Here is a 57,671-nt window from a genome sequence, read left to right as displayed (position 1 = left end):
TTGAGTTGAATGTATCAGATACAGAACCTGATACTGCAACACCTGCAGCCGCTAAGATATTACGTTGAATATCTTGTGTTTTGTTAGCTTGCTGTAAAGGACGAAGCTGAACTGAAGCAAACGATACGATTACTGCACACACTAAACATAGTGCAACAACAACGGATAGCGTTTTGCCGATTGATTCGTTATTACTAGACATTACGTGCCAACCTCCGCTTGATATTAGCTTGCACTACAAAGTGATCGAATAATGGTGCAAATAAGTTAGCAAATAAGATTGCTAGCATCATACCTTCTGGGAATGCCGGGTTAACAACACGGATCATTACAACCATAAAGCCGATTAACGCACCGTAAGCGAACTTGCCTTTGTCAGTGAATGATGCAGATACTGGGTCTGTTGCCATGAAGAACATACCAAATGCAAAACCACCAAGCACTAAGTGCCAGTGCCAAGGCATAGCAAATACTGCGTTAGTTTCAGAACCAACTGTATTTAGTAAGAATGCCGTTGCAACCATACCTAGGAATACACCTAGTACGATACGCCAAGAAGCGATACGCACATAAATTAGGAATAAACCACCGATTAATAGTGCTAGTGTTGACGTTTCACCGACAGAACCTTGAATGAAACCGTAGAACGCATTCCACCATAGTTCCATGTTGTTGTAATCAAGTGAACCAACCACTGCTTGACCAAGCATAGTCGCACCAGAGAATGAATCTACTGCAGTCCATACTGTGTCACCTGAAATTTGCGCTGGGTATGCGAAGAATAAGAACGCACGACCGGCAAGAGCAGGGTTAAGGAAGTTACGACCTGTACCACCAAAGATTTCTTTAGCGATTACAACACCAAACGTAATACCTAGTGCAACTTGCCATAAAGGAATCGTTGCAGGCAGGATTAGTGCGAATAATACAGATGTTACGAAGAAACCTTCATTTACTTCGTGCTTACGCACTGAAGCAAATAGTACTTCCCAGAAACCACCTACAGCAAACGTTACTGCATAGATAGGTAGGAAGAAGCAGGCACCGTAAAACATTTTCGCGCCCCAACCAGATTCAGCAGTTAATTCACCACCGAATAATTGGAACAGACCAACTTGCCATGTGTTTGCTAGTTCAAAACCTTGTGCTAAAGCACCTGCGGCCTGATGACCGATGTTGAACATACCAAAGAACATTGCAGGGAACGTCGCCATCCACACTAAAATCATCATACGTTTTAGGTCGATGTTATCGCGAACGTGTGTTTTGCCTTTATTTACGTAACCAGGCGTATAGAAAATAGTCGCTGCAGCTTCGTAAAGCGCATACCATTTTTCGTGTTTACCACCTGGTTCAAAATGCGGCTCAATATCTTCTAGAAATTTCTTTAAACCCATCTCTCTAGCCTTCCTTCTCGATCGTAGTCAAGCAATCGCGTAGGATTGAACCGTACTCGTATTTACCAGGACAAACGAAGGTACATAATGCTAAATCTTCTTCGTCAAGCTCTAGCGCACCTAACGCAATTGCACCATCAAGATCACGTGCGATTAAATCACGTAATAATAGTGTAGGTAGGATGTCTAAAGGCATAACACGCTCATAGCTACCAATTGGAACCATGGCACGCTTCGAACCACCTGTTGAAGTCGTCATATTAAATAGACGGCTAGGAGTAAGGTGAGATAAGAAGGTACGTGTTACTGAGAACTTGTTAGCACCTGGTGCAATCCAACCGAATAGCTCTTTTTCGCGACCTTCAAGTAATACAGATACTTGAACATGGTAACGACCTAAGAACGCGTGTGGACCTTGAGAAATAGCGCCTGATAATACAGAGCCAGAAATTACACGGTTATCACCGTCTTCTAATTCGCCAGCAACTAAATCATCTAAAGATGCACCTAGCTGAGTTTTCACTAAGCGTGGGTTTTTAACACGAGGACCAGCAAGCGAAACTACACGGTCAGTGAAGATTTCACCTGTCAGGAATAAATTACCAAACGCGATTACGTCTTGGTAACCTAAGTGCCAAACCTGCTTGCTTGCAGAAACTGGGTCTAAGTTATGAATGTGTGTACCAACAAGACCTGCCGGATGCTTGCCACCAAACTCATGTACTTCTACTTGAGGGATTGATGAGCTAGGCACTTGGCTACCTGCTTGTTTACAAACAAATACTTTGCCGTCAGTTAAACGAGATACCACAGCTAAACCAGCTTCAAATGCTTGAGTGTTCTCAGCAATGATTACTGCAGGATCTGCAGCTAGCGGGTTAGTGTCGATAGCCGTCACAAAGATAGAGCTAGGATTTGCATCCAAAGCAGCTACTCTGCTAAATGGGCGAGCACGTAGTGCTGTCCATTGACCTGACTGAACTAGTACTTCTTTCACTTTTTCACGGTCTAAGCTCGAAAGCTCGTCGGCCTTGAAAGAGTCAAAGGTGATTTGCTCACTGCCATTAACTTCAATAACAACAGATTGCAGCACACGTTTAGCACCACGATTGATTTCTTTAACTACCCCAGAAGCTGGTGCAGTAAATAAGACGCCTGGGTTCTTTTTGTCTTCAAAAAGTACCTGGCCTTTTTTGACTTGGTCATCCACGCGAACATGCATGGTTGGACGCATACCAATATATTCTTCACCTAGCACAGCTACACGTTTGACGGCAGAACCATCATGAATAACTTGCTGAGGTGCGCCCTCTATCGGTAAATCCAGACCTTTTTTTATGTTGATCATACGCACTTGCATTACATTAACGGAAAGAAACTGAAAAATCGTACCAACCACGTCGCTATTTGATATGCTCAAGTCACATTCTAAGTATCAAAGAACAGCTTGTTGAACACCCCAAACAAGCAACGCGGTAAACTCCTCACATATATTACCCGAATTTTAACATCAATCAGGGTGACTATGCGAGAGCAAATATTAAATTTATACGACAGATGTGGTTATTTAGACTGCAAAAACCGTTTGAATAAAATTCAATATAGACCAAAGTGCTATTGATGCAGATTTATTTTCATCCAGAAACAAAAAAGTCGCTTAAAAAAGCGACTTTTAAAAAACAAATTTGTTCAGCGATTAATCGATAAGCTGTGAAATCGCAACATCAGGATTCACATCTTGCTCGTAATCTACACTGTCGATACCAAAACCGAATAAACGTAAAAACTCAGTGTGGTAACCCACGTAATCCGTTAATTCGTCAATCGTATCTGTATCTACTGTATCCCAAACATGTTGTACACGAGCTTGAACATCGTCTTCTAACTCTTTGTAGTTTTGGAATAAGTGACCACCTTCGTCAAAACGTGGTGTCTCGCCGTAAAGGTTTTCAGTAAATAACGCATGAATTTGCTCAATGGTACCTTCGTATGTACCGTCTGCTTTCATTACTTTGAATAAAGCAGAGATATATAAAGGCATAATTGGAATTGCCGAGCTTGCTTGTGTCACAACCGCATTTAATGAAGAAACATACGCTTCGCCATTTAAGTCTTTTGTAGACTCTTTGATTGCTTGCGTTGCACGGTCAAGGTCTTCTTTCGCTTTACCAATTGTCGCATGACCGTAAATTGGCCATGTTAATTCTTTACCGATGTAAGTGTAAGCGGTTGTTTTGAAGTTATCAGCTAGTACATCCGCATCTTTTAATGCGTCAATCCACATTTCCCAATCTTCACCGCCCATTACTTTAATTGTATTGTCGATGTCTTCTTGGCTTGCTGCTTCAACGGTTACTTCATCAATCACGCGCTTTGAAGTATTTAAGTTCTTCGTGGTGATATCAGAGCCAATTGGCTTAAGCGTAGATGAGTAAGTTTCGCCTGTATTTGGATCAGTACGACGAGGAGACGCAAGGCTGTAGATAACTAAATCAATTTTACCTAAATCAGCTTTGATAGTATCAATTGCTTTTTGCTTGATTTCGTTAGAAAACGCATCGCCATTGATATTTTTAGACCATAAACCAGCTTCTTCAGCCGCTGCTTGGAAAGCCGCAGTATTGTACCAACCTGCAGAACCTGTTTTACGTTCGCTTCCTTCTTTTTCAAAGAAAATACCTAACGTTTTAGCACCGCCACCAAATGCAGCCGTGATACGTGATGCTAGGCCGTAACCTGTAGACGCACCAATCACTAATACATTCTTAGGTGCATTGCTCAGTGGTCCTTGCGCTTTCACATAATTAATTTGTTCTTGTACGTGCTCAGCACACCCTACTGGATGCGCGTTAGTGCAGATAAATCCACGAATTTTAGGCTTAATGACCATTGATCATCCTATATCTATCACAATAAAAATTAGCGCTAGTTTAAAGGCTAATAGTTAAAATACAGGTCTGATCAGTAAAACTTTTCAGACCCACTTAAATCTTTCGAGCTTAAAACCCCAAGTGACAAGCCTTTTAGAGTGACTGTCCTTCTAACTTTAGGTGACTGTCCCGCTATGTTAGTCGAACTTTGAACCACCTAAGCATTTTGGTGATTCAGGTGCCTGTCCATGTTGTTCACTGAACTCTTCTGGAGTAAATGTGTGAATCGCTAATGCATGAATGTGGTTTGCTAATTCATCTTTTAATAGTTCATTAATTTGACGGTGACGAGCAAGTAAACGTTTACCTGCAAATTCTTCACTCACAACCACCACTTTAAAATGCGACTCAGTTCCACGGCTATGCATATGGCTTTCATTGACAACATTCAGGTGTTTACATTCGATACCCGCAGCGAGCTTTTGCTCAATTTGTTGTTGCATTGACATCTGTCATAGACCTTTAATAAGAAAATAATTGCCAGCTACTATATCAAGGGCATGGCTCATTTTGCCAATGATTTTATACGATTGAGCGAAAGGTAAGGTTAATTCGAGGATGTTTAAGTCTTTGCTGCTTTGGCAAACTATGCTGGTAATCACGCTGGCTAAAACCATTCATGATTAAACAGCTGCCACTTTGCAGCACAATGCTATGTTGTTCATTATTATGTTTGTGTTTTATTTTAAAAACGCGTTCAGCACCAAGTGAAACTGAAGCGATAGTTGGTTGCTCACCAAGTTCTTTCTCATCGTCACTATGCCAGCCCATACAATCATGACCATCTCGATACAAATTAACTAAAAGCGCATTAAATGGTATCTGCAAAGTTCTTGATAAGCGTATACGCATGGCATCAAGCACCTCTGGCCAAGGCTCAACGATTAACTGTGAACCCGAATAACCATAATTTACGTCCTGATCAGCAATAAAGCATTGCAAACGCGGGATCACATGGCTTTTTCCATATACCTTTATACTTGGTTGCTGCCAATTAAGATGCTGCTGAAGATAGTAAAATAACTCGAGGCTTTTTTGTGCGCTCAATGCATTAGCTTGGTAAGAAAACCCATCAGGCAAATGATTAGGGTTGGCGTTTGGCTGTTGCATGTTAGAATTTACCTATACATTAATACTTTCGTAAAATCATGATGACCACCCAAGCACAGCTCGGTGATAACACCTATACACTAGAACGCTTTCCGTTAGATCAAAAAAATCGCAGTCTTCAAGCGTGGGACTCAGGCGATGAGTACCTTATCGATTACGTACAAGAGCACTATCCAAACGCAAATTCAATTCTAATACTCAATGATAGCTTTGGCGCCCTAGCCTGTGCTTTTAATACATTAACAGTTTATTCAGTTAATGACTCGTATATTGCTCATCAAGCTACCCGTTATAATTTACAGGCCAATGAGTTATCGACAGATTCTTTAACGCAACTGGACTCATTAGCAGCATTACCTAATCAGGTTGATTTAGTGATATTAAAAGTGCCACGCAATTTAGGCTACTTGCAGCATCAACTTGCTGCAATCAGTACTGCTTTACCTGCAGACATCGACGTCATTGCAGGGGGTAAAACGAAAGATATTCATAACTCAACAATTAAGGCTTTTAGTCAGTATATTGGGGAAACATCAACGAGTTTAGCCGTTAAAAAATCTCGATTAATCATTAGCAAAACAAGTAACCTTGATAAAAAAGCCCCTTTCCCAGTTAACTGGCCGCTTGAAGGCAGTGAGTTTGAAATTCAAAATCATGCCAATGTATTTTCTCGTGACTCATTAGATATTGGCGCGCGTTTTTTCTTTAACTATTTGCCACAAACAAGTAAAGCTCGCAGCATTATTGATTTAGGCTGTGGTAATGGTGTTGTTGGCTTGATGACTCTCAAACGTTGCCCTAAAGCCCATGTAACCTTCGTTGATGAATCGTATATGGCCGTTGAATCAGCCAAATTAAACGTCACGCACAATCTACCAGAGCAATTAGACCAGTGTGAGTTTGTCCAAAATGATTGCTTAACCGATTTCCAACCTAATAGTGTTGACCTTGTTTTATGTAACCCGCCATTCCACCAAGCGCAAGCGGTCACCGATCATATTGCTTGGCAAATGTTCAAGCAGGCGAAACACACATTAAAGCACGGTGGTGAATTAAGAATTATTGGTAATCGTCATCTAGACTATCATGAAAAGTTAAAACGCATGTTCGGCAATTGTAAGCTATTAGGGTCTAACAAAAAATTTGTCGTATTGAGTGCAACAAAGAATAATTAATGGAGCTAACTAAATGAAAAAACTACTACCTTTATGTGCGGTACTTGCGCTTGCGGCGTGTAGCAACCAACCAAATCAATTAATATTGAATCCGGTTTATCAAGGCGGGAAAATTTCAAATCTTAGTACCAGTGTAAGTACTAGCGTAATTGATTTACGTGGCGACAATGTAACTCTGAAAATCATTGAATCAGATAAAACTAAAACGCTTGCCAGCCCTGGAATTACTGACTCTGTGAAAAGTGCCTTAGACAGTGCGTTAAGCCGTAATGGTGCAAATATATCTAACCTTGCCACAACGCGATTTGAATTAGATATTCACCAGTTGCAAGCTGTGGTTACTGAAAAAATGATGACACATACAAGCGATGCAACGATTGAGTTAGGCTTAAGAGTGATCAGAAACTCAAGCACTTTCAGCAAAGTATACCGAGGTAATGCCAACCTTGAAGGGCCACTTAGTCATGACCGTGCAAAAATAGAAGGTCAGCTGAATAAGTTGACTGAGCAAATAATTACCCGCATTGTATCTGACCCAGAATTAATCGCCTATTTAGAAGGTTAACTATGAAGCGTATTTTTTTACTCAGTTTTATTTTGCTTTTTGCTCACAGTTCATTCGCAGCGACAGAGGGTAAATTCATTCAAAAAGATAACATGTTTCCTCGCGTAGAAATTGTCACGACCCTTGGCAGTATTGTGGTCGAAATGGATCGTTCGCGCGCACCTATCACAGTAAATAACTTTTTGACTTACGTTGCTGATGGTAGCTATCAAGGTAGTGTGTTTCACCGTGTTGAACGTGATGAAGACAACGAGCGTGACTTTGTTATTCAAGGCGGTGGTTACGATAAAGACTATGATGGTCTACATGAAAACGACCCGATTTTTAATGAAAGTGGTAACGGTTTAAAAAATGATATGTATAGCATCGCTATGGCATACCAAGACCGCAAACCACACTCGGGTACACGTCAGTTTTTTTTCAACATGGACGACAACGACCATCTTAACCCTGGTCGAGATTGGGGTTTTGCTGTATTCGGTATGGTCATGGATGGCTACGAGACATTAGACAAAATAATGCGTGTAGAAACTGCATTCAACGAAAAAATTGGTTACAGCTTCGTACCCAAAGATCCTGTTGTTATCTTAAACGTAAAAGTGCTTGACGCTAATAAATAATAAATAGGGGCGCATGCCCCTAAAACTGGCAACACTATGACAAAAACCCTTTCTATTTCAGAGTATTTCTCGTACTTCAAAGATAAACGTTTAATCAATATATTTATCTTTGGTATCAGCAGCGGCTTTCCTTGGGTATTGATTGGCTCTGTTATGTCGGCTTGGCTAAAAGATGAAGGGCTAAGCCGCAGCATGATAGGGTTATTTGGCATCGTGTTTGGCGCGTATAGCATTAACTTTTTATGGTCACCGCTTGTTGACCGTGTAAAGTTACCTGTTTTGTTTAACTGGCTTGGCCAGCGCCGTAGCTGGATTTTACTTTGTCAGTCAGTTATTTTTATTGGCACCTTTTCACTTGCAGGGCTCGATATTAAAGCTAACCTCTGGTTTGCTGCCGCGCTGTGTTTAGTTATTGCAATCGCTTCTGCGACTCAAGATATTGCTATTGATGCATTTCGTATTGATACTTTGGCCGAAAATGAAAGCCATAAAGCCACCGCAGCGGCTGCAATGGCCACCTCCGGTTGGTGGAGCGGCTACGCCCTATTGGGTGCCCTGCCATTTTATATGGCTGACATTCCTTCCATTGATTGGCCGCAAGTTTACTTTTTCTTATCTGTAGTGATGCTGCTATTAATGAGCAGCGTATTTTGGGCAAAAGAGCCCGAATCAAATCGCGATGCTGTACAAGCAGAGCTTGAGCAAACCTATCAACAAAAGCTGGCTGGAAGTACGCAGACTCGCTTTGCTAAAGTTATTGCTTGGCTTGCTGTGACCGTTTTTGACCCTTTCAGAACCTTCTTCGCCCGCAATGGCGTAAAAACAGCATTAGCTTTATTAGCCTTTATTTTCTTATTTAAAATCGGTGAAGCGTTTTTAGGGCGAATGTCTATCGTGTTTTATAAAGAAGTGGGCTTTTCAAATAGCGATATTGCGACCTTCTCCAAAGTGGGTACTGCAGTACTCACCATTGCTTTTACTTTTCTAGGAAGCTTATTCAATCAACGCTATGGTATTGTTAAAGGCTTATTTATTAGTGGTATTGCGATGGCAGCCTCAAACTTAGCCTTTGCTTGGATTGCGATTGCAGGTCCTAAACTAAGCTTGTACGCGTTTGCTATTATCGTTGATGGTTTTACTCAAGCTTGGTCACTGGTTGCCATGGTGGCGTTTATATCAATGCTATGCGACAGAGCATTTAGTGCAACCCACTATGCGCTACTTGCTTCGTTAGGTAATTTAGGTAGGACGTTACTTTCAAGCTACAGCGGCGTCGTTATTGATGACTGGTTGGGGGGAAACTGGGCGATGTTCTTTGTACTAACTGCATTGATGGTGATCCCATCACTGGTATTTTTATTCTTAATTCGCCATAAGCTTTATGCGTTAGAAAACAACTATCATCAAAATAATTAACAAATTTGATACGTATGTGATTAAAGTGAGGAAAATGCAAGGGAGGGACTTTAAATAGCGCTTCCTTGCACTATTTGTATTACTTTAAAAGCGGCGTTTCACTTTTAGTAATGAATAATTAAGCGTCTTTAAGTAAGTTAAGACCTTCGTATGGGTCAACTTCTAAAGCATCGCAATAACGCATGAATTCAATTACATCTAAACGACGTTCTTGGTTTTCAATTTTACCAATGAAAGAATGTGGCGTACCTAAAACCTGTGCAAGGCTACGCATTGTGTGACCTTTTTCATGACGCTTAGTTTTAAGCCATTTCGTTAATTTCGAGTTTTCTTCAGAAGAAACTGTTTTACCCATCATAAAATACATCTCCTACTAGATGATTCAAGTTAATAATTTAAGAGTGAAATTTGCCCGTCTCACTCTTGGACACATTATATACTAATAATTTTCAGTTTGAATGATTAATTATACAAATGTCCACCTTTTAGGTATGGACCGTTTTAGTATACAAGTCTAAGTGTAGCTAAAATTAAAGCATGTGCTCTATAGTTAACTGGTTAACTGTACCAAAAAATTGATCAATTGGAAGTCTAACAAGATGAAAGTATCACTTTAAAATCTGCATATTTATGCTTAAAGTGTATGTAAATACTGAAAAAGGTTAAGAAATGTTTCGTATATTATTTTTGTTGCCAATTGTACTATGTGTCGCATGGTACCTATTTTTAAAACAAAATCGTGTACCAATTAAGCAAGGTAAGAAAGGGTTTGTGTATATTTTAATCGCCTCTGCGTTAGTTTTAGGCTTCTTTTTACTGATGATTAAAGTGACCCAACACTAGGGTCACTCATTTTTAATTAATCAGTAACGAATTTACCGATTACCGACGACGGTCTCGCAGCATTAACAAACAAGGCGTAAGTACCAGTGTTAATACTGTGGCAAATGTTAAACCACCCGCAACGGCTGTTGCCAATTGCACCCACCACTGAGTAGATGGCGCACCAAAATCAATATGACGGTTAAATAAGTCAATATTCACTTGCAGTACCATCGGCATTAATCCCAAAATGGTGGTCACAGTCGTTAACAATACTGGCCTTAAACGCTGAGCACCAGTTCGTAAAATCGCATCTTTTGCTGCCAGACCTTGGTTACGTAAAACATTATAAGTATCAATCAGTACTATATTGTTATTAACCACAATACCGGCAAGCGAGATAACCCCAATGCCCGACATCACGATACCAAACGGTTGCTGTAATACGATTAAGCCCAAGAATACACCCACAGTTGAAAACAGCACGGCACTTAAAATCAAAAATGCCTGATAGAAGCTATTAAATTGTGTCACCAAAATGATACCCATCACAAACAGAGCAACCACAAAAGCCTGTTCAAGGAAGGCTTCTGATTCATCTTGATCTTCGGTTTCACCGCGCACTTTAATTTTCACGCGCGGGTCTAACCCTTGCTCTTCTAACTGCGCTTGTAAGCGCGGCAACGCTTTGGCAAGTTGTTCACCCGGCTTCATGTCTGCATTAACGGTTACAACGCGCTGAGAATCAACACGGCGGATAGTATCCACTTTAGGAGCTGCTTGGCGCTCAACAAAATGACTAATTGGCACTTGTCCGTGTATGGTTTTTACACGTAACGTTTCAAGACGCCCTAAATCTCGCTTGTCATGAGGAAAGCGTACGCGAATATCAATCTCGTCATCAACATCATCGGGGCGGTATTCCCCTAGTTTTAAACCATTAGTAATAAGCTGAACATTCGCCCCTAGCATACTGGCATCCGCACCAAAACGAGCCGCATCCGAACGATTCAATTTAAGTTGCCACTCAATGCCCGGTTTTGAAGCACTATCATCAACATTTCGAAACGCGCCATCATTTTCGATGGCTTGCCTTACTCGCTTTGCTTCACTATTAAGCACATCAACAAACCGAGAGCTCAGCTCAATACTTAGCGCTTTACCACCACCGGGGCCATTTTCATCTTTACGAAGTTCAATTTCTACACCAGCATAACTTGCCGTGATTTCGTTAACTTGGCTGATTATATCTTCGGCAGGTGGACGCTCATCCCAGTCTTTTAGATTCATTCTAAACGTGCCTACCTGATCTTTACCGCCAGTACGAGCATACAAAGTTTTAATACCTTCCACTTTTAAAATGCGTGACTCAATGTCTTTCATAATCACGTCTTTTTCAAATATAGATAAGTCACTGTAAGAACGTACTTTGATATTAACGCCATTTGGCTCAACATCAGGAAAGAACTCAACGCCTAGCTTAGAGACAGCAAATGCAAAGAATACCAAAATAGAAAACACGATTGCAGCAGCTAGGCTCCACCAAGGGCGCTCTGTTGCATAATCAAGCACTCGAATATAACGCCCAAGCATCCCTTTGATTTGCGTTAAATCGCCGGACTCTGCTAACTCTAAATCCTGTTTTTGCTGTTCAGAGAGCGGCCGTGACTTTCCTATTAATCCACCAATAGTTGGCACAAACACCAATGCCATAAGTAATGACGCAGACAAGGTGGCAATAAGCGTAATCGGCAAGTATTTCATAAACTCGCCCATCATTCCCGGCCAAAATATCAATGGTGCAAAGGCCGCTAATGTCGTTGCCGTAGAAGCGATGATTGGCCACGCCATGCGCTCAGCAGCCAATTTATAAGCAGCCTTGCGTGGTTTGCCTTCACTCATTGCTCTATCTGCAAACTCACTAACAACAATTGCGCCATCCACCAGCATACCGACAGCCATGATGAGTGCAAAAAGCACCACGATATTCACCGTTAAACCAAACACAGAGATCACTAAAATCCCGGTTAAGAATGAGCCCGGAATGGCAATCCCCACTAAGAAGGCGGTGCGCGCGCCAAGTACCGCCACAATAACGATAACCACCAACAATACAGCAGACAGCACATTATTTTGCAGATCAGAGAGCATCATTTTCACGTCTTTTGACATGTCGCCGGTGTAATCAACTCGTATATGATCAGGCCAAATTTTCTTGGCCTCATTCACCACTTTTTTAACTTGATCGACCGTATCAATAATATTTTCGCCAGCACGTTTTTTTACTTCCAGCGAAACCGCGTGGCGGCCATTAATACGTGCGATTGAGGTTGGGTCTTTATACGCTCGACGAATTTTTGCTACGTCCATAAAACGCACCACTCTATCGCCAACGACTTTCACCGGTTGCTCCATCACATCTTGAATTGTCTCAAATACCGATGGGATTTTTACAGCAAAGCGTCCTTTACCAGTATCGAGTGTCCCTGCAGCAACTAAGCGGTTGTTATTTGATAGCAGTTGAATGATGTCACTCGGTTCAAGACCATAAGAAATCATCGCCAGTGGATCGACCTCAATTTCGACCATATCTTCGCGGTCACCACCTACATCAACTTCTAATACGCTAGAAATGCTTTCTAGTTCATCTTTAAGATTACGGGCAAGGGTTAGCAAACCTCGCTCTGGCGCATCACCTGACAAGGTTAATGTAATGGTTGGCTGCTCATCTTCCATCAAGATTTCATGAACTTCTGGTTCTTCTGATTCAGAAGGCAGTTTTGCCTTAGCTAAACTAACTTTATCTCGTACATCAGCTAAGGCTTCTTTTGGGTCCATACCCGCGATAAACTCAAGGGTCACAGAGGCATGCCCTTCACTTGCCACCGCTGACATTTCTTTTACGCCTTCAATCGAGCGGAGCTCAATCTCCATTGGCCTAACTAATAGCCGCTCAGCATCTTCAGGGGAAATACCGTCATGAATAATCGACACATAAATAAAAGGAATGGTGACATCAGGATTCGCTTCTTTAGGGATGGTTTGATATGTCACCCAGCCCGAGATCAGCAACAAGATGAAAATAGATAAAACTGTACGCGTGTGAGTCAACGACGCTTCGATTAAGTTTTTCATACTTAGTTGCTCGTTGCTTCAGTAAACACAGGCTCAACTTTGTCACCGGCACGCACAAAGCCTTGACCAAGGGTAATAACATTCGCTTTCTCACCTAAGCCCCAAAGCCAAACGCCTTGCTCTGTGGTTTTTGCAAGACTTACTGATTTAAACTCAACAATATTGTCGTCATTAACGACTTTTACCCCGATATTCCCTTGTTCGTCTAGCGCCATAAAAGCCGGGCTTAATAACATGGCAGGTTCAGTTGGCAACTCAATATTAAGCTGAGTAGAAAAGCCTGCTTTATATTTCATACCTGGGTTTTCAAATGCCGCTTCAATACGAAATGTATTCGTGCTGTCATCCGCAACAGATGCAATGTAACGAATTCGACCCGGATAGGTTTTGTCATTTAGCACATGAGCAAAGGTAGCTTGCCCAACCTCTAAGCCTTGCACTTCTTTTTGAGTCGCATCGGCTCTGACAATTAAAGGGTCTAAATCAGCGAGCTGTAAAATAGGGTCGCCTATGCCAACATAATCACCAATTTCGACTAAACGTTTGTTGATAACGCCATCAAAAGCAGCACGTACTTCAGTGCGCTCTAGCTTTAATTCAAGGCTTACCAAAGTTGCTTTTGCTTGTTGCAACATAGCTTGTGCTTGCATGGTCAATACTTTGTTTTGTAAACCTTGCTGATTAAGTTTAAGCGCGCCTTCGTATTCAGTTTGATACTGTGCAACTAAGGCTTCTGCTGATGTGATTTGGGCGGTTAAATCAGATTTATCGAGACGTAAAATAACCTGATCTTGTTTTACAAACTGACCTTCTTCAACCAAAATTTCGAGTACTTGCCCTGCTTGCCTAGCGCTAATGTTCGCGATTTTGTCAGGCTCTGACTTTCCATAAAAAGTTAGGTTTTTATTAATATTCTTAGCGACCAAGGGCATCACTTGCACTTTAGGCAAGCGCTCTTGAACTTGCTCATCACTTTGCTGTGCTTTTTGATCTGCTTTGCTATCCCCAGATAGCATCCACAGTACAATCACCAAAACAATGGCGATAGCTAAAATATAGGGTTTCTTTTCTATTGTTGTAGTTATATTTGGCAACGCAAAATTCCTTCTAATAATGCGTAAAATTTAGCAGAGGCAAGATATTATGAGAAATTAAAGCAATAAAAAAGCCACATAAAGTGGCTTTTTTAAATAATTCGTTAAACGCTGAAGCTGGCTCCGCAACCACAGGTTGTTGTTGCATTCGGGTTATTAACAAAAAAGCGTGCGCCTTCAAGCCCTTCGGTGTAATCCACGGTACCATCAACTAAATATTGAATACTCATAGGGTCGACAACAAGCGTTACACCATTTTTAACAATTTCTAAATCGCCAGGGTTAGCTTTTTCATCAAAAGTAAAACCATATTGGAAACCTGAGCAACCACCACCTGTTACATAAACACGTAGTTTAAGATCTGGATTCTCTTCTTCTTCGATTAACTGTTTAACACGAACAGCTGCTGCATCGCTGAACTTGATTGGCAACTCATCTGACATACCAAAACCCTCAAAACCTATATTGGCCGCAATTATCTAATACCCGAGTGTTTTAATCAAGTATCACCAGAAGAGCATCTCAATTATGGTGAGGGTAACTGGCTAACCCATTCGCCTTGGACTAAAGTTTATTTGTACTACATTTGGGCTGGCATGAGTTTGCACTGAGGGAAGATAATTGTGATAGAGCATTTCAAGCTGCATTTTATAACTGATAATTTAAGCAGTGCGCAGGTCATTCCAGCTGAATACGATTTGCTCCTTGTGTTTGCTTCTATTCTCACAGCCGTATTTGCTTCGTATATCTCTTTTTTATTATCTGCTCGTATCAAACACTCTTATCTAAAAAATGAAAGTCAGATATGGACCATCATGGCGTCGTGTTTTTTAGGTATAGGAATTTGGGGTATGCACTTTGTGGGTATGCTTGCCTACAACTTACCCATCCCGATTGAATACAACATTAGCATTACTTTGATATCAATATTGCCAAGTGTGTTTGCCAGTTACATCGTACTCTCACCAGCACTGCAAACCAACAAAGGGCTACTTTTTAGAAGTGTGCTAATGGGTGCTGGAATTGGCTCGATGCATTTTGTTGGCATGATGGCGATGGTGATGCCCGCAAAAATGGCTTATGAGCCTTGGTTGTTCTCTTTATCTATTATCGTCGCTATTGTGCTGTCAGGTATTGCATTAAAAATTAATGATTTTCGACTTGCCAAAGGGGTTCATCAAACACGGATGAACTTGGTTGTGGCCTTGATAATGGGCAGTGCAATTTCGGGAATGCATTACATCGGTATGATTTCGATGTCGGTTTTTGAAACTGAATACACCACCTATGTTACAACTCACGACTACTCGACGTTAGCACAACTTATTATCATTATACTGGTGGCATTAAGCCTGTTTGTATTGGGTGTTGTTGAGCTCAGAGCAAGGAGCTTATTATCAGCGAAATTAAAAGCTGTACTAAATACCGTACAAGATGTGGTTATTAGCTTTAATAATGAAGGAAAAATTGAATTTGCAAACCCCGCTGCAATCCATGTATTTGGTTATCAGCCGCATGATTTAATAGGCAAGCATATTCGTACCCTAATCCCTGAAAAATCGTTAGAACTGGATGAGATTCTTCGAGACTCACAGCTTAGCAAAAGGACGGCAGGAAAAAGTAGCAGTCGACTCTTAAAAGGACAACGATCGAATAAAAAACGTTTTCCTATAACGTTAACCATCAGCTCTATTGGTAAAAAAGAGTCAGGACCTTATGTGGCGACGATAAAAGATTTGTCTGATATTCGAAACCAAGAGGCCTTCACGCAAACCATTTTCGATAATTTACCCATCATGTTGTTTGTTAAAGATGCTGAGCATTTAACATTTAGCCATGTCAACAAAGCCGGCGAACAATTACTTGGCAAAAATAAAGACCAACTTATTGGGCTCAATGACTTTGATATATTCAGTAATGAGCAAGCAGTGAGCTTCGTGCAAACTGACCGCGATGTATTGAAAAGTGATGAGACCCTTACTATAGAGGAAAAGCCAGTTACTATTGATGGCAATACCCATTACTTAAGAACACGAAAACTCACCATTAAAGACAGTAATGGTAAAGCGCAGTATTTATTGGACGTTTCTGAAGATGTCACTGAACTAAAACAAGCTAAAACCGAGCTTGAAAACTTACACCAACGCATGGCCATGGCCGCTGATGCGGCCCATATTGGTATTTGGGAGTGGAACTTTGAAACCAATGAACTGATTTGGGATGACTGGATGCACACCTTATTTGAAATCCCAAAATCAGAATTTAAAGGGGACTATTCAGCTTGGGCAAATAGCTTGCACCCAGATGAATATGAAGACGTGACAAACAAGCTAAAACTCGCAATTTTAAATGGCGAAGAGTTTCATGCTGAGTTTCAAATTGTTTTACCTTCTGGCAAAACTCGCTATATCAACGCCGATGGACGAATATACGGCAACCGTATGATTGGCGTTAATTTCGATATCACGAAACGTGTTATGGCAGAGAAAAAAATTAGGCAATTAGCGCAAACAGATCACCTAACAGGTTTAGCGAATCGCAGCGCCCTTGAGCGATTTATCAAGCAAGAGTTTGCGCGAGTGGAACGAACTGGCTCTAAAGTTGGCTGCCTGTATTTTGACCTTGATAAATTTAAGCCAATTAACGATACCCACGGTCATGCCACAGGAGACAAAGTACTGGTAGAGGTTGCCAAACGTCTGCAAGACACCGCTCGCAAGACCGATTGCGTTGCTCGCATTGGTGGTGATGAGTTTGTGGTTATTGTGACCGACATAGAGAACCAAGTACAAATAAACCGTGCACTATCACGTTTGATCTGCGCAATTAAGGCGCCGATAAAATCAGAGTGTGGTGACTTGCTTGTTGAGGCAAGTGTTGGCTTTGCCCTTTACCCCGACGATGCCCAATCATTTGATGAGTTGCTAAGCATGGCCGATAAACGTATGTATGACCAAAAACATCACTGCTTTAGCTGTAATGTTATTAGCTGCAAATAAGCAAAGAAAAAATGCTATTAAGTTTAAATTAGACGTATACTTATTAAACAATTAATGATAATTCTGTTTCCATGCTTACTCGAATTTTTCCTCTTATCGTACTTGTTTTCAGCTCATTTGCAGTTGCCAATGCTACGTACCAAGAAACATGGAAAATTACCTCTTTAGAAGCCCCTCCTTATGCAAGTAGTACAATGGCAAATGGCGGCGATGCCATTGCATTATTAAGAGATACGCTTGCTAAAAAATCGATAAACCTTGAGGTTGAATATTTACCTTGGCAAGATGCAATAAAAAAAGCCCAGTTAACTGGCTACCTAGGCTATTACCCTGCTTGGCCCTCTGAAATGATGCCCGGATTTGTTGCCTCACCCACTATTTTAAATTCTCAATTAGCCGTCATTACCACCCAATCTAACCCACAAGATTTTGAAAATATTGAGCAGCTTTTTAGTGAAAATAAAGTCGGCGTTGTTGAGCCTTATATCTATCCAGATGTGGTTGAAAAAGTGATTCAATCCTATGCAGGTAGCATAGTACAAACAGCAAACGATGAAGAACTATTTCACTTGATGCAAACTAAGCAGATTAATTTTGCGATTACTGCACCAAAAGTACTTAACTATTTTGCTGAGCAGCAAAACCTACCAGAGCCCAAAATAGTGAGTCAATTTACCGACTTCCCATTAGTGATTGGCATACGTAATGACGCTGAAAACAAAGCTAAAATTGCCTTACTTAATGATTTATTTGCCGCTAAACAATCTTTAGTGCAAAACTACTCTCGACCAAATAAGTTGTTACTAACCTATATAGACATACCGCGAATAGCCCCTTTTAAAGCGTTTATTGAACAGGTTTATAATGATTTAAATATCAAAACTCAAATGCAAGCAACGCCATCCCGCAGAGGTGTGTTATTACTTAATGCAGGCATTGTTGATGGCGATATCGTGCGTTCAAAAAGCAACCTTAAAAAGTTCGAGAATGTTATTGTCGTAGAACCAAGCCTTGGTATTATCAACTTGGTGCTCCTATGTAGAAAATCGCTGCCATGCGATCGGGATAACTTATACGACCCTCGCAATCGGGTTATGAGTTCGATTGGTGATGTCGAAATCCTCAACGAATTTGATATAAAAGCTGAGATCATGCACAACGAAGATTTAAGTCACACGCTTACCATGCTAAAAAAAGGCCGTGTTGATTACGCTCTCTATCCTGCGCTCAATAATGATATCAATACCTATAAAAAAGACTTCTCTGTGGTTGTATTAAGGCAAATGGCTGTTAATACCATTATTCATAAAAAACACGCCCCGCTTGTAGATGAATTATCCAACGCCATTCGTGCCCGCTTACCTGAATTAACACAGCAAATTAATCAACACGGCACAGATTAGCTATATTTACCCAAAAAGCGGATAAAATTATAAAATCCCAACGACTTAGTGAATTTGATTTGCTAAACTGCGGCTCAAAAGTGCTGTGAGGAAATATGCATGTGGCTTGAGAGACTGAGACGTCGCCTAGCAAAGCCTAAAACATCTGTGCAATTGTGCTTACTTGGTGTAAGTGCAGGACTAATTGCGGCAGTGTTAATCATATTCTTCCGCCTTACCATCATGTTTTTTCAAAGCTTATTTTTAGATAAGCCTGATGACTTCACAACATTACCGACCTTTGAGCGAATATTACTTCCAGTTGGTGCAGCGCTGTTAATTGCCTTATTTGCGGCGCTTACAGGATTTAAACATTATCGTTTGGGTATTCCGTTTGTAATCCACCGCATTAAAAAACACTATGGCCATATGCCGCTTTACAACACGGTAAACCAATTTGTCGGTGGTGCATTAGCCCTTATTAGTGGTTTTTCGGTCGGTCGAGAAGGCCCATCAGTACACATGGGTGCAACAGGTGCCAGTTTATTGGCCGATAAGTTACATCTTCCACACAATGCCATGCGTACCCTCACTGGATGCGGTGTGGCAGCCGGGATTGCGGCTTCATTTAACACCCCACTTGCTGCCGTTATTTTTGTAATGGAGGTAGTGCTCAGGGAATATAAAGTGCATATTTTCGTGCCCATTATGCTCGCTGCGGTTACCGGTGCATTAGCAACTCAATTTGTATTTGGTGATGCTTCAGAGCTTGCCCTTATAACCATGAATCCATTGAGTGGCTGGCATTACCCATTTTTAATCATATTTGGTATGGCACTTGGTGCTGTTGCTTATGCATTTAACCAAAACTTGATGCTTATAATCCGCACCTTTAAACCGCTAAGTATGTTCCCTCGTCTATTGCTGGCAGGTTTAATCGCGGGCTTAATTGCTTATATGGTTCCCCATGCGATGGGCTCGGGTATGAGCGCTATCACTATTGCCATTGAATCACCAGATGATGTGCAGTTTTTAACAACCATTTTGATTGCCAAATTACTCGCCACCTTATTTGCTATTGGCTTGGGTATCCCTGGCGGGATTATCGGCCCAGTCATTGGGCTTGGGGTATTAATGGGCACCTTAATGGCCTTTTTCGCGCAGTTTATTAGTCCGGGCGTTGATATCACAGGGACTTATAGCATGCTTGGCATGGCGGGATTATTGGCTGCCACATTGCACGCACCACTAGCAGCACTCACTACGGTTATGGAGTTAACCTCAAGCCCAGAGATTATTGTGCCAGCCATGTTGGTGATTTCAACGGCTTATGTCACGGCGTTGCAGTTTTTTGGTAACCGCTCTATTTTTATGCAACAACTCGATTTCCAAGGGCTTGAATATCAAATATCCCCTGCCACAGAAGCCTTACAAAAGGTAGGTGTGATGGATGAAATGGATGAACAGTTCAAACTACTCTACAGTGACGACAAACAACAAATCAAAGAATCGCTCGATGCCCTTGATAGCCAAACACCGCTTATTGTCCATGATGAAGAAAATGGCTATCGCCTTGCAGAATATGATTTAAGTTTGATGTCTGACCAAAACAGTAACATCAAATATGTCAGCCTTGCCGGTCTTAGCAGCCAGGCGACTTTAGCCGATGCTTTTGATTTACTTAAAGATAAACGCAGCGGTGCGGTGTATATTTACAACCTGCTTGATAACCAACAAATTATGGGTCTTTTGCGTTGGGACCAAATCAGACATATCCTTACCATACGCAACAGCTTGTTATAACAATTAAAATGGATGCTTAAATGACTGCGCTATTAGTTTATAAAACCTTCCACGTATTTTTTATGATTGCTTGGTTTGCCGGTATTTTTTACCTGCCACGACTGTTTGTTTACCACGCGATGAGCGAAGAAAAAGCCTGTAACTCAATGCTAAAAGTAATGGAGCGCCGTTTACTGTATTTTGTCACCCCGTTTGCCGTTTTAACACTGGTGTTTGGCGTTTTAACTATTGTTGAATATGGCCGTGATTGGTTTAGATACAGTATGTGGCTGCACTACAAACTCGTATTAGTAATTATTCTTTATATCTATCATGGCTACTGCTTTAAATTACTGGCTGATTTTAAGCATGATCGCAATAAACGCAGCGATCGTTTTTACCGTATTTTTAATGAAGTTCCGGTACTCATCCTTTTAGCTATAGTGGCACTGGCAATTATTAAACCTAACTTATAATTTGCTGCTGTGTACGCTAAAAATTTGCTATAGTACTGCGCAAATTTATGCGGCCTCCCATACCGAGTGCCAGCGCCCTATAAATGTGATTAGGAACAAACCCCATGCTAAGTTTCCAAGGTGAAAATATCCTGTCGGTCAATCAGCTTGATCGAGATTGTATTGAACGTATTTTTGCAGTTGCTAAGAAAATGGAGCCTTATGCTAAAAAGCAAAAGCGCACCAATGTTTTAGAGGGCGCAATTTTAGCGAACTTGTTCTTTGAACCAAGCACGCGTACTCGCGTAAGTTTTGGTACGGCATTTAACTTACTAGGTGGTTTAGTCCGCGAAACAACAGGCATGCAAAGCTCAGCGCTTGCAAAAGGTGAGTCTTTGTATGACACCGCTCGCGTTATCTCAGCGTATGCAGATGCAGTCGCAATGCGCCACCCTGACGCAGGCTCTGTTGCTGAGTTTGCCACCGGGTGTGACGTGCCAGTGATTAATGGCGGTGACGGCCCGAATGAGCACCCAACTCAAGCCTTACTTGACTTATTAACGATTGAACGTGAACTTGGCCGTTTCAACCAAGGTATCGACGGTATGCATATTGCCTTAGTGGGTGATTTAAAATATGGCCGTACTGTGCACTCTTTATCTAAATTACTGTGTCATTATAAAGACGTTAAATTCTCTATGGTGGCACCTGATGGCTTACAAATGCCAGACTACATTTTAGATGCCGTTGATAACGCAGGCCATAAAATTCAAGTTGTTGATAAAATGGAAGGCAATTTGGCGGCCGATATTGTGTATCAAACCCGTATCCAAGAAGAGCGCTTCCCTTCACAAGAAGAAGCTAACAAATACCGTGGTGGTTTCCGTATCAGTCAGGCTATTTACAACGCACACTGTAAGCCAAACTCTGTATTGATGCACCCACTCCCTCGTGACAGCCGTTTAGAGGCAAACGAGCTTGATAACGATTTAAATAGCAACGACAACCTAGCAATTTTCCGCCAAGTACAAAATGGCGTGTTAATTCGCATGGCGTTGTTTGCTCTAACCTTAGATGTTGCTGACAAAGTTGAGCAATATGAAGTCGACGTGCCTTGGTTTAGCCGTAAACGTAATAGCTAACTTGCTTCGTTTGGGGCTCGTTGAGCCCTCGCAAACCAACTCATTTAACGTGACAACCTAATAGGACTATTCATGACAATTAGCCAAGATCTTTTTAATCGCGCGCAAGAATCAATCCCAGGCGGTGTTAACTCACCAGTTCGTGCCTTCAATGGCGTTGGCGGTACTCCTTTATTCATCACTAAAGCAGAAGGCCCTTTTACCTTTGATGCTGATGGTAACCGTTATATCGATTACGTTGGTTCATGGGGACCAATGATCATGGGTCATAACCACCCTGCCATTAAACAAGCGGTATTAGAAGCCGTTGAAAATGGCCTAAGCTATGGTGCGCCAACCGAAACTGAAATCTTAATGGCCGAAAAAGTAAAAGAGCTAGTACCATCTATCGAAAAAGTTCGTATGGTAAGCTCAGGGACTGAAGCTACAATGAGTGCGATTCGCTTAGCACGTGGTTTCACTGGCCGTGACAAAATCTTAAAGTTTGAAGGCTGTTACCACGGTCATGCTGACTCACTACTAGTAAAAGCAGGCTCAGGCGCACTGACTATGGGTGTACCTAACTCACCAGGTATTCCTGAAGATTTTGCTAAGCACACCTTAACTGTGTCGTTTAACAACCTTGATGAAGTAAAAGCAATTTTTGCAAAATACGCTGACGAAATCGCTTGTATCATCGTTGAGCCAGTTGCTGGCAACATGAACTGTATTCCACCTGTACCAGGCTTCTTAGAAGGTCTGCGTGAGGTGTGTGATGAATACAAATCTGTGCTTATTTTTGATGAAGTAATGACAGGTTTCCGTGTTGCCTTAGGTGGCGCACAAGCTTACTACAACATCAAACCAGACCTAACGTGTTTAGGTAAAGTAATCGGTGGCGGTATGCCAGTGGGTGCATTTGGCGGTAAGAAAGAAATCATGGATTTCATCGCACCTGTTGGCCCTGTTTATCAAGCGGGTACATTATCAGGCAACCCAATTGCCATGGCAGCAGGCTTAAAGTCACTTGAGCTATTATGTGCTGAAGGTTTACACGATGAACTAGAAGCTAAAAGTAAAGCAATTTGTGAAGGCTTTGAAGCCGCTGCGAAAAAAGCAGGCATTGCACTTACAACAAACTATGCAGGTGGTATGTACGGCTTCTTCTTTACTGATAAAGAAAAAGTAACTAGCTACCAACAAGCGACTGAGTGTGATTTAGAGCGCTTCAAAAAGTTCTTCCACTTAATGCTTGAAGAAGGAGTTTACCTAGCTCCTTCAGCGTTTGAAGCTGGCTTTGTGTGCGCTGAACACTCTGAAAAAGAGATCAACGACACCATTGCAGCTGCAGAGCGCGCATTCGCGAAGCTTTAATCTAAAAAATAAAATAGGTCACTTTAATCGGTGGCCTATTCTTCGATGCCCCAAAATATAATATAAATACATCCCCACCGGAAAATAAAAATCAATAAAATATTACAATTAAAACATTATTTATACATAGCAAGTATATCATTGGTGCATTTTTATTTTCATTGTAACTAAAACACACATAAAACCATCCCAACTCACTGTTTTAAAATAAATAAACCTAGAATTAAGAAATACTTAAGAAAATTACATATAATTACATTTGTTTTATTTTTGTATATAAAACCAATTTAAATACCAATTTAGATCGTTCCAAGCCGTTTTTATGTTGTTTTATCGCATTTATAATATAAATAATTGATCAGTATGTTCCTAATGTGTTACCAATTTGTTTCACCCTTTATTTGAAGGTAAAAACCTTAGAAAAATAAATGCAAGGTGTGAAGGTTATTAACAAATAACAACAAATCTAAAATTTCACAGGGAAAGCTCAATGAAAAACAACTTTTCAAAAACATTTAAGCGTTCGTTTACAGCTGCTGCTGTTGCGATGACCTTAAGTGCAGCTATGCCAGCCATGGCTGACAATGTTAATGGGGCAATCAAAGGTAATCTCATAACTCAGTCTGGCGTTTCTTTAGCAGGCGCAACAATCACTATTACCGATAAAACTAAAGGTTATGAAAAAACTCTCATTGCAGATGCAAATGGTCAGTTCAACCTTAACCAAGTGCCTGTAGGTAAGTACAACGTAACAGTGTCACAGGCTGGTTTTGAAAAAGCGCAGATCAACGATGTAATTATCGGTGTCGGTAAAACTGCACTTCTCGAAATACCATTAGTTGAAGGTAATATTGAACGTATTGCAGTTGTTGGTGGCGCAGTTCGAGCTGTTGATGTTTCTGTTACTGAATCATCATTGAACATTAGCTCAGAAGAGCTTGAATTATTACCAGTCGCTCGCTCACTAACATCGGTTGCTTTACTAGCACCGGGTGCAACTGAAGGTGATAGCCGATTTGGCGATCAAGCATCTTTTGGAGGCTCATCTGTTGCTGAAAATGCTTATTACGTAAATGGTCTGAATATGACTAACTTCCGTAATGGCTTGGGTGGCGCGACAATCCCATTCTCTGCATATGATAGTTTCCAAGTAAAAACGGGTGGTTATTCATCTGAGTTTGGTCGAACTACAGGTGGCCTAATCTCTGCCGTAACAAAATCAGGTACTAATGATTTTCACTTTGGTGTTGAATCAATTTACTCGCCTGATTCATTGCGAGAGCAATCACCAAATTCAGTTTACTTACAAAATGATCGTTGTGAAGATGCTGATGGGCACTGTATTGGTGATTTATATGTAAACAACCAAGATGACTATGTAAACTCATTTGAAACAAACATTTATGCATCTGGTGCGTTAATTGAAGATACGCTTTTCTTCTATGGGATTTATACCTTCCGAGATAATGAAGAAGAATACGGTAACGCTTCTCAAACTTCTCTAACAAAAGAAAAAGATGATGACCCTTACTATCTAGCCCGTATTGACTGGAACATTAATGAGGATCATCAATTAATGCTTTGGGGTTTTAGTGATGAACGCACATACTCTGAAAGCACAATCGAAGACCCGAATGGTACTGGTAACTACACATTAGATGGCGGTACAGCTTATCACAAGCGCGGTGGTGAAAGTTTTGCAGTACGTTATACAGGTAATCTGACTGATGACTTAAGCGTGTCTGCTATGTACGGTGAAGTTAAATTCTCAGAAACTGATTACTCAGACTTTGATGACTGCCCTACCGGCTATGACGCGGACTTAGGTGTTGATACTACTTGTTATGTAAACTTCACCGTAGGCTCTAATGAAGATAAACGAGAGCAATTGCGTGTTGACTTTGATTGGTACTTAAATGATGAGCATACATTAAGATTTGGTTATGACTCAGAAACCAATACATCAAATGCAACTACGATTAACTCTGGTGGTGTTTACTATTATTACAGAACATACGAAGAAGGTGCTCGTCTTCCTAATGGCTATGTCCTGCCGGAAGAAATGAAAACAACTCGTGTTCGTGACTATAAGAATGGCGGTGAATTCGAAGTTGAAAACTGGGCGATTTATATTGAAGACCAATGGGCTGTTACTGATACCCTAACACTAACTTTAGGTCTACGTAATGACAGCTTCACAAACTACAACGCGGATGGCGATGAGTTTGTTTCTATAGACAACCAGATTGCTCCAAGGTTAGGTGCATCTTGGGATATTAACGGTGATGGCGATAGTAAATTATTCGTTACCGCAGGTCGCTATTATTTACCAGTTGCTGCAAATACCAATATTCGTCTTGCTGGTGCTGAAACATATATTCAAACTTGGTACGAGTATGAAGGTCTTAATCCTGACGGTACTCCTGTAGGTTTGAGCAATCAATTAGGTGATATCGCTATTTCAAATGGTGGTGACGGTACTGCAAAAGCATCAAATACCTTAGCAGATAAAAATCTTGAGCCAATGTACAATGATGAAATTATTGTTGGTTATCAGGCGGCTATAAATGATGATTGGTCTTGGAGCATCAAAGGTACATACCGCACACTGGGCAATCAAATTGATGATGGCTCATATATCTTTACTGATGAAGATGGAGAGTACCTTGGTGAAAACTGGTTCTTATTTAACCCAGGTAATGGTGCAACATTTAACTTCGACCTAGATGGTGACGGTGTAACTGAAGAGTATAGCTTCACGGCTGAAGAGCTAGGTTATCCAGATGCGAAGCGTCGTTACGCTGCTGTTGACCTTTCAATTGAGAAGAGCTGGGATAAAGTTTGGTCATTAAAAGCCCTTTACACTTGGTCTCATAACTACGGTAACACAGAAGGGTTTGTTAAATCTGATAATGGTCAAGATGATGCAGGTTTAACACAAGACTGGGATTACCCTTATCTAATGGATGGTGCTAACGGTAACTTACCAGCGGACCGTCGTCACAATATTAAAGTTTACGGTGCATATGCAGTTACTGAAGACTTCTTAATAGGTGCAAACTTAAATGTTGCTTCAGGTCGTCCTTGGACAGCGTTAGGTGCAGGGTATACACCAGACCCAGACAAATATTCTTATGGCGACACCTATTATGTAGGCGATCAACGCTACCCTCGCGGCAGCATGGGAACAACTCCCTGGACAGCTCGATTAGATCTTAACTTTACGTACAACTTGCATTTCAATGATCAAAAAGTACGCTTCGCATTAGATATTTTCAATGTATTTGATGCATCTACAGCAACTCGTTATGACGAAGTTGCTGAAGTGGCGGCTGGTGATGACAGTGCAACATTTGGCTTAGCGCAAAGTTATCAATCTCCTCGTCGAGTCCAACTATCTGCTTCTTACGACTTTTAATTTCCATTAAATTAGTAAGAAAAGCAATGACTCTAAAAGCCTCTTTTTGAGGCTTTTATTTTAATAACAACCATTACAACAATCACTTTCTAACATTTTTGAATAATATATGCCCTAAACTCGGTCTATCTAGTTTCGACTGACAATGTTTCGAGGCAACTGTGAATAGGCTAATTACACCTGCTGTTAATTTAATGGCGCAACTTAAGTACAAACACAAAATAACTTTACTATTTGGTTTATTGGTTTTCCCACTTTGCCTTAGCTTGTTTTTCTTAATAAGCCTTTTAAATCAAAATATTAAAATTTCACAACAACAGTACAAAGGAATTACGAGTTACCGTTTGCTGTTGACACATGTTGTCGATAACAATCAACAAGCAATGCAGAGCTCAGCGCAGCAACTTGGGTATTTAAAAAATGCTAACAATACTGGCAATATTCTGGAGCAAGTATCAATTGAGTCACAATTAGCAGTCAGTCAAAATTTAGCAATCAATTATTTAAATCGCACCCTTGTCACTCACTTACCTGACATAATCTATCACCTGAATGAAACCTATCAGAGCACTGAGCAAGTACTAAAACAGGGCCAGTTCACACCTGCAAGTTTTATTACTTTATCCAATCAAATTAAAGCGCTACCGCAACTATCATCGCAATTTAAAGATGCGTTCACGATTGCAATTGAACAAGATAGTAACTTAAAAGAGCAGCTTTCCCCTGCTGCTGAGGCACTCATTGAAAACATAACTCAGTTCTCACAACAGATAACTCAGAAGCTGCTCGAGCCAGATACGATTGAATTGAGCCAAGCACAATTTTTAAGTTTAAAAACCAGCTTAAAAGAAAGCATTGAGCGCTATATAGCAACCACTGAACCCACTCTTATGCGCATCATCAGCGACAAGTTAAGCCAGCAGCAATTCATACTGTATCTAGTTATTGCAGCTGCTCTTTTGTCTTTGATGATTGCCAGTTACTTAATGCTTGGCTTTTATCGGCTCGTTGTTGATACATTAGATCTGTTTTCTAAAACGGCTAACCGCGCAGCACAAGGTGATATATCAGCACGCTTAAACGTAACGGGACATGATGAACTAACCACAATTGGTAAAGAATTTAATCATGTACTGGCATCATTTACTTTAATGGTGAATGAAGTTAGACACACAACAAATAGTGTCATAGCAACAACGAATAGCGTTACGAATCATTCGGAAAAAACGAATCAAGATGTGCAAATACAACAGCAAAGAGTTACCACGATTAGCCAATCGTTATCTGAAATGAATCAAGCAGCAGAGCATGTTGAAGTGTCTGCATCACAAGCCATTGAGTTAGCCTCGTCAGCCGCTAAGCAAGTGCAAAAAGGGGCAGATGAAAGTGCACACTTAGCCACACATATGAGCCTTTTACAGCAGGAGTTTAACGAGGGTCTTGCCGCTTTAGCTTTACTAGCGAAAGATAGCCAAGCGATTAGCAGCGTGAGTAATGGTATTAATGAAATTGCCGAGCAAACTAACCTACTTGCATTGAATGCAGCTATTGAAGCAGCCAGAGCCGGTGAGCAAGGCCGTGGCTTTGCCGTAGTCGCAGATGAGGTAAGAACACTTGCAAAACGCACTCAGCAGCAAACTCATGAGATCCATCAAATAATTAATTCGCTACAGGGGGCAACAAAACTCACCCAAGATAAAATGCAAGCAAGTGTACAGAAGATGGAGCAAGGTTCACAAAGCGCTGAGCACACTAAAGATAACTTATTAGCTGTCGCAGCATCAATGTCTGATATTGGCATGCAAGGAAAACAAATTGCAGTGCAAGTCAGCCAGCAAGGCACTGCCATTCAAAACGCTTTACACCACGCTGAAGATGTCAGAGATCTTGCCAAAGATACTGAGAAAAGTGCACTAATGGCAATGGATAGCGTACAAAATTTAGCTCAACTTTGTGTTGAGCTAAATAATTCAATGGCCAAGTTTAACGCTGACAATTAGGTCTAGGCTCAAACTCGCTTGCACGAATGGGGAGCTGCACCACTTTGCCACAACCCGGAGGCGCTTGCAGGCCGGTTTCTTCATTAATGAATGCCCAACGAATAGAAGCCGGACGAGTATCTGCTATGGCTTCAGGGTTGAGTGGTTTAAGGTAACGAATGTAAGCTTCTAGTGCGCCAACACTGCCAGTTAAACCTGTGCTCTTGTTATCGTCGCGGCCAATCCATGCAACGGTCACGGTGTTTTGGTCAAAACCGGCAAACCAGCTATCGCGTAATTCGTTACTAGTGCCTGTTTTACCAGCAAGCTGAATCGATGGGAAATGAGCATTTAGGCGTTTAGCCGTGCCATCTTTAGTCACGCGCTTCATTGCATACTTCGTCATGTAAATTGATGCATCATCAAAGCGTTTTTGTGAGCTGACATCATGCTTATAAAGCACTTTACCTACTGAGTCTGTAAGGGCTGAAATAGACGTTAATTCACGGTACTGACCATCTGCGGCAAGGGTTGTATAAAGCTGCGCTACTTCAAAGCTAGATAGCTCAAGTGCACCTAAAAGTAACGACGGGTATTGATCAATACGTCCTTCTACACCTAAACGCTTCAAGGTATCAGCGACTTTATCTACACCAACATCAAGACCCGTGTTAACCGCAGGAATATTAATACTGTTACTAAATGCTTTATAAAGAGGCATAGGGCCGCGGAACTGCTTGTCGAAGTTCTCAGGTTGCCACACTTTACCCTGCTCATTAGTCACTTGCAGCGGTGAGTCATCCACCAATGTGGCAACATTAAACTGACCACTTTCAAACGCAGTTAAATAAACCGCAGGCTTAACCAATGAGCCAATATTACGTTTGGTATCAAGCACACGGTTAAAACCAAAATAACGCACGTCACGGCCTGCAACTAACGCCGATACCCCACCCTTTTCAACGTTAACAGAGATCATCGCCGCCTCAAGTTCTTCGGTATTAGGGCGCTTTTCAAGGTATGGTAGGCTTGCTTCAACCGACTCTTCCATGGCCGTTTGCTTTTGTAAATCAAAATAGGTGAATACTCGAACCCCCGCATCCAACACTTGTTGATCGGGTAATAGACGTTTTAACTCACGGTCAACAAGCTCTAAGTAACCAGGATATGACTTTTGCAGGCTGTCTTTCATTGGTGCAATATCAATAGGGCGCTTTAATGCTGCGCGATATTCACGGGTATCAATTAGCTTATTTTCAACCATTAAACGTAGTACTAGATCACGGCGTTCCATTGCACGTTCACTATAACGACGCGGGTTGTAATATGAAGGACCTTTAACCATAGCCACTAATAGCGCAATTTGGTCGTATTCAAGCTCATCCACAGGCTTTGAAAAATAAAACTCAGCGGCAAGACCCATACCGTGAACACCTTGATTGTAAGACTGACCCAAATACACTTCATTCAGATAGGCTTCTAAAATTTCATCTTTGCTGTAGCGGTAATCTAATATCAAGGCGATAAGCGCTTCATTAAACTTACGCACCAGTGAACGCTCACGGGTAAGGTATATATTCTTTGCTAATTGCTGGGTTAATGTACTGCCCCCTTGCACTGTACGTCCGGCTTTAATATTACTGTATAAAGCACGCATAATTGACCACACAGATACACCATGGTGTTGATAGAAATTACGATCTTCAACCACCAGTAAAGTGTCCTTTAGCATCGGCGGAAATTTATCAAGCGGCACAAACTCGCGGTCTTGCTTTGAGTCATTACCAATACGAGCTATTTGAACAGGCTCTAATCGAGCATTATTTAAACGACGGCCAAATTTATCTTTGATGGTTGCTAATTTCTGCCCTGAAAAACGCAGCTCAATAACGTGTGCATCCTCAAGGCCATCATAAAACTCAAATTCACGACGGTACACTTTAATACTGTTAGCAGATTTAACATACTGACCTGTTCGGCTTAGCTTATTTACAGATGAGTAATTTAAACGGTTTAGCTCCCAAATGACCTCTTGCTGAGATAAATACTGCCCAGGATAAAAGCTCATTGCACGGGCATATACTTGTGCGGGTAACTGCCATTTGTTGCCTTCAAATTGGCGAGTAATTTTTGCATCCAAATAAATAAGATACAGCACCATGGCAATAATGACTGCCATCGTTAATTTCCAAAAAATTGACCAAAGTTTTCGTAGCACACCCGCTTTCGCTGGTGCTTGCGATGAGCTTGAACGTTTAGCGGTAGTATTTTTTGACGACGCCTTCGGTTTACTAGACGACTTTTTTGCAGGAGTTTTTTTATCAGCCATTGAGTTCGCTATAGGTCAGTTAATTTTACAGGATTACACCGTGAATAGCGTAATGTTAACACCTGTAAAATTAACAGTCACTTAAACTCGTTTAGCGTGTACACAACCAGAGTGAGTGGATCACAGCAGGTATAAAGAAGATAAAGCATAGAATAATGTTAATCACTAAGTCTTTACCCGCACCCGCTTTTAAAAATACCGCAACAGGCGGTAAAAACAGCGAAATTATTATAAGCAAGAGTTTGTTATCCATCGTTTTTCCTTGTTAGTTTGGAATATTAAGCATAGTCAACAAATAGCTATTTCGCCTATCAGAAAAGGCTTATTTAAATGCAAAAAAGCCCTACCTAAGTAGAGCTTTGATTTGAACACACAATGATATTGTTGTGTGCGTGCAATTGCACGCACTGAGATTAGTTACTGCGAACTGATACAAACTCTGGGTAAGCATCGATACCACAGTCATGTTGATCCATACCGTTTAATTCTTCTTCTTCGGTAACACGGATACCCATGGTATTTTTCAGGATTGCCCACACGATTGATGACGCGATGAACACAAATCCTAAGATACATACTAAGCCAATTAATTGATTAACGAAGGTTGCATCTGAGTTTGAAAGTGGCACTAACATGATACCTAATGCACCACATACACCGTGTACAGAGATAGCACCTACTGGGTCATCGATTTTTGCTTTATCAAGAGCAACGATGCTAAATACAACCAGAGAACCACCTAATAAACCAAGTAAACAAGCAAGTAATGGTGTTGGTGATGCTGGCTCTGCTGTAATGGTTACCAGACCTGCTAATGCACCATTCAGAACCATAGTTAAATCTGCTTTACCCCATAACACTTTACATACAAACAGTGCTGCAATTGCGCCACATGCTGCTGCTGCGTTAGTGTTTAAGAAGATTTTACCTACTGCAGTTGCGTTTTCAGCGTCAGATACAAGTAGTTGAGAACCACCATTGAAACCAAACCAACCCATCCAAAGGATTAATGTACCCAATGTTGCTAACGGTAAGTTAGAACCTGGAATTGGGTAGATTTCACCATTTTTGCCGTATTTACCTTTACGAGCACCTAAGAATAGTACGCCCGCTAGCGCTGCAGCAGCACCTGCGCCATGAACGATGGCAGAACCTGCGAAGTCAACAAAGCCCATTGCTGAAAGGAAGCCTGCGCCCCATGTCCAGTAGCCTTCGATTGGGTAGATAAAACCCGTTAAGATAACGGTAAATACTAAGAATGCCCATAGTTTCATACGCTCAGCAACCGCACCAGATACGATTGACATAGCTGTCGCTACGAACACAACTTGGAAGAAAAAATCAGACTCTAAAGAGTGATTTGCATCAGCAGCTTGAGTGCCAATTAATGCACCAAATGAAGGGATAAAACCACCTTCTGCGTTATCAACATACATGATGTTGTAACCCACTAATAAAAACATAGTGCAGGCAATAGAAAATAGTGCAACGTTTTTAGTTAGAATTTCTGTTGTATTTTTTGCACGAACTAAACCTGCTTCAAGCATAGCGAAACCAGCCGCCATCCACATTACTAAAACACCCGACATCAAAAAGTAAAATGTGTCGAGTGAGAACTTCAACTCTACGATAGTGTTTTCCATAATTCCCCCTTAAATTGCTTCTTCATCAAGTTCGCCAGTACGGATACGAACGATTTGGTCTAGGTCGTAAACAAAAATTTTGCCGTCACCAATTTTGCCTGTTGAAGCAATTTTTGTGATGGTTTCAACAACGCGTTGACAATTTTCGCTACGAGTTGCAATTTCAAGTTTGATCTTTGGAATAAAATCGACTTGGTATTCAGCTCCACGATATAGCTCAGTATGACCACGTTGACGGCCAAAGCCTTTAACGTCGACAACTGTCATCCCCTCAATGCCTAAATCAGCCAATGCTTCACGTACATCATCAAGTTTGAATGGCTTTATTATTGCACTAATCATTTTCATAGTGGCCCCCTTCGGACGCTTATTGTTATCCTGTTGGCTTATACAATCCAACCTTTGTGCCACTATTTTTTATTATTTATTTTCAATAAGTTAAAAAACAAATTTGGTTTTTGCACAAAAAAAATGCACCCTAATGGTGCATTTTTTTAACAATTAACCAGCGCTGGTGCAATTAGCACAACTATAGCTTCACTAAGCAGTTCCGATCTTGCTGTTTAGCTTGGTATAGCGCCTTATCAGCAATGCGCATTGCGGCTGTAAGCGATACTTTTTGGAATTGGGTCATACCAATACTCATGGTTAATGAGTAAGGCTCACCATTAATTGAAAAGGCATGACTCGCTAACTGCTCTCTGAAGGTATTGAGCCTTGATTCGGCCTTAGCTAAATCCATATTATGCAGTACCACAGCAAATTCTTCGCCGCCAATTCTCGCTATGGTGAAGTCATCAAATTTAGTCTTTAAAAATGAAGACACTTGTTTTAGTGCCTGATCACCGGCTTCGTGACCAAACTGGTCGTTCACATTTTTAAAGAAGTCGATATCAAGCAAAGCCAGTACGTTTTCTTGCTCAACATTTTTAAGCAGTTTTTCAGCGTATTGATAAAAATAGCGACGATTATGCAAGCCTGTTAAATGGTCGCGGTATGCGCTTTCTTTTATATCTGCTATTAAAGCAAGCTGCTCCATGGTTTGCATAACGCGGCAATGAAACTCTTCATTCATAAACGGCTTAGTTAAAAAGTCGTTTGCGCCGTATTTAATAAAGCGCGCCGATAACCCATGCTTACCAGCACCTGATAAGCCGATAATTGCTAAGTCATCACGGCCGCGGAAATTACGTACCGCTTTAACTAGCTCAAAACCATCCATCGTTGGCATAGCATAGTCAGTAAGTAATAGCTTGATTTCAGGGTCATCTTTAAGTATTTGGAGTGCTTGCTCACCATCTTGGGCATCACGCACATCAAATAATTGCTTTTCGAGCATTTGCTTCATTAAAGTGCGGCTTAGTACTGAGTCATCCGCTACCAGCGCTTTGCTACCATCGTTTCTAAGTAATTGTGCAACAAGTTTTATCGCATAATGGTAGGAGTCGCGGTTATCTTTAACGACATAATCAACCACTCCCAGCTCTAACATTTGCTGGCGAATGTATTCATCAATCTTTGATGTCAGAACAACGGTCGGGATGTTTTTTGATAAGGTGTATTTAGCTACTTCGCCGTTCATCGCATCAGGTAGCGTTAAATCGACTAAAGCCAAGGTGTAATCGTGCTCTGATATTAAAGAGACGCCCTCTTTTAAAGACCACGCAAAGTCGACAGCCACATCTAAATAGTGAGCAGCGAGGTGACGTAACACTTGCTGTACTACTTTACTGTCTTCAACTACTAATACTCTTTGCATTGCAACTTCTCTTTCTTAAGCACGTGTACACAGATTATAAACACGCTAAATATACGTCATTTTTTAATCTAGCTAAATAATTAAGCAAAATATCTTTGCTAAAAAAATGCACTTTTTTGTAATCCGCTCAGCATTTTCGGCTATTTTTCTGTTTAACGGCTAATATTGGTCACTAGTCTCATTAGTTTGTCATCGAGTTGGCTTTACTTTTTAATAGCTGCAATTCGAATAATAAGGAATCAACATGAAACTAGTTAGTTTTATTGGCTTGTCAGTGACAGCACTAACTCTGACCTTCAGCACACCAAGCTTTGCTGATAATGAACGTCGCATCGACGTAGACAGTAAAGTGGTTACTGAGCACAAAGCCCGCATTAATGGTGAACGCTTTTCATACACCGCAACCACTGGCACTCAACCAGTATGGGACGAGCAAGGCAATGCTGTCGCAACACTGCAATATACTTATTATACTCGCGATAAAGTAGACGACAGAACAAAACGTCCTCTTGTATTCTCGTTCAACGGCGGCCCTGGCTCTGCCTCTGTGTGGATGCACCTTGCTTATACTGGACCACGTGTATTAAAAATTGATGACGAGGGCTACCCAGTTCAACCTTATGGTGTAAAAGATAACCCTTATTCAATTTTAGATGTGGCTGATATCGTTTATATCAACCCTGTTAATACTGGTTACTCGCGCGTTCTTGAAAACGAGAAGGGTGAACTACCAAGTAAATCCGACCAGCAAAAAATGTTCTTTGGTGTTAACGCAGACATCAAATACTTAGCAGAGTGGCTAAATACCTTTGTTTCGCGCAACGAGCGCTGGCGCTCACCTAAGTTCTTAATTGGTGAGAGCTATGGTACGACTCGTGTTTCGGGTCTTGCTCACGAATTACAAAACCGTCAGTGGATGTATATCAATGGCGTTATTTTAGTATCACCAACTGAAATTGGTATTAAACGTGAGGGCCCTGTAGAAGCTGCAAACCGCTTACCTTACTTTGCGGCAACGGCTTGGTACCACAAAGCACTTAGCGCAGACTTACAAGCAAAAGACTTAGACGAGTTACTTCCTGAAGTTGAACAATTCACAGTGAATAAGTTCTTACCAGCGATTGCTAAAGGTGGTTTCTTACCTGCAGATGAAAAACAAGCCATCATCAAGCAAGCAGCTAAATACGCGGGTTTATCTGAAAAGTTTGTTGAGCAAAACAACTTAGATATTCCAACAAACTTCTTCTGGAAAGAACTATTACGTGAGCGTGGTCAAACGGTTGGTCGTTTAGATTCTCGTTACCTAGGTATCGACAAACGTGATGCAGGTGAGTCTCCTGATTACTGGGCTGAGCTTACGTCATGGTTACACTCATTCACGCCTGCAATTAACTATTACCTTCGTGAAGAGCTTAATTACAAAACAGATATCAAATATAACCTGTTCGGAAATGTGCACCCTTGGGATCGCACAGGCAACAATACTGGTGAAAACTTACGTTTAGCGATGGCACAAAACCCATACTTAAACGTGATGATCCAGTCTGGTTACTACGACGGTGCAACAAACTACTTTGATGCTAAATACACAATGTGGCAGTTAGACCCAAGTGGCAAAATGAAAGACCGCTTAAGCTTTAAAGGCTATCGCAGTGGTCACATGATGTATTTACGTCATGCAGATCTTGAGTCATCAAACAATGACTTACGTGATTTTATCCTTAAATCACTCCCAGTCGAAGGCAAAGCTGCTAAATACTAACCAGCGTATTTGCAAACCAAAATAGAAAAAGCCCGTTTTATACGGGCTTTTGTTTTTCCGCTAATCTTTTTGGGTATATACTCAAGTCATTGATTTAAGGATTTGGATAATCAGCTAATGGCAGAAAAATTTCGTGTAATGTTTGCAGGGCTTGAGGCCGGTGTTGAGCAAGCACAAGCAACAGAGCAACTAGCCGCAAAACTAAAAACAACCACTGACAAAGTCGCTGCCCTGTTTGAGCATAAGCCATTATTTGCACCAAGCGAGCAAGACAAAGCATTAAAGCAAGCTAAGTTATTAGCCAGTGTAGGTATTAAAGCCAAGCTCCAACCAATTAATCAAGCAGCCACCAGCACGCAATCAACAGATGCGGCAGCACAAACCAAAGAGCGTGAAGAACGCATTTTTGATGCGCTTGATTACATCACCAGTAGCCTTATTCGCCTAGAAGAAAAGCTAGATGACTTAGAGCAACGTTTACCTGAACTTGAGAACAACAGCGTTGTTGATAGCGACGATAGCTGGCAAGAAGATGATCTACTGCTTGAAGAAGAATTAACAGAGCCCGTTAAAAAGCGTTCAAACACCCTACTCTATTCGCTTATTGCGATGGTCATTGTGCTATTGATCATTTTAGGTGTGGTGGAACTTTTTCCTGAACTTTTCTCCTTTTTAGAAAGTTAATACTAATATTGACATGAGCAACACACGAGCAGAAATTAGACAATCCATTCGAAAAAAGCGCAATTCACTGACTGTAGAACAACAAAAAAATGCAGCAATTGCGCTGAAAATGAATTTTACTCAACACTTAAAATCACTAAAAACCACCAAAAATGCCCACATAGGCATTTATTTTAGTAATGACGGAGAATTAGACACCTCATTGTTAATTAAAGAATTATGGATGCAAAAACAGCATTTATACTTACCTATAATTCACCCCTTCAATGGCACAACTTTATACTTTCAGAGGTATGAAGAAAATTCACCCATGACTGCAAATCGCTATGGTATCTTGGAGCCCAAGTTAAATTGCAGTCAAATATGTCCTTTAGACAAGCTTGATATTTTACTTATGCCGTTAGTGGCATTTGATGATCAAGGTAACCGTTTAGGAATGGGCGGTGGGTTTTATGACAAAACGTTGGCTCGGTATTACCTAGAGAATTGGCAAAAACCAATTTTGATTGGTCTTGCCCATCAATGTCAGCATGTGCCGGCATTGCCGATTGAATCATGGGATGTACCGTTAAAACACATTATAACCCCAGAGAAAATCTACCAATGGTAAGCAAACTGTTTGTATACTATAGGCCTTCTCTGACAGCTAACTGAGCACATAATTATGACGCAAGATGAATTAAAAAAAGCCGCTGCCTGGGCAGCTCTCGAGTTTGTAAACAAAAATACCATTGTTGGTGTAGGTACAGGCTCTACAGTAAATCATTTTATTGATGCACTGGGTACTGTAAAAGACACCATTATTGGTGCGGTTTCAAGCTCTGAAGCTTCGACAGAAAAGTTAAAAGCACTGGGTATTGAAGTGTTTGAGCTAAACGAAGTATCAAGTCTTGATGTGTATGTTGATGGCGCAGACGAAATCAACCCACACAATGAAATGATCAAAGGCGGTGGCGCTGCGCTAACTCGTGAAAAAATCGTTTCTGCAGTAGCAAAGCAATTTGTATGTATTGTTGATGAATCAAAAGAAGTTACAACATTAGGCGCATTTCCACTTCCTGTTGAAGTGATCCCAATGGCACGCAGCTATGTAGCGCGTGAACTTGTTAAACTTGGCGGTGACCCTGTTTACCGCGAAGGTGTTGTAACAGATAACGGTAACGTCATCTTAGACGTACATAATTTAGATATCAGCAATGCCAAAGAATTAGAGCTAACAATCAACCAGATTGTTGGTGTAGTAACAAACGGCTTATTTGCCCATCGCGGTGCAGATAAAGTCATTATCGGCACCAAAAATGGGCCGCAAATAAAGTAAATAGGAATGAGGATATGAGTAAGGTATCGTTAGCAAAAGACAAAATTAAAATTCTCTTGCTGGAAGGCGTGCACCAAAGTGCTGTAGAAACGCTTAAGCGTAATGGCTACAGCAATATTGATTACGTAAAAACATCCTTACCTGAAGACGAGCTAATTGAGCGCATTAAAGATGTGCACTTTGTAGGCCTTCGTTCTCGCACTCATATTAATGAAGCGGTATTAGAAGCAGCTGAAAAGCTAGTCGCAATCGGCTGCTTCTGTATCGGTACTAACCAAGTCGACCTGCAAGGTGCCCGTGAACGTGGTATTGCGGTATTTAACGCGCCATTCTCAAACACCCGCTCTGTTGCAGAATTAGTACTTGGTGAAATCTTATTACTGCTTCGTGGTATTCCAGAGCGTAATGCCCTAGCACACCGCGGTGGTTGGTTAAAATCAGCCAATGGTTCATTCGAAGCCCGTGGTAAAACACTCGGCATTATTGGTTACGGCCACATTGGTACACAGCTAGGTATCATGGCTGAAAATATCGGTATGAACGTAGAGTTTTACGATATTGAAGACAAGCTAACACTAGGTAATGCAACGCAAGTTCATAACCTAACTCAGTTATTACAACGTGCTGATGTTATTAGCTTACATGTTCCTGAAACGCCGCAAACGAAAAACCTAATCGGTATGGCTGAGCTTGAAGTAATGAAGCAAGGCGCTATTTTAATTAACGCATCTCGCGGTACCGTTGTTGATATCGATGCACTAGCTGAATCACTCCGTGAGAAAAAGCTGAGCGGCGCTGCAATTGACGTATTCCCTGTAGAGCCAAAATCTAATGATGAAGAGTTTGTTTCTCCTCTACGTGGTTTTGATAACGTGATTTTGACGCCACACATTGGTGGTTCAACTCAAGAAGCACAAGAAAATATCGGTATTGAAGTAGCGGGTAAACTTGCTAAGTACTCAGATAATGGTTCAACCATTACTGCGGTTAACTTCCCTGAAGTATCACTACCTGAGCTTGCAAACCGTAGCCGTTTATTACACGTACACCACAACCGCCCGGGTATCCTAACGCAAATTAACCAAGCGTTTGCACAGCACGGTATCAACATCGCAGCTCAATACTTACAAACTGACGAAGCAATTGGTTACGTAGTTATTGATGTCGATACAGATCACTCAGAAGTGGCACTTAAAGAACTAAGTGCTGTTGAAGGTACAATTAGAGCCCGTATCCTTCACTAATAATTCGCATATCGAATAGATAAAAAAGCGCAAACAGTTAAACTGGTTGCGCTTTTTTTGTAGGACAAAACTTTAACAAAGCTGTAAGCCTCAAGCTGTCAGCGATAAGCCGATTTGAGCATACCTGTTTTTAGGGTGCAATACTTTATTATAGGCGTGAAATTTATTTCGCGTTAAGATTAGTTGAGTAAAAAATATTTTATTGACGGAACAACCTCTCCTTTTTATACAGCTATTTGGGAGGCTTTTTAATTCGAGTAAAGGAATTAGTATGAAAAAATTATTTTTAATTACTGTCAGCATAATTACTTCTCTTGTGGGTTGTAAATCAACTAGTACAGAAACCTATGTTGATCCAATGACAGGAAAAAGTCATAAAGAAGTTTACTGGCAAATTTATGATAGCAATGCCCGCTTTGAGGGAGATTCTACATTTACCCCCGCATACAGGTTTACAAGAGCAGTAATTGAAGATGATGGAACTGTTAAGCTCTGGGTACAATGGGAAGGGATTGAAAATTTAGATGGCTTTGAAATAAAACTGGATGGTAATAGATTCTACGGAAAACCAAGCGGGGTAACTAACTGGAACGGTAATACTTCTACACGTATGTTTATAATGCCTTGTAATGCTTTTAATATGACTGATAACGTTATCACTAGATTAACTACAATGAATGGGTATGTAGATAGTATCTATAACATTGAAAATCAAAGAGATGATATACCCACAAAACGTGAGATCTTACAAAGAGTTTATAAGGAATGTAAATAGCTACAACATGAAAGTTGTAATAGATAATTTTTCAGTGTTCCAGACGTGAAAGCATGGAATGCAAAGAGGATATTATCGGCAGAGGCGTTGGGCAAAACTGTGCAACATCCAAAATATTGAGAGCGCTCACTTATTCATTCTGCCTAGAAAGCTATCGTTGTTATTGCTTAAAAATTAGGTATTGCAGCAATAATCACTGAGTAAGAAGCTTCGGCTTGAATATTAAGTTTATAACTTCCCATCCTTACTCGCTTCTTCCTTGAAACTAGCTAACATTTGACTTGGTGATTTATCTGAAAGTCCACTTTTCTCTGCTTCAATCAATTTCATACGAATAGCTTCAATTTCAGAAGCTCGCATTTGCTCTTTTCTAATCAAATCTCTAAGTAACTCACTGTCACTCGCATAATTACCTGAAGCGAGCTGTGCTTGCATCCATTTTTCTTGTTGGGCAGTCACAGTGATACTTTTTTTTACCATCGCCATAATTTACTCATCTTAAACAGATCAAATCCAGATATAATCCTACTTAGTACTACTACAATCAAGCTTAGCTTATTGGTGCTAGTAATCAACTATACCTTTTACTTGGCTTCCCCCCCCTCAAACACTTCCCTGTGTAAATCACGCCGATGAGTCAGTAAATTTTACTCACCAGTCGCTTGTGCTTCTACGTCTTTATCTTGGTGTTTTTCGCTTATCATGGCATTTAATTTCTCGCCGCCTTTGATACCAAAATCTAATGTGCGGATTGGGAATGGGATGGTCATGTCAGCTTCGCTTAGCGCGTTTCTTACTGCCACAACAGCCTTGTGACGAACGGTCATGAAATCCGCTTCGCCGGGATATTTAATCCAAAACCAAACCAATAAGTTGACACTGCTATCACCAAAGCTTTCGGCGTATACGGCGGTTTCTTCTTGTTTAATAACAAAATCAAACTCATTGATTTTTTTAACAATCACCTCAGCGGCTTGCTCGGGGTCGTCGGCATACGAAATACCCACAGGCACCTCGATACGACGCACACCTAAGGTGCTGTAGTTGCTGAGTATATTTCTAAATAGAATCTTGTTAGGCACTAAGATGAGTTGTCCATAAAAATTCTCAATGAGGGTATTTCGAAGGTTAATCGCCTTAACGGTACCAAACACGCTCTCGGTGCGGATTACATCTCCTGTTTTGAATGGTTTGCGAATCCCCATAGCAATACCCGCTATAAGATTCTCTGTCATATCCTGAAAGGCAAAACCAATAGCGAGGCCTACGATACCCGCACCGGCTAGTAATGAGGTGACCGTGCCTCTGAGGCCCAAGAAATCAAGGGCTACAAATAAACCTACGCATAACACGATAACCTTCACTATCGATGACATTAAGTCGGCGATTTGTGAAGACTCTAATGAACGTCGTAATAGTTTTCTGAGCATTGAACCGACAAGACGCGCCAGCAATGAAAATACAATGGTGATGATCACTGCGACAATGAAATTTGGAATATGGCTTATGATGATATCAACCCAGCCACCGAGCTTTTCTTCTATAAGTTTTTCGGCCTCACCGACGGTTGGTATTTTTAACATGCGACTACCTGATACATTAAGAAACATAACAAGTGTTTTGCAAAATAAGCGCCAGTTTCATACAAGCACAAAAAAGCCGTGCTTAGCACGGCTTTAACAAATTCTTTTAAACTCAGAATTAGTTTTGTTCTTCTCGTAAGAAAACAGGCTCTAATTCTTTTACTGTTGCATCGCTGCTAAAATAATAACCCGCAACGGTGAAATCTTTTAAATCACTTAATTGGGTAATTTTATTTTCAATGATGTAACGCGCCATCATGCCGCGAGCTTTTTTAGCATAAAAGCTGATCACTTTATATTGGCCGTTTTTACAGTCTTTAAAATGTGGGGTGATGATTTGTGCGTTTAATGCTTTTTTATCAACCGCTTTAAAATATTCGTTCGAAGCAAGGTTTACTAAATACTTGCTATCTTGCTCAGCAAGCACTGTATTAAGCTTTTCGGCGATGACACTGCCCCAAAACTGATATAAGTTTTTACCGCGTGGGTTTTCTAATTTAGTGCCCATCTCAAGGCGATAAGCTTGCATTAAATCTAATGGCTTAAGCACACCATAAAGGCCAGACAAAATACGTAAGTTTGACTGTGCGTAATCAAGGTCAGCATCGCTAAGAGTTTGCGCTTCTAAACCACCGTATACGTCACCATTAAATGCTAGCACCGCTTGTTTTGCATTATCTTGCGTAAATGGCTGTGACCACTCAGCGAATCGTGCTGCATTTAAACCAGCTAGTTTATCGCTGATTTTCATTAGGCTACCAATTTGAGCTGGTGTTAAATCACGGCAAACTGACATTAACTCTTCGCTGTGCTCGAGTAATTCAGGTTGAGTGAATTTATCGGTCGTGGCTGGTGTTTCGTAATCTAAATTTTTTGCTGGTGAAATAACAGTGATCATACTTAGCTATTGACTTGTAATTTGTTTGATGTCAATTTCAACATTAATTGAATCAAAATGCACGTTTTGTTTCGTCCTGCCTTAATCCGCTGCACTTTCATACATAATGCCTTAGTTTTCCAAATTGAGGACATTTGACCTATTAAACACTGTCATAGTGTTGCAGCATTAAGGCCGCTATAATGGATTTTCTATTAACTTGCTTGGAATGAGGAAAGCAAATGACTTCAGCACTACAAAGGCTTAAACAACATTCATCTATTGTTGCAGATACAGGTGATATCGAAGCTATCAAAAAGCACCAACCAGAAGATGCAACAACAAACCCATCTCTACTTTTAAAAGCCAGTGAAATTGAAGCGTATAAGCCTTATTTAGATAAAGCGTGGCAATATGCCAAAGAAACCGAGCAAGATGCAGCTAAACAACTTGAATTAGCATGTGATTACTTTGCTGTATTAATTGGTAAAGAAATTAGCGAAATCGTTCCGGGTTATATCTCAACAGAAGTTGACGCACGTTTATCATTTGATACCCAAGCGACTATCGACAAAGCACATACGTTACTGAGCCTTTACGAAAAAGAAGGCGTTAGCAAAGATAAAATCCTAATCAAAGTTGCATCAACTTGGGAAGGCATCAAAGCTGCAGAACAGCTTGAAAAAGAAGGCACTAAGTGTAACTTAACGCTGTTATTCTCTGAAGCACAAGCTCGCGCATGTGCCGATGCGAATGTATTTTTAATTTCACCTTTTGTTGGCCGTATCCTAGACTGGCACGTTGCTAACGGCATGGAAAAACCAACAGATCCGCTAAACGATCCTGGTGTGCAGTCAGTACGTAGCATTTACGAATTCTACAAACGCCATGATTACAAAACGGTTGTTATGGGTGCAAGCTTCCGTAACACAGGCGAAATCATCGCGCTTACAGGTTGTGATAAGCTAACGATTAGCCCAGCACTTTTAGAAGAGCTTGGCCAATTAACAGATGCACAAGAATACCTACTAGAGAGCGACTTTACTGTTGAAGAAAAACCAGCACCATTAACTGAAAGCCAGTTCCGTTGGTTACACAACCAAGATGCTATGGCAACAGAGAAATTAGCTGAAGGTATCCGCTCTTTTGCTGAAGCTCAAATTGAATTAGAAGCTCGCTTCAAAGCGATGTAATTCACACGACATCATTTTTTAAAACGCCACCGCTAGGTGGCGTTTTTGTTTCTAAAAAATCTCCGCTCATTGATCTATTCATCTATCAATCACAGTTCTGTAACAGTATTGTCACTTTTTTATTCTATTTTTGAGCAGCCTGTGGTATAGGTATTTCCGAGGTTAAAAAAATCAATAGGAGAAGTTCATGGATAGCCTAGACGATATTTTAGAAATATTAGAAGGTCCTAGTACAACAAGAAAGACCTCTCAAAAAAACAAAAAAAGAAAATGGCGCGAAATCGAAGCTTTGAAAGATAAGCACAGACTTCGCAAAGAACTACAGGAGTTAGACTATTTCACTGAAAGCATTGAGCTTGATGAATTAGATTTTTAATTAAAGGCCCGTAAGGGCCTTTTGCATTTTTTCTATAGAATTTGTGGCAATGACCAATTGATTGGTGCTTTATTTTGATCAGTAAGTAGCTGGTTTGTCTTTGAAAAATGCTGACAACCAAAAAAGCCACGATGTGCAGAAAGCGGTGATGGATGCGGACCTTGGATCACATGATGACGCGAGGTATCAATGCGCTTACCCTTTTTCTGAGCATGTGCGCCCCAGAGCACAAACACCACACCGTCGCAGTGCTGATTGATAAGCGCAATCACTGCATCGGTAAATTGCTCCCAACCAAGGTGTTTATGAGAATTAGCCTGACCTTGCTCAACCGTTAGTACAGTGTTGAGTAAAAACACGCCTTGCTCAGCCCAACTTTGCAAATAGCCATGATGAGGTATCTCAAAACCTTCGATATCTGTTGCCAGTTCTTTGTACATGTTTTTCAAAGACGGCGGCAGCTTTTTAACTTCAGGCAATACCGAAAAACACAAGCCATGGGCTTGGCCTTCTCCGTGATAAGGATCTTGCCCTAAAATAACCACTTTGACTTCACTCAGAGGGGTGGCATCAAAAGCAGAGAATACCTGTTCATCTTTGGGATAAACGCTAACGCCTGCTGCGCGTCTATCGGCCACATATTGTAAGGTTTCTTGCATGTAGGGTTTAGCAAGCTCGGTATCTAGAAATGTTTGCCAATCGATCATTTTGAAGCCTGTATTTGCTGACGAGAAACGTCTATTTTACCACACATGTCGGTCAAACCATCAAGCATACGGGTTGTAAAACGGTGCAATAAGTCTGCGTTTACACTAATAAACTGGTTATGCTGCACCGCAGGTAGTTCAGGCCATTGTCGCCAATCAATTTTTGGCTGAGGCTTTTTCGATTTTTCATCTGGAATAATCACTACCTCTGGATTGGCAACCAATACATTTTCAATACTAATGCGCGGGTAGTCGGTATCGCTATTAGCAAACACATTATCCGCATGACAAATAGTTAATAGCTGATTGATCCAAGTGTTTCCGCCAACTGTCATCATTGGCTCAGGCCATAATTGATAAAACACCGAGACTTTCGGTTTGCCTTCTTGCGCTCTGCGAATAGCATTGAGTTTAGTTTCAAACTCTTTAGCTACTTTATTTGCCTTGGTTTGCAAATGCGTAAGCGTGCCTAGTTTACGTAGTTCATCAGCCACATTATCAACCTGATTTGGATTGCTATACGCTACCGGAATACCTAATTTTTCAATGTAAGCGAGATCTTCGGCTTTGTTACCCGTTTTCCAAGCCAGAACTAAGTCTGGTTTTAACGACAACAGCTTTTCCATGTTAATTCCGTAATAGCCGCCTACTCGTTCGATATCATTCGCTTGCTGAGGAAAGTCTGCATAGTCAACGGTACCGACAATGCGCTCTCCTGCTCCAATCGCAAATAGGTTTTCAACAATGTGCGGTGCTAAGGCTACGATACGCTGCGGCTCTTTAATTTCATGAGCCTGAGCCAATGCAGGCAAATAAAATAAAACACCTAAGAGTGCAAACTTGATGGTTCTCATGTTAAAAATCGAACCCTTTTTGCGCTTTTATTCCTGCATCAAAAGCGTGTTTTACGTTTCTGACTTCACTGACTGTATCAGCTAAGTCGGTTAGTTTACGGTGCGCACCACGACCTGTAATAATCACCGATTGCATAGCAGGACGAGAGCTAACGGCTTCTAGCACTTCGTCTAAATCAATATAGCCGTAGGTGATCATATAGGTTATTTCATCTAGCATAACGAGGTTAATTGACTCATCCTTCAGCATTCTTTTTGCTTCTTGCCATGTCACTTGCGCAGCAGCGGTATCTGACTCTTTGTTTTGTGTTTCCCAAGTAAAACCGGTGTTCATAATAACAAATTCAACCCCCGCTTTTTCGAGTAGGTTGCGTTCACCACACTCCCATGTGCCTTTAATAAACTGACATACAGCTGCTTTCATTCCGTGACCTACCGCACGTGCAACAGTACCAAACCCAGAAGTCGATTTCCCTTTACCGTTGCCAGTTATAACCTGAAAAATACCCTGCTCTTTTTGTGCAGCAGCAATCCGTTCGTCGACTTTTTCTTTTACTTTTTGCTGGCGTTGTTGGTGCTTATCTTGATTCTGTTCGCTCATTGTTGTTCCTTATGTCTCTAAACTGAAGTTCTCATAAATATTGATGATTTGTTCAATATCGAGATTCTCTGCTACTACACTAGCTAAACGGTTTAACTGCTGTTCACGGTTTAAGTTAATATCAATCGGCTTAATTTGGCTATTTGGTGCAAGCCAAGTTATTAGCTCAGATACGCCTTCAGGGGTATCGAACAAGCCATGTAAGTAAGTACCTGCTACTTGGTTATCATCACTAATAAAACCATCTACTTTGAATCCACTTGGGTGTTCATTAAAACTCAAAAATGGCTTATCAAGTGCCGGCCCTTGACTAATCCCGGCGTGAATTTCATAACCTGAAATTGCTTTATCGCGATTGTTTAAATGAAGAATGCCAGAGACTTGGCTTAGTACTTTTTGTTGCCCTAATTGCGTTTCAAAGTCAGCAAGTCCGAGTCCTTCAGCACTGCCTAAATTAGACTCCACAGCATATGGATCTGCAAGGTAGTTGCCTAACATCTGCAGCCCACCACATACTCCTAGCACTTTACCGCCATAGCGTAAATGACGTGTTATTTGTTTATGCCAACCTTCATTTTTTAAAAACGCTAAATCGCTCAGTACATTTTTACTGCCCGGAATAATAATCAGATCAACACTTGGAATAGCCTGGGTATGACGTACATACTGTAAATCGATTTCGGGTTGTAATCGCAGTGCATCAAAGTCTGTGTGATTACTAATATGAGGAAGTAGCAGCACTGCTATGCGTAATTGTGGTTTATCGATCTGATTAGTTATAGCAACGGCATCTTCAGCATCGAGTGCTAAGTCATGTAAATAAGGTAGCACCCCAAGCACTGGTTTATTGGTGTATTGCTCTAACCAATCAAGGCCACCTTGCAATAACGCAATATCCCCCCGAAAACGATTAATTACAAAGCCTTTAACGCGAGCCTGCTCTGACTCAGACAACAAGGCTAATGTTCCGACTAAATGGGCAAAAACGCCGCCTTTATCGATATCGGCAATGATGATCACTGGGCAATCAACCGCCTCAGCGTAACCCATATTAGCAATGTCGTTTTCTCGCAGGTTAATTTCTGCGGGGCTCCCAGCACCTTCCACAACCAGTAATTCAAAACGCTCACTTAAGCGCTGCTGCGAAGTAAGAACTGCATCCATCGCCACTTTTTTGTAGTCGTGATAACTGCCCGCTTCCATATTCGACAGCGCTTTACCATGAACGATTACCTGCGCCCCAGTATCACTGTTAGGTTTTAATAAGATAGGGTTAAAATCGACTTCTGCGGGGACTTTTGCGGCCACAGCTTGCAAAGCTTGTGCGCGACCTATCTCGCCACCATCTGCGGTTACGGCGCTATTTAGCGCCATATTTTGTGGCTTAAAGGGCGCAACCTTTATGCCTCGCTCTGCAAAGATCCGGCAAAGTGCTGCTACAAGGGTACTTTTACCTGCATCTGAGGTCGTGCCTTGCACCATTAATGTTTTCATCATTGTTCTCTTTTTAAAGTTTGTGCAAGACCTGCAATTACAAACTCAACACGTGCAACTTGCTGTGCTAAGGCTTGATGCAACCAACCTGAATGATCAACAAACTGACGGCTTAATTCACCGAGCGGCACAATGCCATGACCGACTTCATTGCTGACAAAAATCACCTCACCCGGCAATAGCGATAGCACATCGAGTAAGGCCGCTTTTTGCTCAAGCCAAAATGCTTCACCATGCTGGCATAAGCAATTACTCAACCATAAGGTTAAACAGTCCACTAGAATACAGTTTTCAGCTCGGCTATGTTGTTGTAGTGCTTTAGCCAAATACAAAGGCTCTTCGACAAGTTGCCAATGCTTAGCGCGCTCTGCTTGATGCCTGTTAATTCGGGCTGTCATTTCTTCATCACCCGCATTTGCTGTGGCAATGTAGATAAGCGGCTTGTTTGAATCTGTTGCCAGCTGCTCAGCAAAACGGCTTTTACCGCTGCGAGCACCGCCTAAAATTAAAGTATGTTGTTGGCTCATAATAAACTCACCAAGCAAAGGTAAGTAACAAGCTCAGATACTTGCTGGGCTGCTCCTAAGCAATCGCCGGTGTAGCCTGATAGCTGTTTTTCAAACCAGCGCTTCAATAGTAAGCGAGTAACACAAAGCACACTGATGAGTATTAATAATTGCCCTAAAGTGAAGCCAAAAAACAACCATGCAATTGCTAACACCGCACCGCCTGTTGCTAACAGTATTTGATAACTTTGCGTGCTTAAATGCATCGCAATTGGTTTTACTTTAGATGTGGCGTCCTGACTTACATAGTCCATGTCTGCAATTAAACTTGTTGCGACAACCCGACTTAAGCTTTGCCCTAAAACAAGTGCAATAATCACAGTACTGGTTACTTCACTAAGTGCTACAAGTGTTTGGTACTTAATTAATAAGGCCATCACAAGCGCTGCAGCACCATAGGTACCTAAGCGACTGTCTTTCATAATGCTCAGCTTATCTGCAACGTGCCAACCACCACCAAAGCCATCCCAGACATCAGCAAGGCCATCTTCATGAAATGCCCCTGTGATTATCAAGCTAAACGCCATAACTAACGCGACTGCAATGGCAGCAGGGAATAACCAACTTAACAGTAAAAAACTCAACGCTAAAAGTGCACCTAATATCACACCGACCAATGCAAAATAGCGGCTGGCCTGATTGAGTGCCTGACTCGATACTGCAAAGTTTAATTTAACGGGGATACGCGTTAAAAAACTAAGCGCTAGCAAAAATAGCTGAAGCTGACTTGGGATAGAATCAGAAGTGTGTTGTTCAGCGCTCATATCAGACAACTTGCTCAACATTGGCATCGGCAAAACTTGCCATGTCATTATAAAACGCCAAAGATGCTTGCAGTAAAGGTAAAGCAAGCGCAGCCCCGGTGCCCTCTCCTAAACGTAAATCAAGCTGCAATAATGGTGCTGCATGCAAGGCATTGAGCATTGCTTTATGCCCTTGTTCATCAGAGGCATGAGCAAATATCATGTAATCGCGAGCGTTTGCATTAATGTGAGTTGCAACAAGTGCCGCTGCAGTACAAATAAAGCCATCCACGATCACGGCCATGCCAAGCTCCGCAGCAGCTAAAATAGCACCGGTGATCTGAACAATTTCAAAACCACCTAATGCCGCAAGCGTCATTAATGGGTCGTCAAAATGAGCTTGATGCAATTGGAGGGCTTGCTCGACAACCTTGATTTTTTTAGCGATAACCTCGTCGCTCACACCTGTGCCTTTACCAACACATTGGCTGACTGGTAACGACAACAAGGCAGCCATTAATGCCGCAGCACTTGTGGTATTGCCAATGCCCATCTCACCAAAGGCGATGGTATTACAGCCTTGCTCATAGAGTGAATGAACTCGCTGCTTGGCTAATGCAAACCCTTTTTCAACCTGGCTAAGTGACATGGCCATTTCTGTATTCAGTGGTGCAGTGATGTCACCTAAACGCTGGTTATGCACACTTTTATCGTGTGAAGTACTGAGTGTTCCTGCATCAACAACTTCCAGCTGCCAGCCCAGCTGACGGCAAAACACGTTGATCGCAGCGCCTCCTGCTGCAAAGTTTGCCACCATTTGTGATGTAACGCTGCTAGGAGCAATTGACACACCTTGGCTTGCCACACCATGATCGCCCGCAAATACAATTAGAGAAGGGTTTGAAATAACCGGTTTAAAGGCAACTAGCGCCTGCTCACTATCAAGCTGCTTTGAAAAAATAAGCGTTAATTGTTTGGCACAACTTTCAAGCTGACCTAAAGCGCCTAGCGGCTTTGTTTTAAGGTCTAATTTTTGTTGAATTAAAGCTGAAAATTGCTGATTAAGAGGCATGATATTAAACATTAGCTACCTGCTCTGTTTACGAAAATAAAGTAAGAATAAAAAGAACACACTACCGATAGCGGCTGTGATCACACCAACAGGTAGTTCTTGGTTATTCAATAGGGTTCGGCATAACACATCGACCCACACCATAAAAATGCCACCTACCAAGGATGTCATAACTAAGTTATGGCTGCTGCCTTGCGGCGAAAAGTAGCGCACAATATGTGGGATCATCAGGCCGACAAAACCAACACCCCCACACATAGCAACAAGCACCGCTGTTATTAATGAACTTAGCAGCAGCATCATGATCCGAAAGCGTTGCACATGAATACCCAAAGTCGCTGCACTTTCATCACCGAGCAGCATTGCATTTAGCTGACGACGAAATGCAATCATCAGCGTCATACAGGCAATAATAACGGCAAATGGCAGCCAAAGAGTGTCCCACTGGGCACGAGAAAAACTGCCCATCGTCCAAAACAAAATGGCGGTGATGGCTTGCGGATCGCTAAAATAAAGCAGCAGACTAGTCAGAGCACTAAATAAAAAAGATAAAGCAACACCAGCGAGTAACATGGCTTCAACTTGGCCAACATGACGACGCCCTGCTATAGCAATAAGCAACAGCATAGAAAGTAAGCTTCCGGCAAATGCAGCAACTGACATACTAAAGCCAAAACTCACACCGGTTAGGGCTATAAAACACACCACACCAAATGAAGCCCCAGAAGAAATACCAAACAAGTAAGGGTCAGCAAGCGGGTTTCGGGTTACAGTCTGTAAAATTAGTCCTGCCAGAGCCAGCCCAGATCCCGCTAAAAATGCCAGCACCGTTCTTGGCATACGCAATTGCCAAATAATACGCTGTACAAATTCATCGCTACCTTGACTAAACAAGCCATTAAAAACATCACTCAGTGGCGTATTTGCAGCACCAAAGCTCAGTGCTAAAAAACAACTAATAAGCCCTACGACAACACATATACTTAAACGCATTGCATCAGTCATTTTGATGCTCCTGTGTCTGATAGCCATAAAAATAAGTGATGTGCGGAATAAACTTATCAGTACTTGATTGCGGGTGAGCAGATACCGCTGCGCAGACACCAAATACATCACTCAACAGCTGCTCAGTAAGAACCGCTTTTGGTTGCCCCTGACAAACCAAACACCCCTCATCAATCACGATGAGTTCATCACATAAACTCGCGGCAAGATTTAAGTCATGAAACGAGGCAAGCACAGTCACATCAAGGGACTTTGCTAATTCCATTATTTGAATTTGGTATTTAACATCAAGGTGACTGGTAGGCTCATCCATGATGAGCAACTTAGGTTGTTGTACGATAGAGCGTGCAATAAGCGCTCTTTGCTTTTCGCCACCTGAGAGCGAATCAAATGCTTGCTCACTATGATGAGACAAACCAACCTGCTCTATAGCTTGATATATTCGCTGCTTATCATTGGCAGAAGTGCCGCTGAAAAGTCGCTTATGAGGTGTTAAGCCTAAACTCACTACATCGAACAAAGACAAATTAAACTGCGATGGAGACTCTTGTAAAACCACAGCAACCTGCTTTGCATATTCATCAGCACTGATTTGCCAAATATCTTGACCGCTAAGCAGCACAACCCCTTGCTGAGGTTTCAAGTAACGATAAAGGCAACGCAGCAAGCTTGATTTACCCGCCCCATTAGGGCCGAGTAGACCGATAAATTGCCCTGCTTTTAACTCAAGGTTAATTGATTTAAGTATCGTTTTATTCGCAGTACCCCAACTTAAATCAGACACTGATATTAATGGCGCAGCGCTAAGGCTATTTTGTTGCAAGCTTATTCTCTCTTGGCGAGTAATCGCAACGCACAAGAAAGCACTGGTAAGTACCAGAAAATGACGTGAGTTGACCCGCTCGATGATTAATTGTTAGTGCTAAGTATCTGGCTGACCATTATTTAGATGGATTACAGTTGCGGGAACAGCTGGAGAATTTCACCCCATTCCATAGCATATGAGTATTATGGCGGGCTAAGTAAATAATTCAATGAATATCGCTCTAGATGGCTAAAAAACAATTTTAGGCCAAGCTTGTCCTTGTTCATCTATATATACATCAACTGTAATTAGCCCTGCATAAGGAATATGGAAAACATTTAAATGTGTGGCTGATTGTTTTGGCATCTGACAAACAATAGCGAGAATTTGTTTAATCACCCCAGCATGGCTAATTACCAATGACTGTTCATGCTTAGATTCACACAATGATTGCAAAAACGTGTGCCACCATGCCTCTACCCGAGCGTAAAAGTCTGCCATAGATTCACCATTAGGTACGTTTACTTGCCAAGGGTGCTGCCAAAAATCACCGATATGAGGTTTACTCGTTTGCTGCCAAAGCTGTTGGTAATCTTGGCCATCCCAATCACCAAAATTAAACTCTTTCAGGGCATTATTATACTGTACATGCCATAAGTGTTGTTTTGCTAAATAATCAGCGTGGACTGAGCAACGCTTTAGCGGAGAGCTATATATGGCATTTAAATTTATGAGCTCAGCAGAAGCTTGGCGCATTTGTTTAAGACCAAGCTCTGATAAATCGACATCGATTTGCCCAGAAAGAATTCCAGGCGTAGCGATTTCGCCATGGCGAAGAAAGTAAACTCGTGAAGTAAATGCGTCCATAATGTTCCTCAGTATACCAATAGTGAACGTTAACGCGTTTTATATACTCTGTCGACTTATGCTAAGGCTGTTATGCTCAGAGAGTTAAGCTAAACGCATTAAACGAACATCAAAATGCAGCACTGCATTTGCGCCAATCTTGCCACCGTTACCTTTTTTACCCCAAGCAAGCTCTGGGGGGATCACAAATTCATAACGAGAGCCGATATTCATTAATAGCAACCCTTCTCTTAACCCTTCTATAGCTTCGGATAATGCGAAAACCTCAGGCATACCCGCTTTATAACTGTCGGCAATGACACTGCCATCTGCAAGCATAATACGTTGATTAATAACCACTGTATCGAACTCTGATACGCTCTCTCCTGCAACATCATCAATCACTTTATACATTAAACCCGACGGGCATAGATGCGTATCTGGATGCGATGAGAACTTAGCAATAAATGCTTCACTATTTTTACGATTTAAACCTGAAGAGCCTTTTGACTTGGTCGTTTTCTTACGAGACACAGCAAACCTTAATTGTATTACAAATATAAAACGCTTTATCGCATAACAAGGTAAGTGAAGCAAGTTTGTGAGAGTAAAGTTGCAAGTTAGAGAGGGGAAAGATACGAGTTAGAAAGAGTAAAGTTTGAGGATCTGGCGTAGGTTGGGTAGAGCGCAGCGAAACCCAACACAGAGCTATCAGCTTTCAGCCGTCAGCGTTCAGCCGCACGGTGGGGTTGTTTGGTGCTGCGTCTCCCTCTGCCGGAGGCTTTAGGCTTTAGGCTTTAGGTAAAGTGTGCTTGTAGGATTGGCTTTAGCCATGAATATGTTTGTTCTGGTCTGAATTCGACTGAAGTGCCTCCTACGGGGTTTTGTTGCTGAGGGTGACTCAGTTACATAACAACCCGGTAGATCAACTAACATCTATTATCTGACGTCTGATGTCTCCTGTCTATTCGGCACTGAAGTGCCTCCTACGGGGATGTTGCTGAGGGAGTCTCGGTACTAAACAACCACACAGTTCAACTGACATCTAACCTCTGATATCTCTGTATTTCAGCTGACGTCTGACGGCTGAAAGCTGATAGCTCAAACGCAAAAAAGCCCGACTCTTTCGAATCGGGCTTTCTCTAATTTGGAGCCTGGCGATGTCCTACTTTCACATGGCAAATGCCACACTATCATCGGCGCTGTTTCGTTTCACTACTGAGTTCGGCATGGGGTCAGGTGGGTCCAAAACGCTATTGTCACCAAGAAAATTCTTTTCAATTTTCTTATTATTTTTAATTTAAAGTCTTGCGACTGAATTTGGAGCCTGGCGATGTCCTACTTTCACATGGCAAATGCCACACTATCATCGGCGCTGTTTCGTTTCACTACTGAGTTCGGCATGGGGTCAGGTGGGTCCAAAACGCTATTGTCACCAAGCAAATTTGGTTTTAATTCGCTCATCTGAGCAAATTAATAAATTTGGAATTCTGATATCAAGTAAATGTCTACTTTAGTTTCTTAACTTCTGTCTGTTACGCTGTCATAAAACGCGTTTGGCGTTGTATGGTTAAGCCTCACGGGTAATTAGTACAGGTTAGCTTAATGGCTCACACCACTTCCACATCCTGCCTATCAACGTTGTAGTCTTCAACGGCCCTTCAGAGACTTTAAAAGTCTAGTGAGAACTCATCTCGAGGCCTGCTTCGCGCTTAGATGCTTTCAGCGCTTATCAGTTCCGAACGTAGCTACCGGGCAATGCCATTGGCATGACAACCCGAACACCAGCGGTTCGTTCACTCCGGTCCTCTCGTACTAGGAGCAACCCCTCTCAATTCTCAAACGCCCACGGCAGATAGGGACCGAACTGTCTCACGACGTTCTAAACCCAGCTCGCGTACCACTTTAAATGGCGAACAGCCATACCCTTGGGACCGACTTCAGCCCCAGGATGTGATGAGCCGACATCGAGGTGCCAAACACCGCCGTCGATATGAACTCTTGGGCGGTATCAGCCTGTTATCCCCGGAGTACCTTTTATCCGTTGAGCGATGGCCCTTCCATTCAGAACCACCGGATCACTATGACCTACTTTCGTACCTGCTCGACGTGTCTGTCTCGCAGTTAAGCTGGCTTCTACCATTACACTAACCGTACGATGTCCGACCGTACTTAGCCAACCTTCGTGCTCCTCCGTTACTCTTTGGGAGGAGACCGCCCCAGTCAAACTACCCACCAGGCACTGTCCGTAACCCCGATTAGGGGCCAACGTTAGAACATCAACACTACAAGGGTGGTATTTCAAGGACGGCTCCACAAAAACTAGCGTTTCTGCTTCAAAGCCTCCCACCTATCCTACACATGTAGGGTCAATGTTCAGTGCCAAGCTGTAGTAAAGGTTCACGGGGTCTTTCCGTCTAGCCGCGGGTACACAGCATCTTCACTGCGATTTCAATTTCACTGAGTCTCGGGTGGAGACAGCGTGGCCATGGTTACACCATTCGTGCAGGTCGGAACTTACCCGACAAGGAATTTCGCTACCTTAGGACCGTTATAGTTACGGCCGCCGTTTACCGGGGCTTCGATCAAGAGCTTCGTCCGAAAACTAACCCCATCAATTAACCTTCCGGCACCGGGCAGGTGTCACACCGTATACGTCATCTTGCGATTTTGCACAGTGCTGTGTTTTTAATAAACAGTCCCAGCCACCTGGTCACTGCGGCTCCCGTCCGCTTAGAGAGTAAATCTCATCACAGATAGGAGCGTACCTTCTCCCGAAGTTACGGTACAATTTTGCCTAGTTCCTTCACCCGAGTTCTCTCAAGCGCCTTAGTATTCTCTACCTGACCACCTGTGTCGGTTTGGGGTACGATTCGGTATAATCTGAAGCTTAGAGGCTTTTCCTGGAAGTATGGCATCAACAACTTCACCACCTTAGTGGCTCGTCTCGTATCTCAGTCTTAGCAACCCGGATTTTCCTAAGTCACCAACCTACATACTTTCACATGGACAACCAACGCCATGCTTGTTTAGCCTGCTCCGTCCCCCCATCGCAATTATACCAAGTACGGGAATATTAACCCGTTTCCCATCGACTACGCCTTTCGGCCTCGCCTTAGGGGTCGACTTACCCTACCCTGATTAACATGGGATAGGAACCCTTGGTCTTCCGGCGTGCGGGTTTTTCACCCGCATTATCGTTACTCATGTCAGCATTCGCACTTCTGATACCTCCAGCATACCTCCCGGTACACCTTCAACGGCTTACAGAACGCTCCCCTACCACTCAAACATAGTTTGAATCCGCAGCTTCGGTGCATAGTTTAGCCCCGTTACATCTTCCGCGCAGACCGACTCGACCAGTGAGCTATTACGCTTTCTTTAAAGGATGGCTGCTTCTAAGCCAACCTCCTGGCTGTCTGGGCCTTTCCACATCGTTTCCCACTTAACTATGACTTTGGGACCTTAGCTGGCGGTCTGGGTTGTTTCCCTCTTCACGACGGACGTTAGCACCCGCCGTGTGTCTCCCGGATAGTACTTTACGGTATTCGGAGTTTGCAAAGGGTTGGTAAGTCGGGATGACCCCCTAGCCTTAACAGTGCTCTACCCCCGTAAGTATTCGTCCGAGGCTCTACCTAAATAGATTTCGGGGAGAACCAGCTATCTCCCGGTTTGATTAGCCTTTCACTCCTAGCCACAGGTCATCCCCTAACTTTTCAACGTTAGTGGGTTCGGTCCTCCAGTTGATGTTACTCAACCTTCAACCTGCCCATGGCTAGATCACCGGGTTTCGGGTCTATACCTTGCAACTCAACGCCCAGTTAAGACTCGGTTTCCCTACGGCTACCCTATTCGGTTAACCTCGCTACAAAATATAAGTCGCTGACCCATTATACAAAAGGTACGCAGTCACCCTCGAAGGGCTCCTACTGCTTGTACGTACACGGTTTCAGGTTCTATTTCACTCCCCTCACAGGGGTTCTTTTCGCCTTTCCCTCACGGTACTGGTTCACTATCGGTCAGTTGGGAGTATTTAGCCTTAGATGATGGTCCACCTATATTCAGTCAAAGTTTCACGTGCTCCGACCTACTCGATTTCACTTAAGATGCATTTTCGTGTACGGGACTATCACCCTGTATCGTCAAACTTTCCAGAATGTTCCACTAACACATAATAAGCTTAAGGGCTGGTCCGGTTTCGCTCGCCGCTACTTCCGGAATCTCGGTTGATTTCTGTTCCTACGGGTACTTAGATGTTTCAGTTCTCCGCGTTCGCCTCTTACACCTATGTATTCAGTGTAAGATACCTGCAAGCAGGTGGGTTTCCCCATTCGGAAATCCTAGTCTCAAGCGCTTTTTACTAGCTTGACTAGGCTTATCGCAAGTTAATACGTCCTTCATCGCCTCCAACTGCCAAGGCATCCACCGTGTACGCTTAGTCACTTAACCATACAACCCAAACGGGTCTTTGTTAGTGACAGCTGTTAACTTCGCCAGAAGTTAATTCATCAAATAATGATGAGAATACTAAAGTAGATACCGATTAATCATTGCTGATTAACTGGCATATTTTTACTTTTGAAAACTCTTTATAGATACAAGTATCTATAAGAATTTTAATATCAGCTTTCCAAATTTTTAAAGAGCATATTAATTAGTTA

At 41.8% G+C, this 57,671-nt stretch carries 50 protein-coding genes, 3 rRNA genes and 1 riboswitch (1 of these 54 running past the window's edge); of the genes, 21 read left to right on the top strand and 32 right to left on the bottom strand.

Annotation, left to right across the window (positions count from 1 at the left end; translation table 11 throughout):
• The 6 genes from CWC28_RS09620 to CWC28_RS09595 form a co-directional block, all read right to left on the bottom strand.
• On the bottom strand, positions 1 to 202 hold the 5' portion of the coding sequence (locus CWC28_RS09620; RefSeq protein ID WP_063706297.1) for a Na(+)-translocating NADH-quinone reductase subunit C. It extends 551 nt beyond the left edge of the window; only the first 202 of its 753 coding nucleotides appear in the window; its start codon is at positions 200 to 202; the stop codon falls past the left edge of the window.
• Entirely contained in the window at positions 195 to 1,397 is a 1,203-nt protein-coding gene (locus CWC28_RS09615; protein WP_063706296.1) for an NADH:ubiquinone reductase (Na(+)-transporting) subunit B, read from the bottom strand. The genes CWC28_RS09620 and CWC28_RS09615 overlap by 8 nt, the downstream gene beginning before the upstream one ends.
• Before the next feature lie 4 nt (positions 1,398 to 1,401).
• Positions 1,402 to 2,745 carry a Na(+)-translocating NADH-quinone reductase subunit A gene (locus CWC28_RS09610; RefSeq protein WP_063707181.1) on the bottom strand — a complete coding sequence of 448 codons (1,344 nt, stop codon included), beginning with the start codon at positions 2,743 to 2,745 and terminating at the stop codon, positions 1,402 to 1,404.
• A 348-nt stretch (positions 2,746 to 3,093) separates the two neighbouring features.
• Positions 3,094 to 4,287 (bottom strand): enoyl-ACP reductase FabV, encoded by a 1,194-nt coding sequence (gene fabV / locus CWC28_RS09605; RefSeq protein ID WP_138625065.1) that lies wholly within the window; start codon positions 4,285 to 4,287, stop codon positions 3,094 to 3,096.
• Positions 4,288 to 4,464: 177 nt separating this feature from the next.
• Entirely contained in the window at positions 4,465 to 4,776 is a 312-nt protein-coding gene (locus CWC28_RS09600) for a BolA family protein (RefSeq protein ID WP_054554277.1), read from the bottom strand.
• 73 nt (positions 4,777 to 4,849) lie between these two features.
• Positions 4,850 to 5,437 (bottom strand): alpha-ketoglutarate-dependent dioxygenase AlkB family protein, encoded by a 588-nt coding sequence (locus CWC28_RS09595; protein ID WP_138625064.1) that lies wholly within the window; start codon positions 5,435 to 5,437, stop codon positions 4,850 to 4,852.
• A gap of 41 nt (positions 5,438 to 5,478) precedes the next feature.
• Here CWC28_RS09595 and CWC28_RS09590 point away from each other — a divergent pair, with 41 nt between their 5' ends.
• The 4 genes from CWC28_RS09590 to CWC28_RS09575 are packed head-to-tail and all read left to right on the top strand — an operon-like array spanning position 5,479 to position 9,213.
• Positions 5,479 to 6,612 carry a methyltransferase gene (locus CWC28_RS09590; protein WP_138625067.1) on the top strand — a complete coding sequence of 378 codons (1,134 nt, stop codon included), beginning with the start codon at positions 5,479 to 5,481 and terminating at the stop codon, positions 6,610 to 6,612.
• Between the two features lie 13 nt (positions 6,613 to 6,625).
• Positions 6,626 to 7,177, top strand: a complete 552-nt coding sequence (locus tag CWC28_RS09585) for a YajG family lipoprotein (protein ID WP_105175307.1) — start codon at positions 6,626 to 6,628, stop codon at positions 7,175 to 7,177.
• A gap of 2 nt (positions 7,178 to 7,179) precedes the next feature.
• The gene (locus CWC28_RS09580; protein WP_063706285.1) at positions 7,180 to 7,797 is read left to right on the top strand and encodes a peptidylprolyl isomerase; all 618 of its coding nucleotides are present in this window, start codon (positions 7,180 to 7,182) and stop codon (positions 7,795 to 7,797) included.
• Between the two features lie 36 nt (positions 7,798 to 7,833).
• Positions 7,834 to 9,213, top strand: a complete 1,380-nt coding sequence (locus CWC28_RS09575; protein WP_063706283.1) for an AmpG family muropeptide MFS transporter — start codon at positions 7,834 to 7,836, stop codon at positions 9,211 to 9,213.
• A 118-nt stretch (positions 9,214 to 9,331) separates the two neighbouring features.
• Here CWC28_RS09575 and CWC28_RS09570 read toward each other — a convergent pair whose 3' ends face one another.
• Positions 9,332 to 9,571, bottom strand: coding sequence for a helix-turn-helix domain-containing protein (locus CWC28_RS09570; protein WP_054562310.1), 240 nt, complete (start codon positions 9,569 to 9,571; stop codon positions 9,332 to 9,334).
• A gap of 311 nt (positions 9,572 to 9,882) precedes the next feature.
• Between CWC28_RS09570 and CWC28_RS21925 the strand changes: the two genes are divergently transcribed.
• The gene (locus CWC28_RS21925) at positions 9,883 to 10,056 is read left to right on the top strand and encodes a hypothetical protein (protein ID WP_165385093.1); all 174 of its coding nucleotides are present in this window, start codon (positions 9,883 to 9,885) and stop codon (positions 10,054 to 10,056) included.
• Between the two features lie 39 nt (positions 10,057 to 10,095).
• Here the strand turns inward: CWC28_RS21925 and CWC28_RS09565 are convergent, their stop codons facing one another.
• The 3 genes from CWC28_RS09565 to erpA all read right to left on the bottom strand — a co-directional run bounded on the left by CWC28_RS09565 (position 10,096) and on the right by erpA (position 14,707).
• Positions 10,096 to 13,170 carry an efflux RND transporter permease subunit gene (locus tag CWC28_RS09565; protein WP_063706281.1) on the bottom strand — a complete coding sequence of 1,025 codons (3,075 nt, stop codon included), beginning with the start codon at positions 13,168 to 13,170 and terminating at the stop codon, positions 10,096 to 10,098.
• A gap of 2 nt (positions 13,171 to 13,172) precedes the next feature.
• Entirely contained in the window at positions 13,173 to 14,264 is a 1,092-nt protein-coding gene (locus tag CWC28_RS09560) for an efflux RND transporter periplasmic adaptor subunit (RefSeq protein WP_249324960.1), read from the bottom strand.
• Between the two features lie 104 nt (positions 14,265 to 14,368).
• The gene (erpA, locus tag CWC28_RS09555; RefSeq protein WP_036966451.1) at positions 14,369 to 14,707 is read right to left on the bottom strand and encodes an iron-sulfur cluster insertion protein ErpA; all 339 of its coding nucleotides are present in this window, start codon (positions 14,705 to 14,707) and stop codon (positions 14,369 to 14,371) included.
• Between the two features lie 180 nt (positions 14,708 to 14,887).
• Here erpA and CWC28_RS09550 point away from each other — a divergent pair, with 180 nt between their 5' ends.
• The 8 genes from CWC28_RS09550 to CWC28_RS09515 all read left to right on the top strand — a co-directional run bounded on the left by CWC28_RS09550 (position 14,888) and on the right by CWC28_RS09515 (position 28,795).
• Positions 14,888 to 17,263: a diguanylate cyclase domain-containing protein gene (locus CWC28_RS09550; RefSeq protein WP_138625063.1), complete on the top strand. Its 2,376-nt coding sequence runs from the start codon at positions 14,888 to 14,890 to the stop codon at positions 17,261 to 17,263.
• A gap of 71 nt (positions 17,264 to 17,334) precedes the next feature.
• Positions 17,335 to 18,666: a transporter substrate-binding domain-containing protein gene (locus CWC28_RS09545; RefSeq protein WP_063706277.1), complete on the top strand. Its 1,332-nt coding sequence runs from the start codon at positions 17,335 to 17,337 to the stop codon at positions 18,664 to 18,666.
• Between the two features lie 99 nt (positions 18,667 to 18,765).
• Complete coding sequence (locus tag CWC28_RS09540) at positions 18,766 to 20,448, top strand: chloride channel protein (protein WP_105175311.1); 1,683 nt, start codon at positions 18,766 to 18,768, stop codon at positions 20,446 to 20,448.
• Positions 20,449 to 20,468: 20 nt separating this feature from the next.
• Entirely contained in the window at positions 20,469 to 20,903 is a 435-nt protein-coding gene (locus CWC28_RS09535) for a CopD family protein (protein ID WP_063706273.1), read from the top strand.
• A gap of 104 nt (positions 20,904 to 21,007) precedes the next feature.
• Positions 21,008 to 22,024, top strand: coding sequence for an aspartate carbamoyltransferase (locus CWC28_RS09530; protein WP_063706271.1), 1,017 nt, complete (start codon positions 21,008 to 21,010; stop codon positions 22,022 to 22,024).
• A 72-nt stretch (positions 22,025 to 22,096) separates the two neighbouring features.
• Positions 22,097 to 23,377 carry a glutamate-1-semialdehyde 2,1-aminomutase gene (gene hemL / locus CWC28_RS09525; protein ID WP_063706269.1) on the top strand — a complete coding sequence of 427 codons (1,281 nt, stop codon included), beginning with the start codon at positions 22,097 to 22,099 and terminating at the stop codon, positions 23,375 to 23,377.
• A 490-nt stretch (positions 23,378 to 23,867) separates the two neighbouring features.
• A complete protein-coding gene (locus CWC28_RS09520) occupies positions 23,868 to 26,795 on the top strand; it encodes a TonB-dependent receptor (protein WP_138625062.1) in 2,928 nt (975 codons plus the stop codon).
• 344 nt (positions 26,796 to 27,139) lie between these two features.
• The gene (locus tag CWC28_RS09515) at positions 27,140 to 28,795 is read left to right on the top strand and encodes a methyl-accepting chemotaxis protein (protein ID WP_167350248.1); all 1,656 of its coding nucleotides are present in this window, start codon (positions 27,140 to 27,142) and stop codon (positions 28,793 to 28,795) included.
• On the opposite strand, the gene mrcB is transcribed toward CWC28_RS09515, so the two are convergent.
• From mrcB to CWC28_RS09490, 5 genes are all read right to left on the bottom strand, one after another.
• Positions 28,779 to 31,103: a penicillin-binding protein 1B gene (gene mrcB, locus CWC28_RS09510; RefSeq protein WP_063706262.1), complete on the bottom strand. Its 2,325-nt coding sequence runs from the start codon at positions 31,101 to 31,103 to the stop codon at positions 28,779 to 28,781. The two genes, CWC28_RS09515 and mrcB, sit on opposite strands and share 17 nt — an antisense overlap.
• A gap of 91 nt (positions 31,104 to 31,194) precedes the next feature.
• On the bottom strand, positions 31,195 to 31,356 hold the full coding sequence (locus tag CWC28_RS09505) for a YqaE/Pmp3 family membrane protein (RefSeq protein WP_082401591.1): 162 nt from the start codon (positions 31,354 to 31,356) through the stop codon (positions 31,195 to 31,197).
• Positions 31,357 to 31,516: 160 nt separating this feature from the next.
• Complete coding sequence (locus CWC28_RS09500) at positions 31,517 to 32,746, bottom strand: ammonium transporter AmtB (RefSeq protein ID WP_063706260.1); 1,230 nt, start codon at positions 32,744 to 32,746, stop codon at positions 31,517 to 31,519.
• A gap of 9 nt (positions 32,747 to 32,755) precedes the next feature.
• Complete coding sequence (locus CWC28_RS09495; RefSeq protein WP_054554260.1) at positions 32,756 to 33,094, bottom strand: P-II family nitrogen regulator; 339 nt, start codon at positions 33,092 to 33,094, stop codon at positions 32,756 to 32,758.
• A 181-nt stretch (positions 33,095 to 33,275) separates the two neighbouring features.
• Complete coding sequence (locus tag CWC28_RS09490; protein WP_063706258.1) at positions 33,276 to 34,505, bottom strand: diguanylate cyclase; 1,230 nt, start codon at positions 34,503 to 34,505, stop codon at positions 33,276 to 33,278.
• A gap of 244 nt (positions 34,506 to 34,749) precedes the next feature.
• Here CWC28_RS09490 and CWC28_RS09485 point away from each other — a divergent pair, with 244 nt between their 5' ends.
• The 6 genes from CWC28_RS09485 to CWC28_RS09460 all read left to right on the top strand — a co-directional run bounded on the left by CWC28_RS09485 (position 34,750) and on the right by CWC28_RS09460 (position 40,288).
• Positions 34,750 to 36,267: a S10 family peptidase gene (locus CWC28_RS09485; protein WP_063706256.1), complete on the top strand. Its 1,518-nt coding sequence runs from the start codon at positions 34,750 to 34,752 to the stop codon at positions 36,265 to 36,267.
• 117 nt (positions 36,268 to 36,384) lie between these two features.
• Positions 36,385 to 36,951, top strand: a complete 567-nt coding sequence (locus CWC28_RS09480; protein WP_063706254.1) for a hypothetical protein — start codon at positions 36,385 to 36,387, stop codon at positions 36,949 to 36,951.
• A 13-nt stretch (positions 36,952 to 36,964) separates the two neighbouring features.
• Positions 36,965 to 37,561 carry a 5-formyltetrahydrofolate cyclo-ligase gene (locus CWC28_RS09475; RefSeq protein ID WP_063706251.1) on the top strand — a complete coding sequence of 199 codons (597 nt, stop codon included), beginning with the start codon at positions 36,965 to 36,967 and terminating at the stop codon, positions 37,559 to 37,561.
• Positions 37,562 to 37,615: 54 nt separating this feature from the next.
• Positions 37,616 to 38,269, top strand: a complete 654-nt coding sequence (gene rpiA, locus CWC28_RS09470) for a ribose-5-phosphate isomerase RpiA (RefSeq protein WP_063706249.1) — start codon at positions 37,616 to 37,618, stop codon at positions 38,267 to 38,269.
• A gap of 14 nt (positions 38,270 to 38,283) precedes the next feature.
• Entirely contained in the window at positions 38,284 to 39,513 is a 1,230-nt protein-coding gene (gene serA / locus CWC28_RS09465; protein ID WP_063706246.1) for a phosphoglycerate dehydrogenase, read from the top strand.
• 271 nt (positions 39,514 to 39,784) lie between these two features.
• Positions 39,785 to 40,288, top strand: a complete 504-nt coding sequence (locus CWC28_RS09460; RefSeq protein ID WP_063706244.1) for a hypothetical protein — start codon at positions 39,785 to 39,787, stop codon at positions 40,286 to 40,288.
• Positions 40,289 to 40,516: 228 nt separating this feature from the next.
• Here CWC28_RS09460 and CWC28_RS09455 read toward each other — a convergent pair whose 3' ends face one another.
• The 3 genes from CWC28_RS09455 to yaaA form a co-directional block, all read right to left on the bottom strand.
• On the bottom strand, positions 40,517 to 40,774 hold the full coding sequence (locus CWC28_RS09455; protein WP_063706242.1) for a ribbon-helix-helix domain-containing protein: 258 nt from the start codon (positions 40,772 to 40,774) through the stop codon (positions 40,517 to 40,519).
• Between the two features lie 161 nt (positions 40,775 to 40,935).
• The gene (locus tag CWC28_RS09450) at positions 40,936 to 41,871 is read right to left on the bottom strand and encodes a mechanosensitive ion channel family protein (protein ID WP_063706240.1); all 936 of its coding nucleotides are present in this window, start codon (positions 41,869 to 41,871) and stop codon (positions 40,936 to 40,938) included.
• 118 nt (positions 41,872 to 41,989) lie between these two features.
• The gene (gene yaaA, locus CWC28_RS09445) at positions 41,990 to 42,769 is read right to left on the bottom strand and encodes a peroxide stress protein YaaA (RefSeq protein ID WP_063706238.1); all 780 of its coding nucleotides are present in this window, start codon (positions 42,767 to 42,769) and stop codon (positions 41,990 to 41,992) included.
• 221 nt (positions 42,770 to 42,990) lie between these two features.
• Between yaaA and tal the strand changes: the two genes are divergently transcribed.
• Together tal and CWC28_RS09435 are read left to right on the top strand one after the other, a co-directional pair.
• The gene (tal, locus tag CWC28_RS09440; protein ID WP_105175318.1) at positions 42,991 to 43,941 is read left to right on the top strand and encodes a transaldolase; all 951 of its coding nucleotides are present in this window, start codon (positions 42,991 to 42,993) and stop codon (positions 43,939 to 43,941) included.
• Between the two features lie 187 nt (positions 43,942 to 44,128).
• Entirely contained in the window at positions 44,129 to 44,317 is a 189-nt protein-coding gene (locus CWC28_RS09435; protein ID WP_063706234.1) for a DUF3545 family protein, read from the top strand.
• A gap of 32 nt (positions 44,318 to 44,349) precedes the next feature.
• On the opposite strand, the gene ung is transcribed toward CWC28_RS09435, so the two are convergent.
• From ung to CWC28_RS09365, 14 genes are all read right to left on the bottom strand, one after another.
• Positions 44,350 to 45,024: a uracil-DNA glycosylase gene (gene ung / locus CWC28_RS09430; RefSeq protein WP_063706231.1), complete on the bottom strand. Its 675-nt coding sequence runs from the start codon at positions 45,022 to 45,024 to the stop codon at positions 44,350 to 44,352.
• Positions 45,021 to 45,878 carry a cobalamin-binding protein gene (locus CWC28_RS09425; RefSeq protein WP_063706229.1) on the bottom strand — a complete coding sequence of 286 codons (858 nt, stop codon included), beginning with the start codon at positions 45,876 to 45,878 and terminating at the stop codon, positions 45,021 to 45,023. Before CWC28_RS09425 ends, ung begins: the two co-directional genes overlap by 4 nt.
• Position 45,879: 1 nt before the next feature.
• Positions 45,880 to 46,479, bottom strand: coding sequence for a cob(I)yrinic acid a,c-diamide adenosyltransferase (gene cobO / locus CWC28_RS09420; RefSeq protein WP_054562333.1), 600 nt, complete (start codon positions 46,477 to 46,479; stop codon positions 45,880 to 45,882).
• A gap of 9 nt (positions 46,480 to 46,488) precedes the next feature.
• On the bottom strand, positions 46,489 to 47,973 hold the full coding sequence (locus tag CWC28_RS09415) for a cobyric acid synthase (protein WP_063706227.1): 1,485 nt from the start codon (positions 47,971 to 47,973) through the stop codon (positions 46,489 to 46,491).
• Positions 47,973 to 48,500 (bottom strand): bifunctional adenosylcobinamide kinase/adenosylcobinamide-phosphate guanylyltransferase, encoded by a 528-nt coding sequence (cobU, locus tag CWC28_RS09410; RefSeq protein WP_063707175.1) that lies wholly within the window; start codon positions 48,498 to 48,500, stop codon positions 47,973 to 47,975. Before cobU ends, CWC28_RS09415 begins: the two co-directional genes overlap by 1 nt.
• Positions 48,497 to 49,351: an adenosylcobinamide-GDP ribazoletransferase gene (locus CWC28_RS09405; RefSeq protein ID WP_249324959.1), complete on the bottom strand. Its 855-nt coding sequence runs from the start codon at positions 49,349 to 49,351 to the stop codon at positions 48,497 to 48,499. The genes cobU and CWC28_RS09405 overlap by 4 nt, the downstream gene beginning before the upstream one ends.
• Positions 49,305 to 50,366, bottom strand: a complete 1,062-nt coding sequence (gene cobT, locus CWC28_RS09400; RefSeq protein ID WP_138625060.1) for a nicotinate-nucleotide--dimethylbenzimidazole phosphoribosyltransferase — start codon at positions 50,364 to 50,366, stop codon at positions 49,305 to 49,307. Before cobT ends, CWC28_RS09405 begins: the two co-directional genes overlap by 47 nt.
• Before the next feature lie 3 nt (positions 50,367 to 50,369).
• Positions 50,370 to 51,359 (bottom strand): FecCD family ABC transporter permease, encoded by a 990-nt coding sequence (locus CWC28_RS09395; RefSeq protein WP_063706221.1) that lies wholly within the window; start codon positions 51,357 to 51,359, stop codon positions 50,370 to 50,372.
• Positions 51,352 to 52,182, bottom strand: coding sequence for an ABC transporter ATP-binding protein (locus CWC28_RS09390; RefSeq protein WP_063706219.1), 831 nt, complete (start codon positions 52,180 to 52,182; stop codon positions 51,352 to 51,354). Before CWC28_RS09390 ends, CWC28_RS09395 begins: the two co-directional genes overlap by 8 nt.
• Positions 52,183 to 52,285: 103 nt before the next feature.
• A riboswitch (cobalamin riboswitch) is annotated at positions 52,286 to 52,353 on the bottom strand.
• 60 nt (positions 52,354 to 52,413) lie between these two features.
• The gene (locus tag CWC28_RS09385) at positions 52,414 to 53,031 is read right to left on the bottom strand and encodes a histidine phosphatase family protein (RefSeq protein WP_063706216.1); all 618 of its coding nucleotides are present in this window, start codon (positions 53,029 to 53,031) and stop codon (positions 52,414 to 52,416) included.
• A gap of 84 nt (positions 53,032 to 53,115) precedes the next feature.
• Entirely contained in the window at positions 53,116 to 53,544 is a 429-nt protein-coding gene (locus tag CWC28_RS09380) for an FKBP-type peptidyl-prolyl cis-trans isomerase (protein ID WP_063706214.1), read from the bottom strand.
• A gap of 618 nt (positions 53,545 to 54,162) precedes the next feature.
• Positions 54,163 to 54,277 (bottom strand): 5S ribosomal RNA (gene rrf / locus CWC28_RS09375).
• 58 nt (positions 54,278 to 54,335) lie between these two features.
• A 5S ribosomal RNA gene (rrf, locus tag CWC28_RS09370) occupies positions 54,336 to 54,450 on the bottom strand.
• A 126-nt stretch (positions 54,451 to 54,576) separates the two neighbouring features.
• A 23S ribosomal RNA gene (locus CWC28_RS09365) occupies positions 54,577 to 57,459 on the bottom strand.
• Positions 57,460 to 57,671: the final 212 nt, after the last annotated feature.

It is taken from the genome of Pseudoalteromonas sp. S4492, assembly GCF_005886115.1.
GTDB lineage: Bacteria > Pseudomonadota > Gammaproteobacteria > Enterobacterales > Alteromonadaceae > Pseudoalteromonas > Pseudoalteromonas gelatinilytica.
This window is presented reverse-complemented; position numbering and strand designations above follow the sequence as displayed.

What these genes read in the sequence shown, in the direction of transcription:
- CWC28_RS09415 (WP_063706227.1), bottom strand. Translation starts at nt 47,973, where the DNA reads ATGAAAACATTAATGGTGCAAGGCACGACCTCAGATGCAGGTAAAAGT.
- CWC28_RS09580 (WP_063706285.1), top strand. Translation starts at nt 7,180, where the DNA reads ATGAAGCGTATTTTTTTACTCAGTTTTATTTTGCTTTTTGCTCACAGT.
- CWC28_RS09485 (WP_063706256.1), top strand. Translation starts at nt 34,750, where the DNA reads ATGAAACTAGTTAGTTTTATTGGCTTGTCAGTGACAGCACTAACTCTG.
- CWC28_RS09545 (WP_063706277.1), top strand. Translation starts at nt 17,335, where the DNA reads ATGCTTACTCGAATTTTTCCTCTTATCGTACTTGTTTTCAGCTCATTT.
- CWC28_RS09575 (WP_063706283.1), top strand. Translation starts at nt 7,834, where the DNA reads ATGACAAAAACCCTTTCTATTTCAGAGTATTTCTCGTACTTCAAAGAT.
- cobT (WP_138625060.1), bottom strand. Translation starts at nt 50,366, where the DNA reads ATGTTTAATATCATGCCTCTTAATCAGCAATTTTCAGCTTTAATTCAA.
- yaaA (WP_063706238.1), bottom strand. Translation starts at nt 42,769, where the DNA reads ATGATCACTGTTATTTCACCAGCAAAAAATTTAGATTACGAAACACCA.
- CWC28_RS09570 (WP_054562310.1), bottom strand. Translation starts at nt 9,571, where the DNA reads ATGATGGGTAAAACAGTTTCTTCTGAAGAAAACTCGAAATTAACGAAA.
- hemL (WP_063706269.1), top strand. Translation starts at nt 22,097, where the DNA reads ATGACAATTAGCCAAGATCTTTTTAATCGCGCGCAAGAATCAATCCCA.
- CWC28_RS09490 (WP_063706258.1), bottom strand. Translation starts at nt 34,505, where the DNA reads ATGCAAAGAGTATTAGTAGTTGAAGACAGTAAAGTAGTACAGCAAGTG.
- tal (WP_105175318.1), top strand. Translation starts at nt 42,991, where the DNA reads ATGACTTCAGCACTACAAAGGCTTAAACAACATTCATCTATTGTTGCA.
- CWC28_RS09480 (WP_063706254.1), top strand. Translation starts at nt 36,385, where the DNA reads ATGGCAGAAAAATTTCGTGTAATGTTTGCAGGGCTTGAGGCCGGTGTT.
- CWC28_RS09405 (WP_249324959.1), bottom strand. Translation starts at nt 49,351, where the DNA reads ATGACATGGCAAGTTTTGCCGATGCCAATGTTGAGCAAGTTGTCTGAT.
- CWC28_RS09565 (WP_063706281.1), bottom strand. Translation starts at nt 13,170, where the DNA reads ATGAAAAACTTAATCGAAGCGTCGTTGACTCACACGCGTACAGTTTTA.
- CWC28_RS09600 (WP_054554277.1), bottom strand. Translation starts at nt 4,776, where the DNA reads ATGTCAATGCAACAACAAATTGAGCAAAAGCTCGCTGCGGGTATCGAA.
- CWC28_RS09595 (WP_138625064.1), bottom strand. Translation starts at nt 5,437, where the DNA reads ATGCAACAGCCAAACGCCAACCCTAATCATTTGCCTGATGGGTTTTCT.
- cobU (WP_063707175.1), bottom strand. Translation starts at nt 48,500, where the DNA reads ATGAGCCAACAACATACTTTAATTTTAGGCGGTGCTCGCAGCGGTAAA.
- fabV (WP_138625065.1), bottom strand. Translation starts at nt 4,287, where the DNA reads ATGGTCATTAAGCCTAAAATTCGTGGATTTATCTGCACTAACGCGCAT.
- CWC28_RS09495 (WP_054554260.1), bottom strand. Translation starts at nt 33,094, where the DNA reads ATGAAAATGATTAGTGCAATAATAAAGCCATTCAAACTTGATGATGTA.
- CWC28_RS09475 (WP_063706251.1), top strand. Translation starts at nt 36,965, where the DNA reads ATGAGCAACACACGAGCAGAAATTAGACAATCCATTCGAAAAAAGCGC.
- CWC28_RS09500 (WP_063706260.1), bottom strand. Translation starts at nt 32,746, where the DNA reads ATGGAAAACACTATCGTAGAGTTGAAGTTCTCACTCGACACATTTTAC.
- CWC28_RS21925 (WP_165385093.1), top strand. Translation starts at nt 9,883, where the DNA reads ATGTTTCGTATATTATTTTTGTTGCCAATTGTACTATGTGTCGCATGG.
- CWC28_RS09450 (WP_063706240.1), bottom strand. Translation starts at nt 41,871, where the DNA reads ATGTTAAAAATACCAACCGTCGGTGAGGCCGAAAAACTTATAGAAGAA.
- CWC28_RS09535 (WP_063706273.1), top strand. Translation starts at nt 20,469, where the DNA reads ATGACTGCGCTATTAGTTTATAAAACCTTCCACGTATTTTTTATGATT.
- CWC28_RS09610 (WP_063707181.1), bottom strand. Translation starts at nt 2,745, where the DNA reads ATGATCAACATAAAAAAAGGTCTGGATTTACCGATAGAGGGCGCACCT.
- mrcB (WP_063706262.1), bottom strand. Translation starts at nt 31,103, where the DNA reads ATGGCTGATAAAAAAACTCCTGCAAAAAAGTCGTCTAGTAAACCGAAG.
- CWC28_RS09520 (WP_138625062.1), top strand. Translation starts at nt 23,868, where the DNA reads ATGAAAAACAACTTTTCAAAAACATTTAAGCGTTCGTTTACAGCTGCT.
- CWC28_RS09590 (WP_138625067.1), top strand. Translation starts at nt 5,479, where the DNA reads ATGACCACCCAAGCACAGCTCGGTGATAACACCTATACACTAGAACGC.
- cobO (WP_054562333.1), bottom strand. Translation starts at nt 46,479, where the DNA reads ATGAGCGAACAGAATCAAGATAAGCACCAACAACGCCAGCAAAAAGTA.
- serA (WP_063706246.1), top strand. Translation starts at nt 38,284, where the DNA reads ATGAGTAAGGTATCGTTAGCAAAAGACAAAATTAAAATTCTCTTGCTG.
- CWC28_RS09585 (WP_105175307.1), top strand. Translation starts at nt 6,626, where the DNA reads ATGAAAAAACTACTACCTTTATGTGCGGTACTTGCGCTTGCGGCGTGT.
- CWC28_RS09460 (WP_063706244.1), top strand. Translation starts at nt 39,785, where the DNA reads ATGAAAAAATTATTTTTAATTACTGTCAGCATAATTACTTCTCTTGTG.
- rpiA (WP_063706249.1), top strand. Translation starts at nt 37,616, where the DNA reads ATGACGCAAGATGAATTAAAAAAAGCCGCTGCCTGGGCAGCTCTCGAG.
- CWC28_RS09385 (WP_063706216.1), bottom strand. Translation starts at nt 53,031, where the DNA reads ATGGACGCATTTACTTCACGAGTTTACTTTCTTCGCCATGGCGAAATC.
- CWC28_RS09530 (WP_063706271.1), top strand. Translation starts at nt 21,008, where the DNA reads ATGCTAAGTTTCCAAGGTGAAAATATCCTGTCGGTCAATCAGCTTGAT.
- CWC28_RS09395 (WP_063706221.1), bottom strand. Translation starts at nt 51,359, where the DNA reads ATGACTGATGCAATGCGTTTAAGTATATGTGTTGTCGTAGGGCTTATT.
- CWC28_RS09615 (WP_063706296.1), bottom strand. Translation starts at nt 1,397, where the DNA reads ATGGGTTTAAAGAAATTTCTAGAAGATATTGAGCCGCATTTTGAACCA.
- CWC28_RS09540 (WP_105175311.1), top strand. Translation starts at nt 18,766, where the DNA reads ATGTGGCTTGAGAGACTGAGACGTCGCCTAGCAAAGCCTAAAACATCT.
- CWC28_RS09425 (WP_063706229.1), bottom strand. Translation starts at nt 45,878, where the DNA reads ATGAGAACCATCAAGTTTGCACTCTTAGGTGTTTTATTTTATTTGCCT.
- CWC28_RS09455 (WP_063706242.1), bottom strand. Translation starts at nt 40,774, where the DNA reads ATGGCGATGGTAAAAAAAAGTATCACTGTGACTGCCCAACAAGAAAAA.
- ung (WP_063706231.1), bottom strand. Translation starts at nt 45,024, where the DNA reads ATGATCGATTGGCAAACATTTCTAGATACCGAGCTTGCTAAACCCTAC.
- CWC28_RS09505 (WP_082401591.1), bottom strand. Translation starts at nt 31,356, where the DNA reads ATGGATAACAAACTCTTGCTTATAATAATTTCGCTGTTTTTACCGCCT.
- erpA (WP_036966451.1), bottom strand. Translation starts at nt 14,707, where the DNA reads ATGTCAGATGAGTTGCCAATCAAGTTCAGCGATGCAGCAGCTGTTCGT.
- CWC28_RS09435 (WP_063706234.1), top strand. Translation starts at nt 44,129, where the DNA reads ATGGATAGCCTAGACGATATTTTAGAAATATTAGAAGGTCCTAGTACA.